The following is a 55,974-nucleotide window of genomic DNA, read 5'->3' on the forward strand; positions in this document are numbered from 1 at the left end:
GGCATCGGACCGGTCCAGGCGATGTCCTGCTGTGGCGGCGCCTGCCGCTGGGGTGTTTGCTGTGCGCCGATCCGGGAGGTCTTGCCGACGCCGACCGATGGAACGGGGGCGGCAGGCAGGTCGACGGAGCCCGTCTTCTCCTGCGTCGCGACGCCGGCCATCAGCTCTTCCGGGCCGGACGTCGAGGCGCAGCCCGCCAAGGCGAAGCAGGTGACGAGGAGTGCTGGCACAGCCGATAAACGCATTTGATAACCCGTACGCAAAACAACGAAGACGGCCGCCCCTTGCCGTCGAGAACCCCTGACAGGAATTGCTAACGGAAAATTACCAAAAAATGCTGAATCCAATCTTTACGCGCGGCGATGTTCTGAAATCAGACGCGCGGCGTGATCAACCGGGCTGGATTTCCCGCAACCGTGGCGCCCGCCGGCACGTCCCGCGTCACCACCGAGCCGGCGCCGACGATAGCCCCGTCGCCGATCGTGATGCCGCCGAGGATGATCGCGCCGCCGCCGATCCAGACGTCGGCGCCGATGTCGATCGGACGGGCAATCTCGTGGCCCTCGGCGCGCAGGGTGGGGTCGCGGTGGTGATCGGCGCAATAGATCTGCACGCCAGGTCCCAGCATCGAGCGGGCACCGATCCTGACCGGTGCGCTATCGAGGATCGTGCAGCCGGCATTCAGATAGACGCCTTGCCCAAGAAAGACGTTGAAGCCGTAGGCGCAGTGGAAGGGGGCTTCCAGAAAAGCGTCCGGGGCTGCGCCGAACAGCGCCCGCAGGGCAGGCGCCATCGCGCCGCGTTCAGTGGGCGGCATGGTGTTGTGCGCATGGACGGCAATACGCGCCTTGTTCCTCAACCCGTCGAGTTCCGGGTCCAAACAGCAATACCACTCGCCGGCCGCCATCTTTTCGCGCTCGCTCGCCATACCGTCTTCCCCGCTGGCTTCTCGTGCTTCACCGTTCCGCGCCGGCCTTGATCCGGGCCGTCTCACGCCGCGCGACGCTTTCCGCCGGCCACATCGCCTTGGAGCTGTAATAGTTCTCGAAGACATTGGCGCCTTCCGGCAGGCCCACCCAGGCGACTTTCGAGCGCGTGAAGATATGCACGTCCGGTGAGAATTCGCCACGCCTTTCGAGCGTCTGGACCCGGATGAACAGCATCCATTTGCGCCGGCCGTAATCGCTCCAGACCGCTGTCTGGCACTCTGGGCAGCGGTAGATATCGTGGGGCAGACCGCTATCGGTCTTCATGGCGATCGCGACCGGCTCCGTACTCGTCACCTCCACCCGATCGGCCTCGATCAGGGCATTGATCGCAAAGGCGCCGCCCGTCTGCTGCTGACAGTCGGTGCAATGGCAGCAATGGATGAACATCGGTCGCCCATACATGCGATAACGCACGTTGCCGCAGAAGCAGCCGCCCTTGAATATTTCGCTCATCTTCCGTCCGGGCTCCCTCAGATTACGCATGTCGAATATGAAATATTCCTCAACCCTCCCGCAATGCAAAATGAAGAAGACGAGACCGGCATGTTCTGCTTTAACTCCGGCAGCAACGACATGAGCAGGATCAACGCATGACGAAAGAACGGGTTGGTATCGTCGGCCTCGGCCGGATGGGCAGTGCCATGGCCGAGCGCCTTCAGAAGCAGGGCTTTTCGGTGACGGGCTGGACACGCAGCGGGCTTTCCGGAGAAAAGGCTTCGGCACTCGGGATTGCCGCCTCAGCTGGCCTGGCTTCGCTTTTCGACGCTTCGGATATCGTCATCCTTGCCCTGCTCGACGATGCCGCCGTGCATGCCGTGCTTGATGAACTCGCCGCCGCCGCGCCGGCCGGCAAGCTGGTCGTCGATACCAGCACCGTCAGCCCCGAGACGCTGCGCTCCCATCAAGATGCGATGGGCAAGGCGGGTGCGGCACTTCTCGACGCACCAATTTCCGGCGGGCCGGAAATGCTCCTGGCAGGCACGGCCGGTCTTTATATCGGAGGGGCGGAAAAGGACTTTCAGCGTTTCCTGCCGTTGGCCGAGATGCTTTCGAACCGTATCCATCACGTCGGCGGGTTGGGCGACGGGGCATCGGCAAAACTCGTCAACAACATGATGCTGATGGGGCTGTGGCAGATCATGAAGGAAGCCGTCGAGCTCGGCGGCAAGGCTGGGCTCGGGCGCGGCAAGATGATCGAGATCCTGTCCGGCAGTCCGGCTGCAAGCCCGGCCATGCGGTCGCGGCTTCCGGTCATCCTCGGCGAGACCGAGGCGGTCGGGTTTCCAGTCTCCGGCGTGCTCAAGGATATGGGCGTGGTTCTTGATCTTGCCCGCGGTCTTGGTGTCGCGACACCGGCCATCGAGGCGGCGCGCGCCAGTTTCGAGAATGCCGCGGCACTCGGATATGGCGACGCCGATCTCGCCACCGTGGTGCGGCTGGCACTCGAGCGAAAAGGCTGAGCCCGGGAGCGGCCCAGCCTTTCCTGAAGTTCAGAGCGTCCGGCCGAGGCGGGCGTCGACCGAGTGGCTATTGCCGCCGCGCAGAGCGAAGAACAGGAAGATCGCTGCCCAGAGGATAGACTTTTCGGCGCCGGCGAGACCCTGGTTCTGGGCGATGCCGTGGAAATAGACGGTGACCAGAAGCACGATCATCGCCGCGAAGGAGGCGGGCCGGGTGAAGAGGCCGATGGTGACGAGAATGCCGCCGAAGAATTCCGTGGCAGAGAGCAGCGGCGACCAGAAGACGCCCGGATAAAAACCGAGGCTTTCGACCATGCCGACCGCGCCGAACGGGTTGGTGATCTTGCCGAAACCGTGGGTGACCAGCAGCGCGCCGGCTGCGACGCGCAGGATCGTCTCGACGATCTCATGGCCGGAGGTATAGACAGGAGCGAGCGCCGGAATGATCAGCCGGGAGCGGGTGGTGGATTGAAGAGCCATGGGACCTCTTTCTTTGAAAACGACGCGACCGTCGTCGCAGGAGATCCAAATTGACGTTCGCGACCTTTCTGTCGAGATATGCGCGTTCAAAAACTTGACCGTTCCGGTTGACAATATCGTGAGACCGAATTGACTTGGGTAGAAGGCGAAACATCATGGAAAAACCGCGCATTACGATTCTCTACTGCACCCAGTGCAACTGGCTGCTGCGGGCCGGCTGGATGGCGCAGGAGCTTTTGCAGACCTTTGGCGATGCGCTCGGCGAGGTGGCGCTGATCCCTGGCACCGGCGGCAATTTCGAGATCCAGGTGAACGGGACGCTCATCTGGGAGCGCAAGCGCGACGGAGGCTTCCCTGGCCCCAAGGAGTTGAAGCAGCGGGTGCGCGACATGATCGACCCGGACCGCGACCTCGGCCACGTGGACCGCAAGGCGACCGAGGACGGCGGCAGCTGAGACCGCCCGTGACAGATCCGTGAAGGTTTTTTGGCGACGGGCGCGGAAACTTCAAAAAGCCAGTTGACAGGGGAAGGTCACACCCGTACATGGCTCTCCGTCGCCCAGATGGCGGAATTGGTAGACGCGCCAGCTTCAGGTGCTGGTACCCGAAAGGGTGTGGAGGTTCGAGTCCTCTTCTGGGCACCATTCCGATTTGATCCCTACCAAGATCAAATACTTAACGCCTTTCCAAACAATTGCGCATTGGCTGCCTTGTAACAAAGGCCTGCAACAATGCGCTTGAGGCTTGTTCGCCCGATGGTTACGAAAGGCTCATCGAATCCGCATTTCGTAAAGCGGATATCCGTCAGATATCCGAGACGTCCTCGTCGGCCGAAAGCTGGTCATTCCGCTGGGCGAGGAGGTTGTGGAATTCGCCGTTACCCAAAGCACCCAAAGCATTCGTTTCTCTCTGCGAACGTCTGACCCACCGTTGCGAAAGTGAGGTTGGCTGAGGCCATCCCGTATCTGGAGCAAGGCGCTCTTGTGGCAACGTCACCCTCAAAACCAGGTTAGATGCCCTGGCACAATTCCCACGGCACGCGCTCGATCCGAAATTACAGCGCCCGCTAGCCGAGCCGGAATAACATCCATCTGGAAACATTAACGATCTGTTAAAACGAAGCTTGAAGGAGGTATGAAACCGCGCAATAGTTGAAGCAGCTGTGGGGGCTGTCGCAATGCGTTTAGGTTATCGGGGTGCATGTATTTTTCTGCTACTGGGGATGCTTGGGCTTTGCGGCAGAGCGGAAGCTCGGCTTTCCTATACCTCGCAGCAGACCGACAAGGGGACCCAGTACCTCGTCGTGCGTGGAGCGTTCGAGTTCACGGATAACATTCAAGACTTCGTCAATGCCGTCCGGGCATCGGGTGCTACGGTTATCTTTTTCAATTCGACAGGCGGGAACGTAAAGAAAGCCATGGAGCTCGGTAGAGCAATCCGGCTGCTCAAGATGACCACCGTGCAGCTTCGCGGAGACGAGTGCGCCTCTGCTTGTTCTCTTGCATTTCTCGGCGGCATTGAACGTTATGCTCAGCCCGGTTCGATAGGCGTCCACAAGTCCTCCTTCGCGGATACCAGCGGCCTGACAGTCGAGGAAGCTGTCTCGACCGTGCAACAGCTTACCGCCGAGGTGATGACCTACATCATGGAGATGGGCGTTGACCCAGCGCTTTTAACGCTCGCGCTGCAATACGATAGCAATGACATTAGGTATCTATCGGGCAGTGAGATGCTCAAGCTTCGGGTGGCCATGAATTTCCCCACTGCCGAAACTGCCCAGCCGCAGCAAAGCCTAATGCCCTCACCGGCACCGTCGCCAACATTGCCGCCAGCACCTCAGGCCTATGCTCCTACGGGCAATCCTACCGTCACGAGCCTGACACAGCCCATGGAGGCACCGCCGGAACCGTCGCTACTTATCCCGCCCGCGCAGAGTGGTCGCGTGCAGCATCCGAAAGGATCGGTGACTCTCAAAGCCGGCCCGGCGGGGAGTTCGAAGACCATCACCCGGGTTGCGAATGGCGCTGCCGTCACAATCCTCGCAGACACCGAGAAGTGGTTTAAGGTATCAGTGGTCGGAAAGGTCGGCTATCTACACCACTCATGGGTCTGGGTCTCACAGTTCGAAGCCGCTCCGTTCGGCACCGCGTTCGTGCAGGTGAAGAGTTTTGACAACCTTTCGGAAACGAGGGACTACATCCGAAACTCTACGCTGCCTCTTTCCGCCTATCTCGCGACCAACGGATGGTTTGCCATAACGCTCGACCGCACGTTTACAGATGGCCAGTTCGCAGCCCGGCTGACGGATGACCTTAAGCAGAATAAGGCAGTTCCCGACGATTCCATGGCGACATACGGGAACGCTTTCGTTCGAAAGGTCTGTTGTTCGCGATAGTCTACGAACGTTTCTTACGCGGACTACCCGAGGACTAATGTTGTTGAAAACCTCTTACGCTGCGAAGGCTTTTGGCGGCACGGGACCTTTGCTGGAACTGAAGGGCTTGATGACTAGATACTGGTCCGGCTTACAATGTCGTGAGTAAGCCGGGAGCTGCTGCCATCCTTAGTGGAATCGGCGGTTCTCGATACATCAGCATCCATCGAGCGCCTTAATACGCGAGATGAGGGTCCTGTCGTATACGTGAATGGTTTGTACATCGGCGCGACCCCAGCAAGCCCGCCCAGTGCTCGTCATGTAATGGTAGCTTACTCTGACGACATTTTCCGACAACCTGTCGGTGGATCTAAGGGTCAGGCGCGTGGACATAGCGGAATAAAAGGTGTGAATGCTCGTTTCGTTGAAAGGACCTTGACCCCGCTTCTCCGGGATGACCAAAGCCGCAGCCGCTTCACCATCCGCGCTGGAAAGTGCGCTATAAAACCTCGTTACCGCCGACATCGGGTCATAAGGCTCGGTTGTCGCCGTCAAGGTGACGTTCGGCTGGGCTTGGCCCCGCATCAGTTCATATGAGATGCCAACTTTTTCCGCTTTCTCGGGTGTCAGCCAGTCTATCCCCTCAGGCGGAGCGGATGTTACGTAAATGATCGCCGATTCTGTCATTCCGATCTGACTAAGGTAAGCTCCGACAAGTGCATTGCCAACGCCACTCTCGGCTGCCTTACCTGCAACAACCCGATATGCTGCATGGAATCCAAGCCTGGAAGAGCTATCAATGAAACGAGGAGAGCCTGCGAGCCAAGTTAGAGCGCATGCGGATGCACAGAGCGTTTCCGGCGCAACAGCGGTGGCGAATCCTCTTAGGCGGATGGCACGGCCGATCTCCAGTCCTGCCAACACGGCGCCGCCTTGGCTGTCGAGGACGACGATCGCTTTCTCTGAGGCTGCGGCTACCTTTCGGAAGGTCAGGTCATCGCCTTCGGATAGGATACCTCGGATTGAAATCAGATCGGCGCCGTCCGGCCCCGGCGCTCGTTTGATCTCGGCGGATGACGCGAATGTTGAAATGGAAATTGTGAGTACGGCGGCGAGGAAGATGCGCATGAGAGTTCCTAGAGGCCTCAAGTCACGCATGGATATCAGTTCCTTCGACTTGCGCAAAGCAAGCTGGAGCGCTTCGCTGTAGCGTCTCTGCTCGTACAGCAATTGGCAAGACAAGTGATTTGCCTCAGCGATCTGTCGCGTCTGATTCAGGTCCACCATGATCCATTGGGTGGAGCTATGGCGTGCCGCGCTCGCATGACCACTACATCGCTGGGCGCGGCTGGGCGGCGCACCGCCGTCCCGGTCCGCTTTGCCACAATAAGGTCTTCTCTAACGGGCCACTCCATGCTTGAAGAAGATGGGCTGACGACCCTTCCCTGTGGATGCGAAATCCCGGGCATCGTGGCGAGCTCCAGGACCAAGCACCTGTCTCCTTACGTCTTGCGCTCCGGTGTAGAAGTTGGCCCAAAGTGCGTCCCTCCATTCCTGCGAGAGAATTGCACCATCAAAATCCGGGATCAAACATCTAGGCCCGCTCAACCTGCTTCTCGACCTGACCGGATTGATATGCCCGGTCCGCCGCCAGCAGTTTCTGCGAAGCTTCCGTTATGGCGGAGAGCACCTTGGCATCGGTGATATTCTTCAGAAACGGCAGCATCGGGCCGGTATCCGCAATGCCGGCTGTCGCGACCGCTTCATGCAGGACGCGGAGCGGCGATACGCCGTCGCGCAGGTCTTCCAGCCCCATGAAACAGGCCCGCAGCCGTTCCGCCTCGGCGACGTTGCCGGCCTTCAGTGCTTTCAGGATACCGGTGGACATGGCGGGTGCGACGCAGACGGAGCCGGACGTGAAGCCCTGCAGACCGAAATCCATCAGGTGGCTGATCGCCGGCCGCTCGCCGATGCCGGAGATGATGATCTTGCGATCGACCTTCTGGACGAGTTCGGAGAGGTAGGTATCTTCCTTCGGGTTCTGCCGGACGACTGCGTATTTGATCGTGCAGATCGCCCCATCCGCAACGACGGCCGCGAGATCGGCCGCCGAAATGTAGTCGAGCGATTTAACATAGGCGACGATCGGCCGCCCGTAGGCGTCGGCGATACGGCGAAGGCCGGTTGCGACGCCGGCCGAAGTCACCGGGAAATTCAGGGGCAGGACCATCGCTGTCGGCAGGTCGTGGTCCTTGAGAATTGCGATCTGGTCCAGCGACTTGCCGTAGTCCGGACCGACCGAAGGGATAAGCCAGGTGCCGGAGGGGGCGATCTCCTTCAGCATGTCGACCATCTCCGCGAATTCGCGGACGGAGATATTGTAGAGGTTGGCGTTGCCGCCATAAAGCGCTGTCGTCACGCCGCCTTGCGCCAGATGCGCCAGAATCTGGCGGTTGCCTTCGCGGTCGAGCGTGTAGTCGGCCTTGCGTGCCAGGGGCGGCACGGAGAGGACCGATTTCGCAAGCATTTCGGGTGTCACGGAAAAATTGGCCATGGCTTCAGGCTCCCGGTTCAGGGGTGAGTGGAAAAGCATTGAGGAACGGACTTGCCCAGCGTCCAGGCGCTGGGCGCTCGTTGGAATCAGGCCGAGTTCATGACCTCGACCGGGCGCATTTCCTGCTTGCCGTAAGCGCGGCTGGCGGAAAGAAGCCGTTGGGAATAGGGATGCTGGACATGGCCCGAGCGGATCTGCTCGATGCCGGTCTCCTCGACGATCTCGCCGCCGTTCATGATGGCGACGCGGCTGCAGAGATGCGCGATGACGGCCATGTCGTGGCTCACCAGCAGGTAGGTCAACCCGCGTTCCTTCTGCAGGTCGGCGAGTAGGTTGAGGATTTCCGCCTGCACGGAAACGTCGAGTGCCGATGTCGGCTCGTCGAGCAGCAGAACAGGTGGGTCGAGGATCAATGCGCGGGCGATCGCGACGCGCTGCCGCTGGCCGCCGGAAAGCTGATGCGGGAACCGATAACCGAGGCCGGGATCGAGACCGACTGCTTTCAGCACGTCGGAAACAGCGTTTTCCTTGATCGGCAGGTTCTGATTGCGCAGTGGTTCGATCAACTGCGAGCGAACTGTCTTGCGCGGATGCAGCGAGCCGTAGGGGTCCTGGAAGACCATCTGGACGTCGCGGAAGAAGGCTTTGCTCCGTTCCGGCTCCAGCGGCTTGCCATCCAGCGAAATCCGTCCGCCGTAATTGCGGTTGAGGCCGGAAATCGCCCGGAGCACGGTGGATTTGCCGCAGCCGGATTCGCCGACGAGGCCGAAGGATTTCCCGCGTTCGACGGTGAAGCTGATGCCCTTCACAACGAGCGGCGTGCGCGGGCCAAACCGGACGGTGAGGTTTTCGACGTCGATCATGACGGCACTCCGATCGTGGGTTGCGTCAGCCAGGACGGATCGCGCGTCAGCGTCGGCAGGCGTGCCGGCGGGTTTTCGATGGACGGCAGCGAGGCGAGCAGCCCTTGGGTATAGGGGTGCTGGGCATTGTCGAGTTCGGACGCCTTCAGCACTTCAACGACGCGTCCCGCATACATGATCAGCACCCGGTCGCAGAATTTACGGATCAGGTTCAAATCGTGGCTGATGAAGATCAGGCCGAGGTTGCGCCGGGCGATCAGTTCGTCGAGCAGCGCCAGAACATCGAGGCGCACGGTCACGTCGAGCGCCGACGTGGGTTCGTCGGCGATCAGCACTTCCGGCTCGGCGATCAGCATCATGGCGATCATGATGCGCTGGCCCATGCCGCCGGAGACTTCGTGCGGATAGAGCCGGAAGACGCGTTGGGGATCGCGGATCTTTACCGCTTCCAGCATTTCCAGCACCTTCTTCTCAGCGGCTTTCCTGCCGGCTTTCGGATAATGCAGCCGATAGGTCTCGGCGATCTGCTCACCGACGCGCATGACCGGGTTTAGCGAATATTTCGGGTCCTGGAGGATGAGGCCGATCTGCTTGCCGCGGATATCCATCATCTGCTTTTCACTGGCGGCGAGAAGATCGGTGCCTTTGAACGTCATCCGGTCGGCGGTGACGTTTGCGGTCGGCGGCAGGAGCCGCATGATGGCCCGGCCGACGGTCGATTTGCCGGAGCCGGACTCGCCGACGATGCCGAGCTTTTCGCGGCCGAGTTGGAAGCTCACGCCGCGCACGGCTTTCACGAAGCCGTGGGCAAAGGAGATTTCCATATTTCTGACATCGATGAGCGGTTCGGTCATTCGCCACCTCTGGGGTCGAGTACGTCGCGCAGGGCATCGCCGACGAGATTGAAGGCAAGGCTGACGACCGCGATTGCAATGCCGGGTGCGGCGATAACCCAGGGGCTGTCGAGCATGAACTCGCGGCCGGTGGCGGCCATCGCGCCCCATTCCGGCCATGGCGGCTGGGCGCCAAGGCCGAGGAAGCCGAGGCCGGCGGCGGTCAGGATGATGCCGGCCATGTTGAGCGTCACGCGGACGATGACGGAGGGAACGCACATCGGCAGGATATGGCGCGTGATCACGGCGGCCGAGGATGCGCCTTGCAGCCGCACCGCGGCGATATAGTCCATTTGCCTGAGGCTCAGCGTTTCGGCGCGGGCGAGGCGGGCGATCGGCGGCCAGGCAGTCAGCGAGATCGCGATGATCGCATTGGTGATGCCGGGACCGAGAGCTGCCGCAAAGCCGAGCGCCAATACGAGACCGGGGAAGGAGAGGAAGATATCCGTGATGCGCATCAGCACCTCATCGACAATGCCGCCGAAATAACCGGAGCAGGTGCCGATCAAGAGGCCGATCGGTGCGACGATGATCGTCACGAGGATGATGATGTCGAGCGTCGTGCGTGCGCCGTAAATGATGCGGGCGAAGACGTCGCGACCGAAATTGTCGGTTCCGAGAATGTGGTCCCAGGAGGGGGGCGACAGGCGGATCGCCATGTTCTGAGCGATCGGATCGTATTGCGTCAGAAGCGGTGCGCCGGCGGCGGTGAAGATCAGGATCAGGATAACCACCAGGCCGACGACGCCGAGCGGATGTTCCCGGAATTTCAGCCAGCCCTGGTAGAATTGCTGCAGAGACGCATGCAGCGTGCCCTTGGGTTCAGGGGCGAGAAGCCAGCCGCGAATGCCCCGAGGCGTGGGGCGAGATTGGGAAACGGGTATCGCCATATCTGTCACCGTGTTCTCGGGTCGAGGATGCGGTAGAGCACATCCGACGTGATGTTGATGATCAGGAAGACGATCCCGATGGTGAGAACCGCGCCCATGACGACATTCATGTCGTTCATCTGCAGGCCGCGGGTGAGATACTGGCCAAGCCCCGGCCAGGCGAAGACGGTCTCGATCAGCACCGCGCCCTCAAGCAGGCCGCCGAGCGTCAGCGCTATGATGGTCAGGAGCTGGACGCGGATGTTGCGGAAGGCATGGCGCCAGATCACCTGGCGGGAGGCCAGCCCCTTGGCGCGCGCCGTGATGATGTATTCCTGGCCGAGCTGCTCCAGCATGAAGCTGCGCGACATGCGGCTGATATAGGCGACGGAATAATAACCGAGGATCGAGCCGGGAAGGATGATGTGGCCGAGCGCATTCTGGAAGACGTCCCAATTGGCTTCCATGGCGGAGTCGAGCAGCAGGAAGCCGGTCACCGGCGTGACGATGCCTTCGTAATAGACATCGACGCGCCCCGATGCGCCGACCCATTGCAGCTTGGCATAGAAGATGAAGAGCGCCATCAAACCCATCCAGAAGGTCGGGATCGAATGGCCTGCAAGACCGACGATACGGGCGACATGGTCGATCGGCTTGCCGCGATGAACCGCAGCCGTGATGCCGAGTGGCACGCCAACGATAGTGCCGACGATCATCGCCACCAGGGTCAGTTCGATCGTCGCCGGAAAGATCGACAGCAGATCGGTGACGATGGGCTGGCCGGTGATCGCGGAGACGCCGAGATCGCCGGTCAGCACTCTTTTCACATAGCTCAGGAACTGGATGTAAACGGGCTGGTCGAGCCCGAGTTGCTTGAAAATCCGGTCGTAGACTTCCTTGCTGACCTCGGGTCCGGTGATCGCCAGAACCGGATCGGCCGGCAGCAGGCGTCCCATCGAGAAGGTCAGGAAGAGCAGCCCCAGCAGCGTCGTCACCACAGCGACGACGCGACCGATGAAGTGACGGACGGCAAGCTTGATGCCATCATCCGGCATGTCATCGACCGGGCCATTGGTGGCGGGACCAGTCGTGGTCGGTACGGGCGAGTTGTCTCGTGTCGTCATGTCCACGCTGGCCACGTCAATCCTACTCCTTGGTTTTCGTCACGTCGTGCCAACGGGTCGACCAGGTCGTATGTCCCTGATAACCCTTGACATTAGCGCGAATGACATAGGGGTCGGTGCGCTGGAAGAAGACGATCAGCGGCGGGTTCATGCCCTTGTAGATCGCATCGATCTTCTTGAATATTTCCGTGCGCTTGGTCGTATCGTGTTCCTTCATCGACTGATCGACAAGGGTGTTCAGCTCTGGAACCTGCATGGCGGTGCGCCACAGGTAATAGCTGCCGAGACGGGCCTCGTCGCGATTGTCCGGGTTGTAGGCATATTGGGTGGCGACCGCGAACGGATCGGGCAGGCGGGCACCGGAATTGCCGAGCAGGATTTCGTATTTGCGCTCGCGGAAGGCTGGTGTGTATTCGCCGGGCACGAGGTTAAGGTCGAAGCCGGCAGCACGGGCGCTTGCCTGCAGGGCTTCGGTGAACGGCAATGTTGCGGCACCCGACGGGTTCAGCACCTTCTTGAGGCCATTCGGATAACCGGCCTGCGCCAGCAAGGCCTTGGCCTTGGCCGGGTCGTAGTCGTAACGGGATGTATTGTCGGTCGGTGCGCCGATCATGCCCTTCGGCACGACGGACTGCCACGGGAAGCCGGTATAGCGCATGATATTGCCGGAGATCGCCTTCCAGTCGAAAGCATGCTGGAATGCTTCGCGGACCAGAGGCTTCTGCAGATCGGGGTCTTTCTGGTTCAGCGCGATATAATAGAAGCCGAGACCTGGAACATTGTCGATCACCATCTTCTTGTCGCTCGCCAGCGCATCCAAGTCGCCGCTTGCGAGATACTGGCCGACATCCACGTCGCCGGCCTGCAACTGAAGGCGCAGGTTGCCGGATTCGGGGATATGCCGGGTGATGACGCGGGCCATGGCCGGGACACCGCCCCAGTATTTCTTGTTGGCTTCGAAGACGGCGATGTCGTTCGGACGCCATTGCGAAAGCGTGAAAGGACCGCTGCCGGCCGAGTTGGCGGCAAGCCAGGCGGCGCCGAAATCGCCGTTCGCCTCATGCGACATGGCGGTCTTCTTGTCGACGATGCCAAGCGAGGAGCTGGCGAGCGAATAAAGCACGAGATCGGTGCTGACCTGGATCGGCAGCTCGATTTCCAGCGTCTGCGCATCCTTGGCGCGCACCAGCTTTTCGACATTGTCGGCCGTAAAGCCCCAGAGCGCGATATCGGTCGAGCCGACCTGACCACGCTTGATGACGCGCTGGATCGACCAGGCGGCATCTTCGGCGGTCACCGGATTGCCGCTCTGGAACGTGGCGTCGCTGCGCAGCGTGATGGTGATCAGCTTGCCGTCGGCCGAGGCGCTCCACTTGGTCGCGAGCATCGGCTGCAGCTTCTGCAGGTCGTTCTGCGGCAGCTGGACGAGGTTGTCGTAGATATTGGAAATCAGCTCCGAAACCGTGCGGGCATTGTTGTCTGCCGGGTCCAGAGTACGGATGCCGGTCAGGTTCGTGCCGATCACCAGCATGTTCGGCGGCGATGCGGCGAGCGCTGCGCCCTGCGGGACCGTCAGCGCTGCAGCGACCAGAAATGTCGCCGCCATAAGATGTTTCATCATGTTCAACCTCCCAATTGAAATCTTCGAGCTCTTCAGTTCGTTCTGCTTGTCGTGTTCAGCATCAGGAATTCGATCCGTCGCGGGTCCTCGCCTTTGTTCTGTTCGTAGAAATATTCGAGGATGTGCGGCAATGTTCCTCTGTCGGAAAAGGCATGAATGAGCGAGCCGACGCGCTGGCGTGCCGGGCTTGAAGAAATGTACTGTCGACCGATGCCTGAAGCGGGCAAAAACTCCCTGTTGCCGAAGCTTCGTGGCTTACGGCCCAGGGTGCGACAGAAATGACGTTGAAGTTTGGCTTTGCGACCTCAGCTGCGTTTCCCGCGCCAGCAATGATGGTCGATTCGCGCCGCGTGCTGCATCTGAATATCTCCTCCCTGAGACGCCGAATGCACTTCGACAATTTCGAATACGCTAACACGGTCACCTAAGTTGTCAACTCTCATTTCAAATTTTGTAAAAAAAGCCGCAAAAGAAGTAATTTTTGATGACATCTTTGAAATTGTGCCTATCGATGGATATGCAGGCTCGCGCCATGGTCGGTACTGTCATATCGCGCGCCGGGAGGGCCGCCGGGACGAGAGTTTTGGGAGCTAAGGGGAGATGTTGAATGGCGGAACTGCAATTGACGCCGCCGCGCAAGGAGAGGCTGGCGGACAAACTATACGGCCAGATCCTGGAGCAGATCCTGAACGGCGCCTTCAAGGAAGGCGATCGGCTGCCGGCGGAGAACGATATCTGCTCTGCTTTTTCCGTATCGCGCCCGGTGGTTCGCCAGGCCTTGATCCGGTTGCAGGCTGATGGCCTTGTCTATTCGCGGCGCGGTTCCGGCACATTCGTGCGCGCCGTGCCGCCCTCGGCCATTACCCGCTTCGTGCTGCCGTCCAATGTCGCGGGTTATCTGAAGTCCTTCGAGGTTCGTTTCGCGCTGGAGGCTGCGGCAGCGTCGCTGGCGGCGGAGCGCCGCTCCAGCCAGAACCTTCACAATCTCGACGAAGCCAACGAGCTGCTGCGCGAAAAAATCATGAACGGCCAGTCTCCCAGCGAGGCGGATTTCAATTTTCATCGCGAGGTCGCCGTCGCGAGCGGCAACGACCTGTTCGTATCGCTCTTCGAACACCTGCGCGGAGAGATTAGCGGCTCCATGGGCGTGGCGCTCAACCTGACGAAACTAGGCTCGGACGAGCGACGCATCGCCGTGCTGCGCGAGCACCAGCAGATCGTCGAAGCGATCCGGGCGAGAAACGGGGAGCACGCGGCGCTCTATATGCGCTACCATCTGGTGCGCGCCCGCGAACGGATTACCGACGCGCAACGCGATCCCTGACGAGGGCGATATGTTGCCACGACGGCGGCATTGTTGCGGTAGGACGGCGTTTACTTGGAGCAAACTCGTTGCCAGCCCCGATCCACACAAGACAAAGGCTGGCTTTGACGGTTAGGCCCCGCATCAATCAATGGCTGCTGCGAGGTTGGCGTCGGTCGTCGGTCTCCACCGGCTGCTTTCGAATTTTCCCGGCAAAAAACATCGACGCCAGTATCACCGCGGCACCGGCTATATAAGGCCCGCCCGCGGACAACTGATACAATGCGCCACTCGCCAGTGGCCCTAGAGTTCTTGCGATCGATTGCTGGGCCTGGTTGGCGCCTTGAACAACACCCTGCTGATCACCGGGTGCTGCGTTAGAAATCACAGCGCTCATCGACGGTTGGTAGAAACCATCGCCAAGAGTGAAGATCGCGATCGCGCCAAACAAAAGTCCGGACGACGTGATATCCACCGTCGCGGCTACCATCATCAGGCCAAGGGCATTGATCGCAAGGCCTGCTACCGCGGTTGAAAGTTCACCGAAGATGGCCTGCAATCTCGGTGCGAATACACCCTGGCTTATGATGTCGAGCACGCCGACCGTGCATAATAGAAAGCCAATCTCAAGAGGTTCGAACGATAGGATGTCTTTGGCGAACACGGCGATGTTCACCTGGAGCATGGTGCCGGCCAGATAGAACAGAAACGCGCTGGCGAACGCGATTTTGATCAATGGCAGCCTTAATGCGTAGACGAGAGGGCTAAGCGGGTTGAGCTGTTGCAGCGTCAGAGAACTTGAGCGGCAATGCCCGAAATTGCTTTCAGGCAGGGCGACAATTACCCAGATCAGATTGAGAATTGCGAGCCCCGCGGCGGCGAATGCCGGTGCAGACAGGGAAATCTCTCCGAGAAGCCCGCCCACCGCCGGGCCGATCAAGAAACCGAAACCGCCGGCGGCACCGAGAACTCCGAACGCCTTTCCGCGGCTGCCCGGCTCGGTCGTGTCAGCCACATAGGCATAAACTGCTCCCGTGTTGCCGGCAGTCAGCCCATCGATGGCGCGGCTGACAAGAAGCATCCAAAAAGATCCGGCCGTGCCGAAGAGGAAATAGCCGGTAGCCGAGCCGACGAGTGCCGCGATCAGAATTGGTTTGCGCCCCAGCCGGTCGCTTAGAGCCCCCAGCACAGGCGCGGCAACGAACTGACAGACCGCGTAGAGGGTCATGATCATGCTGACGGAGATAGCGAGCCGGTCGGGGGAAACGTATTGCGTCACCAGGAAGGGAGCGACGGGAGCGATGAGTGTAAAACCCGCAAAATTGAGAAAGACTGAGACAGCCAGGATAACTTTCGGTGACCGCCAGACCGGCAGCGTGAACGAACTGATTTTTTCCAACATTGAGCTCCTGAGCTACCGCCCGGAGCAGAATGTCGACAAGACAACCACACGGACGGATGGAGACGCGATCGCGTCTGTCCGTCGGGGTTTCTCATGCTGTAAGCAGCATGGAAGAGATCTTCCGCTATCTGGAAGTGCTTGGGCCTACCGAGACCAAGCGCGCCTTTTTCGACAAAGCTGATTTAGCCAAATCGTCCGTTCGGGTCAATCGGACAGATGTATGTCGGTTTTCTGGTGATTTCGCCGCTGGGCCTTCTTTTCTCTTATGTTCTCGACCCCTTCGATTCGCATCCCAGCGCTATCGAAAAAGCGCAGGTGAGGGCCGTCCCACGAAAAATGGACGGTATCGCCGGCGTCAACAGGAACCGGTGACCGGTGTTCTGCGATGATGGCCTGCCCTTCGTCCGTCTGGCAGTAAAGAAATTGGGTCCCGCCTAGATATTCCGAGAAATCCACCCTGGCCTGCAGCATCGCTTCGCCGGCGGTCGACACGAACAGATGTTCGGGGCGAATGCCCAGCGTGATCTTTTCGCCCGGCGACAATGCCTGTGCGTCCAGTGATACCGGAATCCGGCTGCCGCCGAGCAATACCGATCCATCTTCCGCCCATTTCGCTTCCAGAAAGTTCATGCGCGGCGAGCCGATGAACCCGGCAACGAAAATGTTGGCCGGTTTTTCGTAGACCTCACGCGGGCTGCCGGTCTGCTCTATCCGCCCGTCGCGAAGGACCACTATCATGTCGGCCAGCGTCATCGCTTCCGTCTGGTCGTGGGTGACGTAGATCATCGTATTGCGCAGTTCCCGGTGCAGCCTTGCGATCTCGATGCGCATCGACACCCGCAATTCAGCATCGAGATTGGACAACGGCTCGTCGAAGAGAAACACCTCGGGTTTGCGCACGATTGCGCGGCCGATCGCCACCCGCTGGCGTTGGCCGCCGGACAGCTGGCCGGGGCGGCGATCCAGCAGCGGATCGATTTTCAGGATCGCAGAGGCCGCCCTCACCCGCGCTTCGATTTCCGCCTCTGGCGTCCGCGCCATTTTCAGACCAAACGCCAGATTGTCGCGCACGCTCATATGCGGGTACAGCGCATAGGACTGGAACACCATGGCGATGCCGCGCTCGGACGGATCGAGATCGGTGACATCGCGCCCCTTGATCTCGATTTCGCCGTCAGTGACCTCCTCGAGCCCGGCAATCATCCGCAGCAGCGTCGATTTTCCGCAGCCGGACGGACCGACGAAGACGACAAAGGATCCTTCGGTGATCTGGAGGTTGATGCCATGAATGACCTCCAGGTTGCCGAAACTCTTGCGGATATCGGTAAGCACGACCCCGGTTCTGGCTATCTCATCACGCATCGTTGCGTTCGCCCGCTCTGACCCAGACCAGCATTTCACCTGGCGACCTGTTGTCCCAGAAAGGATAGGGTACGAACCGTACCATCGCTTCCTCCGTCTCAGGCGGCCGGGTGCGATAGAGCGCGCCACCCCAATCAGCCTTGTCGCGGCTTGCGGGAACATCGAGCGCCACGGCGCCGCCGAGATCTTTTAAGTCAGCCGTCGTTGCCTGCGAAACGCCGCTTGTCAGCCTGATGCCGTTCAAGCCGTCGCCATTGTCGGTCGCCTCGACGCAATAGACCATCGGCCCGCGCATCAGCGCCGTGCGGCCGGCATCGTGCCGCACCAGCGGATTGGCAAACAGCGCGCGCGGCGCCAAGGGAATATCGAGATCGATATGATCGCCGCTCGTCCAGTCCCGATCGATGCGGGCATAGCCGTCGATCGTGACCGAGGCAAGATCGATCGTTTCGCCATTGACCTTCAGCGTTACGCCATCCGCCCATTCGGGGATGCGCAGTGAGATCGCAAAGCGTGTCGTCCTGTCCGTCGTCACATCGAATCCGATCGCGCCGTCCCAGGGATAATGCGTCTTTTCGGCCAGCCGCACCTTGGCCCCACCGATATCGAACCGGGCCTGGCTTTCGCCGTAAAGATGGACGGCGATCTCGTCGTCTGACACAGCATACATATACGAGCCGATTGACGCGAGCAGACGGGCGATATTGGGTGGGCAGCAGGGGCAGGGATGCCAGATCCAGCGGTGATGCTTGCCGGCGCTTTCCAGAGGGTTTTCATAGAAGAAGGTTTTGCCGTCGAGCGACAGGCCGGACATGGCGCCATTGTAGAGCGCCTGTTCCATGATGTCGGCATAGCGCCGGTTCGGACCGCGCCCAAGCATGCGGCTCGCCCAGAAGACGAGACCGACTGAAGCGCAGGTTTCGGCATAGGCGCTTTCGTTCGGCAGGTCGTAATAGTCGGTGAACCCTTCATTGGAAACGGCAGGCCCGATGCCGCCGGTGAGATACATCTGCTTGGTGATCAGGTCGTCCCAAAGCGTATCGAGCGCCGCCGTCAGGCTGTCATCATTGTATTCGGTGGCGATATCGGCCATGCCGCAATAAAGATACATGGCGCGCACGGCATGACCGACGACCTTTGTCTGTTCGCGCACCGGCTGATGCGACTGGCTGTATTCATAGGTTTTCTGGATGAAATTGGCGGGATCGCGCCCGTCGCGGATCGCTTCCTCTGTGAAATAATGCGGTTCGGTGCCGCGCTCGTCGATGAAGAATTTGCAGAGGTGGAGATATTTCTTTTGTCCCGTCACACGCGCCAGCTTCACTAGTGCCAGCTCGATTTCCTCATGGCCGCAATAGCCGCGCAGTTGGCCCTCGCCACGGCCGAAAGTCTTGATCAGGTAATCGGCATAACGGCACATGATATCGAGAAGCTTGCGCTTGCCGGTTGCCTGAAAATAAGCGACCGCTCCTTCAATCAAATGGCCGGCGCAATAGAGTTCATGATGGTCGCGCAGGTTGGTCCATCGGCGATCCGGCTGGACGCGCTGGAACCAGGCGTTCAGGTAACCGTCCTTGTCTTGCATCTTCCCGTACATGTCGATGATCTCGTCGACACGGGCTTCGAGCTTCGGGTTCTTCCGCCGATAGAGCGAATAGGCCACCGTCTCGATCGACTTGCCGAGATCCGAGTCCCAGAACATCTGCGTGGTGCCGCCCCAGGGTTGGATCGGGATGACGATGCCGGGGCTCGGCTTGCTGGTGTCGATGGCATCGAGCATGCCAGCCTCGACGCAGCGGTCGAGCAGCATCTCGGCCGTGGTGTCGCAGATCGCTTCCTGGCGGTCGCCGAATAGGCCGTGGATATCGACGCTGGGTACGGGCAGCGGGCGGAACTGGCGGTCTCTTTTCATGGTGTTCATCGCTTCATCCGTTTCTTGGGATCATTTCACCGCACCGGCCATCAGCCCGCGCATGTAATAGCGTTGCAAAAGCAGGAAGACGATCAGGCAGGGGATCGTCATGACCGCGACGCCGGCCTGTACCGCTCCCCAGTTGACCGCGCCGAGACGGCCGGCGCGCACTGCCATCATCAGGACGGGCAGGGTGTATTTCTCGTTGCTGGCCAGGAGGATCAGGGCTGCGAGAAATTCGTTCCAGGCATTGAGGAAGGCGAAGATCGCCACCGTTGCGACGCCCGGCAGCACCAGTGGCAGCAGGACGCGCACCAGCAATCGCAGGTCCCGCGCGCCGTCAATGCGCGCTGCCTCCTCGATCTCCTTCGGCACGGCGTCGAAGGCATTTCGCATCATGAAGACCGAGAAGGGCAGTTGCAGCGTGACGTAGATAAGCGTCAGCCCGAACAGCGAGTTGTTCAGCCCGAGCTTTGCAAGAATGATGAACAGCGGGGTCAGGATCGATTGGAACGGGATCATCAGCGTGGCAATGATCAAAACGAACAGCACGTTCTTTAGCGGAAACCGGTAGCGGGAGAAGCCGTAACCAGCAAGCAGGCTGACCGCTACGGTCAGCACAACGGTTGCGAGCGACACCAGCAGCGAATTGATCGTGTGCTGCCAGATTCCGGCGCCGAAACCGTCCAGCGATCCATAGGCATCGAGGCTGAAACCATTGGTCGGCCATGGCGGCAGAGGCGGCAGGCGGGCTTCCGCGCCATGGCGAAACGAGGCCAGAAACGCAATGGCGAAGGGCGCCAAGAAGAACAGCGAAATGGCGATCCCGGTGGCATGATAGGCGCCGTTTGATCGGACGGCCTTGCGCGCACGGCGCTGCTTGGCGGGTGTCGTATTTACAGGTGTCACGGTTTTTCCTCCCGGACGCGAAGCAGCCAGAGTTGGATGATGCTGATGGCAACCAGAATGGCGAGAAGTGCTATCGACAAAGCTGCGCCATAGCCGAGATTGAAGGACACGAAGGATTGGTTGAAGATGTAGTAGACCACCGAGATCATCCGGTTCTGCGGCCCACCCGACGTCATGATGTAGAACTGGTCGAAGGCGAGGATCGAGCCGGTCACCGAGATGATCAGCGCCAGGGCGATGGTTTTGCGCATCAAGGGCAGCGTCAGGTGCCGGAAACGCTGCCAGCGGCTTGCGCCATCGATCCGGGCCGCCTCCGTCAGTTCGGCCGGAATGGCCTGAAGACCCGTGAGCAGAATGATCATCGTAAAGCCGGCGATCTTCCAGACGACCATGACGATAATAGTGAGGAAGGCGCTGTCGAAGGTGGCGAGCAGGTTCGGGCTCTTGTCCACCCATCCGAGTGCTTTCAGCGCCGGACCGATGAAGCCGCTGTCGACATTGGCAAGCCACACCCAGAGCAGCGAAGCCGTGGCAAGACCAACGACAACCGGCAGGAAGATGATGGTGCGGTAGGCGCTGACGAAGCGCCGCTGCTTCTCGACGAAGATCGCCAGCGGAAAGGCGACGGCGAAGATCGCGATGGTGACGATGACGGTATAGTAGGCGGTGAACTGCAGCGCAGACATGAAGCGGGCGTCTTGGAACATGCGGACGTAGTTCCTGAACCCGATCCAGCGCGTGCCACCCATCAGCGGCCAGTTGTGCAGGCTCATCCAGCCGGTGAAGATCACCGGGATGATGAAGAAGGCGATGACGAGCGCCATCGCCGGCGCGATGTAGACCAGCCCGCGCAAGCCGGTTCTGCGGGCGCGCCGGTGTCTGGGCAACAGGGTCTTTGAGCCGGAAACAGTCATCCAGGTGCTCCGCAGAGACGGTGGAAAGGTGACCGGAAGGTGGGTTTTCGCCTTCCGGTCGCAGCAGCCTTTGGGAGGTTACTGGCCGCTGTCGATGATCGACTGCATTTCGCTTTGCGCATTGGCAAAGGCGCCATCGACGTCATCACCGAAAATGGCGGCGTTGGTGAAGCTCGCCCAGGGGCCGTTCGCGCTGTTGATCAGGTCGTTGAATTGCAGCGTGTAAGGGGTCTTTGCGACCGCGATCGCGTCTATGCCAACCTGCAGGCGTGGATCGAGACCTTGCAGGACCTTTTCGGCAATATCGCCCCGTGTCGGCAGGCTTCCGTATTTGGCCATGATCTTCTGGCCGTCCTCGGAATAGATGTATTCGAGAAATTTCTTGACGGCGGCGATCTTCGGCGTCCCCTTGGTGACGACAAAATTGTCGCCGCCGGCAAAGGACGACGTACCGCCTGTCGCGCCGGGGATCAGCGTTACGCCGAAATTGATATCCGGATGCTCGGTCACCAGCGAGCCGATGGCAAAGGCACCAAGGCTCTGCTGGCCGATCTTGCCGTTGGTGAACGAGAGGAAGTTCACCCCATTGTCGCTGGCAGCGCCCGCCGGCACGAGATCCTTCTTGACCATGTTGCGGTAGATATTGATGGCCTGGCGCATTTGCGGCGTATCGAGGGTCGCCGCCTTGCCATCGGCCGACAGGATGTCGGCCCCCGAGCCCCAGACAAGCGGGGTGAAGGTGAAGATCATGCAGCCGCCGCAACCGCCGCCGGAAAAGTAGAAGCCATAGGTATCGTCACCCAAGGCGCGGATTTTTTCGGCATTGGCGGTGATTTCGTCCCAGCTTGCCGGCGCCTTTTCCGGGTTGAGACCGGCCTTCTTGTAGAGGTCCTTGTTCCAGGCGAAGACCGAGGTCTCGACCGACAATGGCAGCCCGTAGATGCGACCATGGTAGCTGCCGAGCTTGACATGGGACGGCGACAGCGAGTTGAAATAGGGCAGGGACTTCGCCCAGTCCGTCAGGTCTTCGAGCTGGCCTGCCGCCGCAAAGGCGGGATTGTAGATCAGGTCCATCGACAGCGCGTCAGGCGCCTGTCCGCCTGCAATCGCCGTCGCATATTTCTGTACCAGTTCGGAGAACGGCACCTCGGTCATCGCGACCTGGTTCTCGTGGCTGGAATTATAGGCTTCTACGGTCTTCTTGAAGGCATCGCCGACACCGGTGCGAACCCACATTTCGACCTTTTCGGCCGCCGATGCGCTGGCTACCAGGCACAGGGTTGCGACGCTGGTCGCAGCCAATAAACGCTTAATCATGATACTCCTCCCAATTTGACGCCATTCTCCCTGGCGCTTTGTTCATTCCCTTGGGGTTTCACCCCCGCACGATTGCCGGACGACCAGCCGGCATGGCAGTTTCCGCACGCCCGGCTCGACGGACCGTCCTTCGGCGAGCGCCAGGACGGTCAATCCCGCCTGCCGCCCCAGTTCCTTCAGTTCCATGTCCACCGTCGTCAGCGGTGGCCGGGTCTGGGCCGCGACAATCTCCCAATTGTCGAAGCCGATCACCGAAACATCTTCCGGCACCTTGATGCCGCGTTCGCGCAGGGCATCCACCGTGCCGCGGGCGATCTGGTCGTTGCCGCAGAACAAGGCATCCGGCTTGTCGCCGGCGCGCTCCCAGAGCAGGCCGACCGCCTCATGGCCCCAGCTTTCCGACCAGACGCCATAAAGAACCTGTTGGCATTCGCCCGCTGCGATGCTGTAGGCATCGGCGCGTTCGCGCACCGAGAAAAAGTCCTTCGGGCCGGTGACATGGACGATCCGGCGCCGCCCGATCGACTGCAGCCACCCGACTGCAAGGGTTGCGCCATGCGCATCGTCCGACCGGAAGATGACGCTGTTCGGCGTCCCTTCGGTGAAGGCATAGACGACCGGAACCGACAGGTTCGAGAGATCGACCGGCAAACTCCTGTCCATCCGCTTGCCGGTGGCGATGATGCCGTCCACCTGCTTGTCGAGCATTGCTTCGACATGGATCTGCCCAAGCGCCGGGTCGTCTTCGATGGCGCAGAGGAAAACCGAAACGCCGTGATCGACCAGTGCCTCCGATACGCCAGCCATTACCGGCAAGGTGAATCGGCCGTAGGTGTCGTTGGTGAGAAGCCCGATCGTGAAGCTGCGCTTGCTGAGCAGGCCGCGCGCAAGGGCGTTCGGACGAAAACCGATATCGGTGGCCACCCGTTTGACCCGTTCCCGTGTCTCGTCTCCCATGCGGCCGGTGTTGTTCAGAGCTTTCGACGCAGTCGAAATGCTGACGGCCGCCGCGGCTGCAACGTCATGAATCGTAATGCGTTTCTTATTCCTCCCCGTATCCAGCCTCTTGTCCTCCTGTTGTGGTGAGAAAACCTTTTACCAGGGAAATTGTCAAGTGAGAAAAGGTTTTCTCAATTCAATGGGCCGAGGTTTCAAGATTCCGCGAATCCCTCAGGCAAAAATGGAATTTTGCCTTCTCGCCCCACATAAATGGGCGAAAGCATGGAAAGGAGAGATCATCACAATGACTTCGGAAGACGTCGTCGCCGTACTCGACCCAGTCGACCGGACACTCGTGACCGAGGTGATAGCAACCGGGGCGACCCAGGCTGATCTGGCCATCGTCTTTGCGATCGATGACGTCGGCCAGACCTGCCGGCCGGGGCGGCGGATGGCAACGTTGGCCGAGCCGGTGCCGATGGAGGCGGTATGGATTACCTCCAGCACGTCTGTGGCCCACTCGTGGATCGCAAATTGGCCGAGCATAGCATGCCGCATCCAGCTAGCTCGGCACATGGGCGAAAAGAGCGGATGAAAACGTCAGGGGTGGGCTCGTAAAGACCCACCCCTTGGCAATCCTCGGCTCAGAAGAACCCAAGCTTGTTTGGGTTGTAGCTGACCAGCATGTTCTTGGTCTGCTGATAGTGGTCGAGCATCATCTTGTGCGTCTCGCGCCCAAAGCCCGACTGCTTGTATCCACCGAACGCGGCGTGGGCCGGGTAGGCGTGATAATTGTTGATCCAGACGCGGCCGGCCTGGATTGAGCGACCGAAGCGGTAGCAGCGGTTGGCGTCGCGGCTCCACACGCCGGCCCCAAGGCCGTATATGGTGTCATTAGCGATTTGCAGCGCCTCCGCCTCATTCTTGAACGTTGTGACAGAAACCACTGGACCGAAGATCTCTTCCTGGAAGACCCGCATCTTGTTGTGGCCCTTCAGGATCGTTGGTTGAACGTAAAAGCCGCTGGAAAGGTCCCCGTCAAGGCGCGCGGCATCCCCTCCGATCAGTACCTCTGCCCCTTCTTCCACGCCGATCGTCAGATAGGACAGGATCTTGTTCTGCTGTTCCTGGCTCGCCTGTGCTCCCACCATCGTCTGCATGTCGCGAGGGTCACCCTGTTTGATCGCGCGCACCCGCTCGATGCAGCGTGCGATGAACGCCTCGTAGATGTCCTCCTGGATAAGCGCACGACTGGGGCAAGTGCAGACCTCGCCCTGGTTGAAGGCAAATAGGACGAACCCTTCGACGGCCTTGTCAAGGAACGCGTCATCCTCTGCCATCACATCGGAGAAGAAGATGTTCGGGGACTTGCCGCCCAATTCCAGGGTTACCGGGATCAGGTTTTCGGTTGCCGCCTGCATGATGATGCGCCCGGTCTCGGTGGAGCCGGTGAAGGCGATCTTTGCAATGCGGGGGGATCTGGCCAGTGGGCCTCCCACCTCGGGTCCCATCCCGTTGACGATATTCAGGACGCCGTCCGGCAGGAGGTCGGCGATCAGTTCCATCAGCACCATGATGGCCGCTGGTGTCTGTTCGGCAGGCTTCAGTACAACGCAGTTGCCGGCGGCAAGTGCGGGGGCCAGCTTCCAGGCGGCCATCAGGATTGAAAAGTTCCACGGAATGATCTGTCCGACGACGCCAAGCGGCTCGTGATAGTGATAGGCGACCGTGTCGGCGTCGATTTCGGACATGGTGCCTTCCTGGGCACGCAACACAGAAGCGAAATAGCGGAAGTGGTCGACTGAAAGCGGGATGTCTGCCGCGGTGGTTTCGCGGAGCGGCTTGCCGTTGTCCCACGTCTCGGCCTGCGCCAGAAGCTGGAGATTGTCTTCCAACCGGTCGGCGATCTTCAAGAGAATGTTGGCGCGTTCGCTTGCTGAGGTCCGGCCCCAGGCCTCCTTGGCATCGTGGGCCGCATCCAGCGCCAGCTCAACGTCGGCCCCGTCCGATCGAGCAACTTCGCAGACCTTTGCGCCAGTGATCGGGGTGATGTTGTCGAAATATCGGCCGTGGACTGGGGGAACGAACTTGCCGCCGATGAAATTGTCATAGCGGTCCTTGAAGGGCGAGACATAGATGCTCGCCGGCTTGGTCATGATGTTCATGGAAATACTCCTCCGTGTGATCGGATCCTCCACCCGATCACATCTAGATGCGCCAGAAAGGTCGGCTGGTCAGCCTGGGGGAGAGGGTCAGGGGTCCAAAACGTCCCAAATCTGAGACAGGTGGGCGCGCTATTCGCCGATATGCAGCCGTCTCATGCGCCGGTAAAGGGTCGCGCGGCCGATCCCCAACCGCCGAGCGGCCTCCGACACGTTGCCCTCGGCACGAGCAAGGGCACGCATCACGGCGGCTCGTTCCGCGGCGTCGAACCCCAAACACTCGTCTCCCCCGCCGAAGAGGTCCGACGCAGGGCGGGGTTTAAGCAAACCCGTGGGCTCCAATCTGAATACCCGACGTGCGCCCCGTGTTGCCCCGACGACAAGGTCGTCGGCATCCACAGCCAAAAGCACCGACATCTCGCTGTCGTCCGTATGTGCCACCACGATGCGGGAATTTGGAAATGTAGCGCGGAAGTAATCGGCCTCGATGGACCGCGCGGTCTGCGCCACCATCGCCGAAATGAGCCGATTGAATCCTTCCGTCTGGTCGACCCGGGCAGAAGACACATCGAGCGCGGCGATGATGCCGCCATCGGCCCCGAAGACCGGAGCATCCATGCAACTCATCCCAGTGTTGCGGGCGAAGAAGTGTTCGTCGCGGTGGATAGTGACGCTTCTTTTCTCAGTCAGGCAGGTGCCTATTCCGTTGGTGCCTTCGCTGGCCTCGCTCCAGTCCGCGCCGGGCCACAGGCCCCATTCCTGGAAGACTGTCAGATCGGAATCCTTGCAGCGCTGATCCAGGATCACACCGTCGCAATCGGTCAGAAGAACACCGCACCCTGAGGCACCCACCAGGCCAAAGAGATGGTCAAGCCTTGCTGTTGCAACCCTCATGAAGCGATCCAGGCAAGCTCGTCGGTGGTCGAGTTCCGCCTCCTCGACCCGATCGTTCGGTCGGCGCGCCGCCGGATCCAGCCGGTGATGTTCCATTGATCGTCGCCAGGAAGCAGCAAGCGGACTCCGCGCCGCGTCCGATGCGGACGCGATAACCTTTGCAACCCTGTTCACGTGATCGGTTTCGCCGCGGATGATACGTCCTCCCTGGCGGTAAGCTTACCACCTCCTTGGGCTGCGGCAATATGAATCCCGCCGGCAGCCCTGTCTCAGGTTAAACGGGTAACCTGGCCTGGACGTCCCGGGCTAGAGAGCGCGCGTGTGCACTGCTGGGATGGCTGGTTAGGCGGCCAGGCGAAGGGCACTTTCCGCTTCCACGATGAATTCGGCCTGGCGGTCGAGCTGATTGAAAACAAGAGGGTCGACCTGAAGCCGCTGCTCACCGGAACCTATCCCCTCGAAGACGCCGGCATGGCATTCGAGGCGGCCTCTGCATGGTGGCAGGCGGTCAGCAATCCCGGGGCAGCCGTCCTTGCCGTCAGTCCGGGCTCCTGTTCCGCGCAGATCGAAGTGGCCTTCCAGCAGCGCGTCCGAAATCGGCATCCGCTCGGGGGATTGGCAGGGCTTGGAAGATCACCTTGCAGCACGATGCGCTTGCGATGACCACGAAGCCTTGGGTCCGGCGTCGGAACGGCCGACATCAGGGCCTGCGTATAGGGATGTGCCGGCGCGCTGAAGATCGATTGCTTCGGCCCGGTCTCGATGATCTTGCCGAGATACATGACCATCACACGGTCCGCGACGTGCCGCACGACGGCAAGGTCGTGCGCGACGAAAAGCATCGCCAGATTGCGCTCGCGCCTCAGCCTGGCGAGCAGATTGACGACCTGTGCCTGAACCGAGACGTCGAGGGCCGAGACCGGTTCGTCGCAGACGAGGAGCGTCGGGTTGAGTGTCAGGGCGCGCGCGATTCCAAGCCGCTGCCGCTGGCCGCCTGAAAATTCCGAAGGATAGCGGTCCGCATGTTCCGCACGCAGCCCCACGGATTCAAGCAGCTTGACCGTCTCCTCCCGCCAGCGGGCCTTTGGCATGGCGCCCGGATGCAACGCCCACGGTTCGGAGATCAGCCGGTCGACCCGCATGCGCGGATTAAGTGACTGGTATGGGTCCTGGAAGACGACCTGCATCTTGCGGCGCAATTTATGCAGCTCGCTTCCGCTCGCTTTGGTGATTTCCACGCCATCGAGAACGGCGCTGCCGCTGGTCGCCGGCCCGAGCTTCAGGAGCGTCCTGACCAGGGAAGTCTTGCCGCAACCGCTTTCGCCGACAAGGCCGAGCGTCTCTCCGCGGGCGATCTCGAAGCTGACGTCATCGACTGCGCGCACGGGCGTCGCGCCGCTGCCGAAGTGCCGGGAAAGGTTTTCGACTTTGAGGAGGGGCTGGTTCATGCTGTCAATACCGGGAAATGGCAGGCGGCCTGGCGGCCCGGCCCCATGGCTTCAAGGGGAGGGACGACCTCGGCGCAGAGCCCTTCGGCGCGCGGACAGCGCGTCCTGAACGCGCAGCCTGAAGGAAGGGCGACGGGATTGGGCGCCGAGCCGGGAATCGGCACCAGTTCGTCCTCATCGGTATCGATGCGCGGCTGCGAGGCGAGCAGGCCGACGCTATAGGGATGTCGCGCATCCTCGAAAAGTTCGAAGACATTTGCGGTCTCAACGATCCGGCCGGCATACATGACGGCCACGCGGTCCGCGAGTTCGGCCACCACACCCAGATCGTGGGTGATGAAGATCATTCCGGCATCGCTGCGTTTACGGATTGTGGCCAGAAGATCAACCACCTGCGCCTGGATCGTGACGTCGAGCGCCGTCGTTGGCTCGTCGGCGATGATGACATCCGGTTCGAGTGCTACGGCCATGGCGATCATGATGCGCTGGCGCATGCCACCGGAAAATTCGTGCGGATATTGGCGCGCCCGACGTTCAGGATCGGGAATGCCGATTGCCGTCAGGAGGTCGATCACGGCCTTCTCGACCCCGCCCTCGGGGTTGCGGCCGTGGATACGGTACATCTCCGCGATCTGCCAGCCGACGGGATAGACGGGATTGAGTGCCGCAAGCGCATCCTGAAAGATGAGGGCGATGCGGTTGCCGCACAGATCTCGCCGCTCGTTGCGCGAAAGCTTCAACAGTTCCGCCCCGTCGAAGCGGATCGACCCCCGGTCGATAGCGCCCGGAGGATTGGGAACGAGGTCCATGATGGCAGATGCGGTCACAGACTTGCCGGAGCCGCTTTCGCCAAGAAGGGCCAGGACTTCACCGCGTTCCAGCGAGAAGGAGACGCCATTGAGTGCGAATATGCGGCCGGACGCCGTATCAAAACTGACTTGCAGGTCCTCGACTTCGAGAAGGGCCATCAGCGCCTCCGGCTGACAAGGCGCCAGTGCTGCGACGGATCGTTGACGATCCGGAACCAGTTGGCGAGCAGGTTGAAGGACATGGTGGTGAGCATGACGGCGAGGCCGGGGAAAAAGCCGAGCCACCAGGCGGACGATAGATAGCCCTGGCCCTGGGCGACCATCAGACCCCAGCTCACCGAAGGCGGCTGGATGCCGAGGCCGAGATAGCTCAGGCCGGATTCGAACAACATGACCATGGCGAGATTGACCGAGGCGAGCGTCAGCATGGTGGGTGCGACGCTGGGGAGGATGTGGGTGCGCAGGATCCAGGTCGGTCCGCCACCGAAGACGCGCGCCGCATCGACGAAAAGTCGTTCGCGGACCTCCAGCGTTTCGGCTCTTGCGACGCGGATATAGGCCGGCATTCGAGTGACGGCGAGCACGATCACGAGGTTGCTGACGCTCGGACCGAACAGATAGAGGCTGAAGAGTGCCACCAGCAGGGTCGGGAAACCGAGGATGATATCGCAGATCCTCATGATGACGTTTCCGACGATGCCGCCGAAATAACCGGCGATCACGCCCAGCAGCGTGCCGCCGATCAGGCTTGTCAGCACGGTCACCACGGCAATGCCGATCGTCGTCGAAGCCGCCTGGATGAGTCGGACGAGGAGCGGCCGTCCGAGCGCGTCGGCACCCAGCCACAAGGTCCAGGACTGGCCGAAGTCGAACGGCGGCAGGTTGCGCGCCTTCAGTGAAATGCGGTTGTCGCCCAGGAGCGACAGGGAATCGGTGAGGATGGCGAGCACGACGATCAGTAGCCAGATCGCCGCGGCGACGGCCATCGGGTCACCCGCGAGCGCACGCAGGAGCCAGAGGATGCGGCGGCTACGGCGCTCGCGGGCCGGGAGGAATTCGGCAGACGTGTCTGTCATTCGACCCTCACGCGCGGGTCGATCGAGGCATAAAGCATGTCGACCAGGATATTGATGACGAAGATCACGACCGCGACGGCAAAGATCGATGCCTGGACGATTGCGAAGTCGCGTTTCAGGATGCCGTCGATCAGGAGTTTGCCGATGCCGGGAAACCCGAAGACCACCTCGACGACGCCGCCACCGCCGGCGAACTGGGCGGCAAGGTCGCCGGTCACCGTGACCGCGGGCAGGAGAGCATTGCGGAGCGCGTGCACGAAGGTGACCCGTCCGTCACGCGCGCCCTTGGCCCGCGCCGTCCGGACGAATGTCGCATTCAGCGCTTCAATCATCGAGCCGCGGACGATCTGCACCAGAGTTCCGAAAGGTCGGGCAAACAGGCAGGCGACGGGCAGCACCCAGTAAATCGGGCCGCCGAAGCCTGACGTCGGCAGAATGCGGAAGGTAACCGCAAAAAGAAGCACGCCCATCAGGCCGAGCCAGAAATCCGGCACGCTTGCGGCTGCCTGCGACAGGACATTGACGCCCCGGTCGATCCAGCCACCGGCATTCACGGCAGCAATGGATCCCATGACGATCGCGGCGGTGAAGGCCAGAGCCAAGGCGATGGCGCCAAGTGCCAGCGTGTTCGGCAGCGCCTCCAGCACCACGTCCATGGCCGGGCGATTGTGCCAGAGAGACATTCCGAAATCGAGGCTGAGAATATCCCAAGCCCAATCGAAGAACTGGGCCAGGAGCGAGCGATCGAGCCCAAGGCGGATGCGCATGGCTTCGCGCGCCGCATCCGAAGCGTCGACCGGCAGGTAGAGATTGACGGGATCGCCCGTCAACCGCACGAGGAAGAAGGCGGATGTCATCAGCGCCGCAAGCGCGAGCGCCGCGAAGGCCGCACGTTTCAGGAAATAGGTGAAGGACATCCGCTCTCCTCAAGCGACATACAAGCCGTCGGCCGGGCAGATCAACGGTAGCTGATCGACTTCAGCTTGATCTCGTTGCCGGCCTGCACATCAGGCGTATAGTTCACGTTCTTGGCGACACGGGCGATCGTGACCATGTGAAAGAGCGGGGCGATGTTGACCGTATCGACGGCGATGTACTTGAAGGCTTGCTGGAACAGCTTCTTGCGCTCGTCACCAGTCGCCTTCGAGGCATCGGCGATCAGCTTGTCGAGACCGGCGTCCGTGATGGTCGACTGGTTGCCATCCGTGGTAAAGCGGTTCGGCAGCGTGAACACGGCATCGCCCTCGGCATTGTCGATCTGCGTCTGCAGGATCGAGGGCGGGCGATCCTTGTTCCACGGCTTCAGCAGCCGCTTCAGCCACGGGCTTGTCTCGAGCATTTCAAGCCGAGCGTTGAAACCGGCATCCGCCAGCATGGCCTGAATGGCCTCCAGGCTTTCGGACGAGTTCGGATAGATGCCGATGCGGCCGTAGATGACGATCTCCTTGTCGACCGGCACGCCATCCGCCTTGGCGGCCGCAAGCAAGGACTTCGCCTTTTCCGGATCGTAGTGCCAAACGGGAATGTCAGGATTGAAGCCGAAGACCGACGGCGGCACGACCTGCATCGCCTTTTGAGCGTCCTTGTGGAAGATCGTTCCGATGAGGCCATCCCTATCGATCGCAAGGTTGAGTGCTTCGCGAACGCGCTTGTCGTTGAGGGGCGCAATCTGCGCATCGATCCTCAAGAGCGAGGTTTCGGCGTTTGGAAAGGCGTGATCCTGTCCGGTGGTGCCGTCCTGGGGTGCGATTTCATAGGCGATCTGCGCTTCGCCGGTGTTGACCATCGCCGCCCGCACCGCGGACTCGGAGCGCCAGATGATCGTCGCTTTGGGAATTGCCGGCTTGTCGCCCCAATAGCCTTCATAGGCCACGAGACCGACCGACTGGCCGGGCGTCCACGCGACCAGCTTGTAAGGTCCGGTTCCAGCTGGGTTGCGCGTCTTGGCGTCGCTCGGGGTTGCCGGCGAACCGATGTCCAGGGCGGACAGCTTGTTCGGGAGGATTGGCTCGACAATGTCCGTCTTTATGAGGATGGTCGTTGGGTTCACGGCTTCTGCATTGAGTTTGATGCCCTTTAGCGTGGCTTGTCCCACCTCGCAGGCGAGCGCCGGATCCTGGGCCCGCTTCAGAGCCGCGATAACCGCATTGGCATCGAAGGCCTTGCCGTCGTGGAAAGTCACGCCTTGGCGCAGCTTGAACTCCCAGGTCAGGCTATCGACCTGCCGCCAGCTGGTGGCGAGGCTCGGGACGACAGAACCATCCTTGGGGCTGAGATTGACGAGCGCTTCGGTGATGTTGTTGTGCAGAATGCGTGAATTGCCCGAGAGGTCCGTGTCGCAGGGGTCGAGCGATTTCGGCTCGTCCGTGACCACGACCGTCAGCTTGTCAGGGGCCGCGCGAGCGGGAATTGCGGCGCTTGCCGCCAGCGACATTGCAAGCCCCATGCTCAACGCATGGATAGCCGTGATCTTCTTCATAAGAGCCCTCCTCCAAATCCAATCGAACCGCATACGGCGCTTCGGTGATCTCTTCCTCAAAGTCATCCGGGTCCGCGGGGACAGCCGCGCTCAAATGGCTTTACTTCCTCCTGCAAGTGCGTAGTGTCAAATATGACACTTGCGACCCCAACATGCTCGTTCGATCTCAAGAAGTCAAGGCAAGCAATCCGCATATGGAATTTGAAGTTCATGATTGAACCAAAGAATGGGTCTCCGGTGGTGGAAAAGACGGCGCATCTACTGGAGGCGGTCGCCGATGCGAGGACCGGAATTTCGCTCGGCGCATTGGTCGATCAGCTCGGAGTGCCTCGTTCGACCGTGTACCGCATCCTCAATTCACTGACCGCACATGGGCTTGTGGCTCGGGTGAATGGCGGAGCTTCCTACGAGCTGGGGCCGAAATTCGTGCAACTCGCGCGGCGTATTTCGCCCGGCGCGGATAGGGTGACGCTGATCGAGGCGGCGAGGCCGATCCTGGCGGCCGCGGCCGACAGGATCTACGAATCCTTCAGGCTGGCGGCACCCGAAGGTAATGAAATGATGACGATATTTGCGGCTTCCAGCCCTGGCGACTACGCCCTGTTCATCAAGGTCGGCGGGCGTTCGCGCAAGCATGTCGGTGCGGCCGGCAAGCTTGCTCTGGCCTATTCCGACTACAACGAGATCGAGGTCTACTGCGCCGGCGGGCTGGAGGCCCGGACGCCGTATACGATCACCGATCCTGAGACGTTGAAGGAAGCGCTCGCTGAAATTCGCCGCAGCGGAAGTGCGGAAGACAATCAGGAATCCAATCTCGGTCTGCGAGCTTTCGCCGCTCCCATATTCGATTCTGCAAGTCGCCTGGTCGCCACCGTCAGCGTGCCGTTCATCGGCGAGGCGACGCCGGAGCGCGCTCGATCAATCAAGCGCGAAGTCCTTGACGCCGCTGCCATGGTGATGAAGGCTATCAACGGCATTCATCCAATGTCCAAATAAGAAACTATAAATTCTTTATTGAACTATCGTGTCGTTATGCTAGACCTCGCAGCCGGACAAACGGAGGTTATCATGACGGCTTTGGACCCATTGGTTTACGCAAAGCTTTTGCGGACAAATTCTGCGACCCTGAGTAGCTTGCTGCTGAAGCGTGGGCTCAGGAACACCGCGGTTCGCGGCGTGCGACCGCTGGCCGCCGCCGACAAGCCGATGATCGGCCCGGCCGTCACCGTTCGCTACATTCCCGCCCGGGAAGACATCGACGGCTCGACCTACAGTTCCGATCCGTCCAACCAGCAGCGCAAGGCGATCGACACGATGCCCGAGGGGCACGTCCTCGTGTTCGATTGCCGCTCGCTGGTGGAGATTGCCGGGATTGGCGCGATGCTGGCTCGGCGCCTTGTCTACCGCGGATGCGCTGGCCTTGTGCTGGATGGCGGCGTTCGCGACACGGCCGATATCGCCCAGCTTGGGCTCCCGACCTATTGCATGGGCCCGGCGGCGCCGGCCAATCTGGTTGCCCACCACGCCTCGGATATGAACCAGCCGATCGCCTGCGGCGGTGTTGCGGTTTATCCCGACGATATCATCTTCGGCGACAGCGAGGCTGTCATCGTCATCCCTCGGGAATATGTGAACGAGATCGCTGACGAAGCCGTTGCAATGGAGGAGCAGGAGGAGTTCCTGAAGCTGGAGATCGAGTCTGGCAAATCGACACTTGGCGTGTATCCGCCGAACAGGGAAACCCTCGACCGGTTCGAGGTTTGGCGTAGGGCTCGCGTTGACGCCGTTTGACGCCTACAGTTGCCAGTCCGGTTGGTCCAATCTGGTAGCTCGCTGAGCGGTGATGTCATCTCTGGATGGCGCCCGCTTGGCAATGTGATTTTGAATGACGTTTGAGCTTTGCGGGTCGGGTGTAGTCGTGTCTACGGAAGCATGCATCAGTTCAGCACTTAAGACCGGATCGATTCCCCTCAGCACCTCGTTACCCTCCCTTTGGATCAGGCCATTCCGGTGTTTGTGAGCTGGTACGCGACCTGAACTTGGCTCGCTTAAGAATGCTTAGAAAATCTAACGCATATTCCCAATCTTCTAAATTGAGCTAACCGCTTTTCACTCCTACTGTCTGGGTACAAGCCGTTTGTGGGAGGCGGCCGAGAGGGGCGCAGGCAGGTTGCCGCGTTCTCCGGGAGGAGACTTTATCATCGCTGGAACCGCATTCGCCGGAGGGGCAGCCATGCCCCGCAATCCGGGAGCGGTTGTTATCGATCGGTCTCCGGCCGGGCTCTATGTAAAAGATATTCCCCAGCCGAGGATGTTGAAATGAATCTGTATTCACTGCTTTCGCTTCGTGCCGCCGATGGACGTCCGGTCAGGGTCGGCCTGATCGGTGCCGGCAAGTTCGGGTCGATGGTGCTCGCCCAGGCCCAGCGCATTGCCGGCCTGCACATGGTTGCCGTGGCCGATCTCGATGTCGGAAAGGCGAAGGAATCCATGCAGCGGGTTGGCTGGGCCAAGGAGCGCTACAGCGCGACCAGCGCCGGGGATGCCGTCAAGAACGGCACGACCTTCATCACCGACGATGTCAAGGCGCTGTTCGAATGCGGCGAAATCGAATGCATCATCGAGGCGACAGGCCATCCGATCGCCGGCACCCGCCATGCGCTGGGCGCGATCGAGCACAACAAGCATGTGGTGATGGTCAATGTCGAAGCCGACGTCATGGTCGGCCCGATCCTGGCCGAGAAGGCTCGCGCCAAGGGGCTCATTTATTCCATGGCCTACGGCGATCAGCCGGCGCTGATCTGTGAACTGGTCGACTGGGCACGCGCCACCGGCTTCGAGATTACCGCCGCCGGCAAGGGCATGAATTTCGAGCCGCGCTATCGTTATTCCACACCGGATACGGTCTGGGGTCTGTTCGGCTGGACGGAGGAACAGGTCGCCGCGGACAACCTCAACCCGAAACTCTACAATTCCTTCACCGACGGCACCAAGGCCGCGATCGAAATGGCTGCGGTCGCCAATGGCACCGGCCTGGATTGCCCGGATGACGGCCTGGCGTTCCCGCCCGCTGGCCTCCACGACCTCGCTCGCGTTTTCCGCCCGGCATCCGACGGTGGCCGCATGGCGCGTTCGGGTCTCGTCGACATTGCCGCCAGCCAGGAACCGGATGGCCGCGAAGTGTTCAACAACATCCGCTACGGCGTGTTCGTCACCTTCAAGGCGCATAACGAATATGCCCGGTCCTGCTTCAAGCAATATGGCCTGCTGACCGATCCGTCGGGCTGGTATGCCTCGATGTGGCGTCCGTTCCACATCATCGGCCTGGAGACCTCGATCAGCGTCCTGTCCGCCGTGCTGCGCAACGAGCCGACCGGTTGCTCCAAGGAGTTCCGCGGCGATGCGGTCGCGACCGCCAAGAAGGACATGCAGCCCGGCGAAATGCTGGATGGCGAGGGCGGTTATGCCGTCTGGGCCAATGCCATTCCGGCAACCCGCAGCCTTGATCTCAAGGCCCTGCCGATCGGTCTTGCCCATAACGTCAAGCTCAAGCGGCCGATCAAGAAGGATCAGATCGTCTCGTTCGACGACGTCGAGATCGTCAATGACCTCGACGTGGTGAAGCTGCGCCAGGAAATGGTAGGTAGCTTCCGCCCGGCCAAGAGCGCGGCAGCGTGAGCACGGGTGACCAGATGAGCGCGCCAGCCTTTGTCGTGATCGCGGAATTCCAGGTGAAGCCCGGCAAGATGCGGGCTTTCCTGGAAGCTGCGCGGGATGACGCCCGGCACTCTACCGCAGATGAGCCTGGTTGCCGGCAGTTCGACGTGATCTGCCCTGAAGGATCGGAAGATACCGTGGTGTTCTACGAGGTCTATGATAGCAGGGCCGCCTTCGACGCCCATCTGGAAACGCCGCATCTCGAGCGTTTCCGGCAGGCTTTCCCGCCGCTGATCGTCGAGCAGCGGCCGGTCCGCTTTTCACGCCGGGACTATCCGTGATGGCGGGAGACGGACAAATGACCGAGAGCATAAGGCGCATTGCCGTCATCGGCACCGGCATCATGGGTGGTCCCATGGCCGGGCGTCTGGCCGAGGCAGGTTTTGCTGTTTCGGGCTGGAACCGGACGCCGGAAAAGGCGGCGGCATTGAGCGACCGCGGCGTGGTCACGGCATCTGATGCCGTCGCTGCCGCAGCGGACGCCGACGTTGTGATCTGCATGCTGAGTTCCGGCCCCGTCTGCGAGACGGTGCTGATGGGCGAACATGGCGTGATCTCCGCCATGCGGCCGGGAGCGATCCTGGCCGTCATGAGCTCCATTCCGGTGGAGACCGCCGTGGCGCTGGCCAAGGCGGCCGCCGATCACGGTGTGGCTTGTGTCGATGCGCCGGTTTCGGGTGGTGAGAAGGGTGCCAGGGAAGGAACGCTTGCGATCATGGCTGGCGGGGATGCCGCAGTCGTCGATCGGCTGCATCCGGTCTTCGCTCCTCTCGGGCGGGTGACGCATGTCGGCCCGGCGGGCAGCGGCGCGCTGACCAAGCTTGCCAATCAGTTGATCGTCGCCTCGACCATCTGCGCGGTGGCCGAAGCGCTGACGCTCGCCAAGCGTGGCGGCGCCGATCCGGCCAGGGTGCGCGAGGCTCTGCTCGGCGGGTTCGCCGACTCCACTGTGTTCCGCCAGCACGGCCTGCGCATGGTGGAAGGCAATTTCCAGCCCGGTGGGCCCGCGAAATATCAGGTGAAGGACACATCGACGGCGCTAGCCTTTGCGCGCAGCCTTGGATTGACGCTACCGGTCAGCGAGGAGGTTGATCGGCTTTTTCAAGCCATGGTGGATGATGGTGACGGCGATCTCGATCACAGCGGCGTCATTCTTCAATTGCAACGCATGAACCGGGGCGGAGGCTAGTCCGCCTGACATCCAGTTGAGACTATCAAAAGGGAGGAATGAAAATGAAACACTTCGCACTTCGCAGCCTGTTGGCCGCGGCTACCATGCTGACCGCCTCGATCGTCCAGGCAGCGACGCTGACCTTGTCTACGCCTGATCCAGACAATTCCGAAATCACCGTTGCCGCCAACAAATTCGCTGAACTCGTGGCCGCCAAGACCAACGGCCAACTGACCGTCAAGGTCTTCCCGAACGGCACGCTCTATGGCGGCGATCCCTCCGGTGCCGTAAAGCAGCTGGCCGGCGGTTCGCTCGATATGCTGCTGCTCGCGACATCGCTCTATGCCAACTTCAATCCGAAGTTCTCGGCGATCTCCATCCCCTACGTCTTCGACAACGAGGCGCAGCTGCGCAGCTACCTCTCGGGCGCGCCGGGCCAGGAGCTGATCACCGATCTCGAAAAGATCGGCATCAAGGGCATCAATCTCTGGCCGCGTCCGTTCCGCCAGATGACCAATTCCAAGCTTGCGATCACGAAGCCCCAGGATCTGTCGGGGCTGAAGTTCCGCGTGCCGAACAATCCGCTCTGGGTCGAATTCTTCAAGAAGATGGGTGCGGCGCCGACGCCCCTTGCTTTCGCGGAGGTTTACAACGCCCTGCAGCTGAAGGTCGTCGACGGCCAGGAAAACCCGATCAACGTACCGCTCAGCGCCAAGTTCTACGAGGTGCAGAAATATGCTTCGATCACCAACCACATGGGTGACGGCTGGGTGCTGGGCATCAATCCTGCGAAATTCGAAGGACTGAGCGACGCGCATAAGAAGGCGCTCGGGGAGGCGGGCAAGGAAGCCGAGGCCTGGAAGGTCGCAAACGACGCAGCGACGGCGGAGACCACCATCGCGGAGTTGCAGAAGCACGGTATGGAAATCAACCGCCTGACGCCCGAGCAGCAAAAGGCGTTCGTCGCGATCTCGAAGGGCCTTTACCCGATCTTTGCCGGACTGGTGAAAGACCAGGCCTTCTTCGACAAGACCATCGCCTTCGTCGGAAAGAACTGATCCTTCGTCCCAAGCCGGACCGGTCCTGCACCGGTCCGGACAGGAGAATAAGCCATGGTTAAAAACAGCTCTCTCTTAAACAAGATCATCAAGGGCATGACCGACGTCGTCGCCGGCATCGCCGTGTTCGGCGTGCTGATCGTCGTCCTTCTCCAGGTCGCAAGCCGTCTTCTCGGCGTTCCGGTCTCATGGACCGAGGAGGCTACGCGTTATCTTTTCGTGTGGATGATCTTCCTGGGACTGGCGGCGGGCTTTCGCACGGTGGAAACCGCGCGCGTGGTTGTCTTTCTGGCGATGCTGCCGCGCGCGATCCAGCGGCTCTCGGTGCCGATCTATGTGACGACGTCGGTCATCTTCTTCGTCCTGACCGGATGGACCGGTTATCATCTGGTCAAGCAGCAGTTCATGATGAACGAAACCACGGCCACGCTGATCGTGCCCATGTGGGTGATCGGCCTCATCATGCCTCTTAGCTCCGTCTTGGCGGTACTTGCCATCTTCGAATCCTTACGGACACGCCGCGACCTCATTGAAATTTCCGATCCCGCCCAGGGCATGCCGGAAATCACGCTCGCCGAAACTGTACTGCCCAAGCCGGAGAAGCAGCCATGAGCCTCCTTCTTCTTGTCCTTTTCCTGGTGATGAGTGCGTTTGGCGTTCCGCTTGCCGTTGCTCTAGGCCTCGCCAGCGTGCTGGCCATCGTGGTCTTTACCTCGACGCCGATCGATCTTCTGGCGCAGAGCATGTTCTCGGCGATGAATTCGTTCCTGCTGGTCGCGGTGCCGCTGTTCATTCTGGTCGGGGTGCTGATGGAGCGCGGCCACGTTGCCGAAAAGCTCTTCGACTTTGCTGAAGCCATCGTCGGCTGGCTGCCGGGCGGCCTCGGCCATGTGAACGTGGCATCGTCCGTCATTTTCGGCGGCGTGTCCGGGTCGTCTGTTGCCGATATTGCTTCCATCGGCGCAATCGAGATCAAGGCGATGGAGCGCCATGGATTTCCCAAGGGTTATGCCGTGGGGATGACGCTCTGTACCTCCACCCTTTCGTCGATCATTCCGCCGTCAATCCTGATTGTGATTGCGGGATCGATCGCCAATGCCTCCATCGGCACGCTGCTGGTCGCGGGCCTCATACCCGGCCTGTTTATCGCGCTGATGTTCATGGTGTTTAACCATTTTTACGCGGTAAGGTACGGCTACAACCCATCCAAGCCGTTCAACATGCGCCTGGTGGTGACAACGGGCATCGCGGCCATCCTGCCGATGCTGACGCCCGTCATTCTGCTGATCGGTATCGTCGATGGCTATTTCACGCCAACGGAAGCAGCCGGTATCGCCGTGCTCTATACCCTGTTTCTATCGGTCATCCTTTACCGCACAATTTCGCTACGGGAACTGCCCACGATCTTCATCGAAACGGCGCGGACCTCGGGCACGATCCTCTTCATTGCCGCCACCGCCAAGCTGGCCGCCTGGGTCTTCACTTTCGACGGTCTGCCGGCGCAGGTGGCGACGTTCCTCGCCGCGATCAGCACCGGTCCGACCATGGTTCTCGTCCTGATCTTCCTGTTCCTGATCGTCGTGGGCATGTTCATGGATGCCATCGCCGCCATGTTCATCCTGATCCCGGTGCTGATGCCGTCGGCCGTCTCCCTCGGGGTCGATCCGATTCACTTCCTGATCGTCATGGTCATCACCCTGACGCTTGGTCTGGTGACGCCGCCGGTCGGGGTTTGCCTGTTTGCCGTGGCGCAAGTGGCGAAAATGTCGATCGAGGATGTGATCAAGGGCTCGCTTGCACCAATGTCCATCCTGGTCGGGGCCATTCTCGCACTGGTGCTGTTCCCGCAGCTGACGCTGACGCCCATCCGGCTGCTGGGCCTCTACTGAAGCGGCAGCGAAATACGAGCGATCCCGTGGCGGCCCTCGGCCCTTACGGGATCTGCCGTCAGGAGACAGCGTCGCGCTGAGCAGCCTGCCAGACATCCCGCTCGGTACGCAGCCAATCGAGAAAGATCCGCACTTTCTTCTGACGCAGATGGTCCCGCGGGCAGACGATCCACTGTGTGACAATGCGGATTTCCGGTGGCGCTGCGACCGGGCAGACCAGCCGCCCGCTCTTCAATTCGTCGCCCATCATCAGCGTGCTCTCCAGGGCAATGCCCATGCCGCGTATCGCGGCGTCGATCGCCATATGGCTGCGGTCAAAGAGAATCCGTGACCAGCGCTCCTGCGGCGCAACCTCGGTCAGCTGAAACCAGGTCGTCCATTGCGCCTGTGACTTGACCGAATGGATCAGGCGGTGATCGAGCAGGTCCTGCGGCTGGAGGCTGCCTGCTGCGGCATAATCGGGCGAGCAGACCGGCATGAACTGTTCGTCGGCGATACCTTCCACGAACAGTCCCGGCCAGCGTCCATTGCCGTGGCGAAGCTCAATGTCCACCAGTTCCTGGTTGAAGTCGGTGGGCTCATTGGTGCCGTCAAGGCGAACTTCGAGATCGGGATGCTGGTCGAGCAGCTTGCCGAGGCGTGGCAGCAGCCACTTGTTGGACAGGGTGGGGGTAGCGCGAACGGTCAGCGTCGTAACTGAGCGAAATCCTTGGATCGTGCCGGTTGCTTCCTCGATGCGCTCGATCTGCTCGGCGATCATCGAGAAATAACGTTCGCCGGCCTCCGTCAGCACGACGCCTCGGCCGGCTTTAGCAAGCAGGGAGACGCCAAGTTGAACCTCCAGCAACTGGATCTGCTGGCTGACCGCCGATGGCGTCACGCTCAGCTCTGCGGCTGCACGGGAAATGCTGCCGGCACGAGCTGCGGCGTGAAAAACCAGGATGGCCTTGATCGGAAGCTGCATTTTCTACCTGCGCTGACGACGGCGCTGAGACGGTGTTCGTCGTTCAGAGAATGCTGTAATCACGAATGGCCTTAATTTCGTTGAGCAAATGGACAATAAGAAGAAGGCGACGTCAAGCCGGCTTTTCCTATCGTCATCGCATCGCGTCGGCCAAACGCGGGAGCCGAAGCACCAGGTCCGGGACATAGGTGATCAGGAACTAGCCACCAGCAGAGCCAGCGGGGAACGCTCAAGAATGCCGGATTGCTCGCCCCGGCTTATGAACTGGTCCACAATGTCCCGCCCGCTGTCGAAGCAGCGATCCGGATCGGCTTTCCGGTGATCGTCAAGCCGGTGGTCGGAAGTGGAAGCACCGGCGTGCGTCTTTGTCTGGACGGTCGAGATGTTGGAGAGCAGGTGGCCCATCTGCTGTCGAGCGGCGGCGAGGGAACGGCACGGGATGTTTTGATCGAGGAGTTCATCGTGGGATTGGAATATTCCGTCGAGACAGTTGGAGATGTCGTGCACGGCATCACCAAGAAGCCTGTCATCGCCCGGCGACCGCCTTGGCGTCGACGTGAAATGCGTCGCAGGAAGTCAAGAGACCCCGGGCGCCACAAAAGCCAACAGCGGTTCCAAATTGTAATTATCTGCCGCTTTCAGCGCCGCGATATAGGCGGCGCGTCTCTCGCTCATCTTTTGAAGATCGGAGCCCGATGTCCAGTTGATAGGTTCGGCTCCATATATCTTTTCAAGAACGACATCCGCCATGATGCGCGCATGCCGGCCATTACCGTTCGGAAACGGATGAATGAATACCAGCTTATGATGTAGCCGGACAGCCACCTCGATCGCAGAGTACGTGTTGTTATCAGCCCAATACCGGGCATCATCCATGAGCCCCCGCAGTTGGACTCCTATCTGCACGGGATCGATACCAATGTTTTTCCCCGTTTTGCGAAATGCGCCCGCCCAATCCCAAACATCGCCAAAAAGGCGCCGATGAAGCTCGATTGCAAAGTCATCGGTCAGAATATCTTTTCGGCGCATACGAGAAATCCAGCGCAGTCCAGAAGCGATGTTCGCCTGTTCGAGCTCGTCCAGCTCACTCTGCGTTTTAAGATGCTTAAATTTCAGCCCGCCGATTTCGTTTGGGTCGAGAGGGGTCGCACCATCGGGATATTCGAACTCAAAGGTCACTTATCCTCCCAGAAATCGGAGGGCATCTGGTACATCAGCTCATTCATCAGGCGCGCGACTTCCTGCTGGGTCAGGCTGTGCGAAACAGTTTGGTCTTCCAACGCCATATGCTTTGCGGCCCTACCGACGATCGCTTGTGCTTTTTTCCTGGCCTGGGCGATAATGACATTTTCGATCGCCTGAGGTGGGACAAAGGCGTAGACGAAGCGGCAACCCATCGCTTCTGCGATCGCCTCCATGGACTTCAAGGTCACACCGCCATCAAGCTCGGCTTTTTCGGCCTGCGCGATGCGCGAGCGCGTGACGCCCATTTTCTTGGCGAGTTGCGCGCCCGACATGCCCAAAGCTCTGCGCACGGTTCGGATCCAGCCTTCAGCGGGTCTCTCGATATCGTTTCCATGCGCCGTATCTACAATCGCCTGATACTGCCGACGTACGGTTTGCTTCACGCCCATTGGAGACTCGTATATTGACGGATTAAATCATTTCGTCAATAAAAAGCTATACAATCTGTGACAAAATGTCAATATATTTATTGACGCTGTTGGTGCGTCACTTATAATGGCCTTCACTGGAGACGACCAAGCTGTTCTTCCTCGTTGGCAATCGCCCCGTCTCGCTGCTGACCTGCGAGGCGATCGCTGAATTGAACGAGGCTTTTCCAAGCTGACGCGGATCGGAAAAGGAGATCCTGTTGGATCAATGGCTCGTGCTCTTGAGCGTCTCGCTTGCCACCGGTGCGCTCAACGGACTGGTCGGCACGGGTCGCCAGCCTTCTTCTCCTGCCGGTTTTGGTGCCCATGTTAGGCGCATTCGAAGCGATCGCGATCATGGCGGTGGCGGCTTCCCGGCGAATTTTTCGCGTGCTCCTGCGTGGTGGCGATCGAGCGCTTGGCGAGCCGTGCTTGCCTATCCGGACGCTGCGGAGATCCTGCGGCGTATGCTGCCCAGGCATGACTGCTTTAGCTCCCTCGCGACCGGCGTTGCCGCTATCTGATGAAGAGCAGAATGACATGGGGCGGGTTATCAGGCTGATCATCATATTGAAGAGACAATGACGGTAACGCCAGGCATTGGCAGAAAATGCAATCTTTTTGTCATTTCCGCCACAAGACTCGTTCGATATCTTGGCAATGGCTGCAATGCAGATCGGAGCGCCGGACGTTGGCGCGCTATCTTCTCATCATAGGTCGTGCGCGATTATGCACGCCTGGCCGGTTTTGCTCCGGACTATGGGAGATCGCCAAAGGTTGAGCGCCGCGAGCCTTGAGGGAAGCCGTCTTTTTCCTTCACCTTGGACGAGGACACGGAATGATCGACACTGAATATAGGGTTCGCCTTGCAGAGCCTCGGGAACTTGGCGCCACGGCCGCTCTCGTCACCGACGCTTTCGCGCAATATCGCGGAGTTTTGCCCGCCCACATCTTCGATCCCTATTTGAGAGACTCGCGCGACTTCACGAGCCGGTGGGGGCAGGCGGATATTGCGGTGCTCGAGACGCAAGGGCGGCTCGTTGGAACGGTCACCTATTACGCAGAGGCGTCGCGCGAGGGAATGGGGTGGCCTTCCGGTGTTGCGGGGCTTCGAACATTGGCCGTCGCGCCCTCCGCTCACGGACGTGGCTACGGTCGGGCACTTTGTTTGTGGTGCATAGGACGCGCCCAACAAGATGGAGCACGTGCTCTCACGCTGCACACCGCCGAGTTCATGATGGCGGCGTGCAAACTGTATGAGGGCCTTGGTTTTCGCAGATGCCCTTCGCACGACGTGACGGCGTCGAATGTTCTCGGGTTCAGTCCCGGTCTGACCGATCAGAAGATCATAGCGTACGCCCTGCCACTCAAGGACGCCGGATAGGCGCCTGGCTACTGACCGCCAGACGGTCTGCAGCCGCACCTGACGCCGTTGTGGCCGGCCCGCCGCATACCACTGAAAGGAAAGGAGACGAGACCATGCCGAAGTTTATCACAATCGGATATGGCGACCCGGCTGGCTACGATCGCACGCCCGGACCCGTCAAAGACGCCGCGCATGCCCAGGACGCAAAACTGCGGTCCGAGGGCGCCGTGATCGGGATCGCCGGCACACCGGTGCAGGTCCGCAATCCGGAGGCGCGCGGGTTGGAAACCCGCGATGGACCGTTCATGTCGTCAGCCCTGCCGATTGCGGGATTTGCCGTCATCGAGGCCACCGATCTGGCCGACGCCATAGAGAAGGTTTCCCACGTACCGTGCGCGATTGCACACGGCGTCGTTGAAGTTTGGCCCCTGAAAGAAGTACCCTGATCGGGGCCCATTATTCAAGATACAGGAGATTGGACATGTCGAACCTCGAACGGCAGATTTATGGGCTCAGCCAGCCTGGCGCGCCCGGTCATTTCTCTGCCGACGTCCACACGCGGATGAACGAGACACCGCGAAGTCCAGCGCTGCCGACCTGTTCCACGAAACTGTCGGTGACATAGACAGCCGAAGCCCGCATCGGCAGTTTGAAGAGCTGTGCGGCTCCAATTTTCTCCCTCCTGAAGATATGACGCTCGATATCGAGAATGTCTCCGTTGTCGAAATAGGCGATGCGTGACTGTTCATGATCGAGGGCGTCGAGGACCGTCGTGGTGTTGAAAAGCCAAACCTCTTCCCCCTTCATGGGCAGAAGCTGCCCATGCTCTGCGAGAACCGGCGCCAGTGCGTCGACTGCGGGTCTTTTCAGGATCGGCGCGTGCTCGCCTAGCCAGGGGAAATCGGAATAGGTCCGATCCGCCGTGTCCAGTTTCATGACAGGAGCGATCCAATCCTGAATGACGCGACCATCCATCACTGAGAAGGTCTCATAGTCGTCGTCATCGGCCGGGAATATCCACTCCTGACCTTCGATGACCTCGAACTTGTAGACTGTCAGCGGCATCGCGCGGTTCTCCTGGCGGTCAATGGTCAGAACTGGCCGGTCAGGCAGCGCGAAGACCGGCGGGACCAATGTCGAAGGTCGTGCACGGGCGTGCAGCGCGGCTTACGAGCTCGCAAACCGGGTTAGGGAAGTTTCGCCCACCCAATCCAGTTCTCGCGGCTCATAACGGACAGTGCGGATCGCAAAGGAAAGAGGGTTTAGTCCGTAGCACGTCGAGAAGGTCTCTCCCGGCGCGATGACTTCATCACTCGTATGGGACGCCCTGTAAACGATCGACTTGCGTTGCTTGGCAACTAGGCTGAATGAGACAGTCTGAAGGGCCGTGTCCGCATGATTGGTAATCCGGACCGAGATCGGCATATCCGGATTTGGACACAGCTGGGGATCGGGGTTCGCATTGATAGAGACGGATTGGTTCGAGGGCTCCTGCTCGCTTTTACGATCCGTGACGAGCCAAAGTCCGACCCAGGCAACGGCGAGCGAAGCAACCACAACAGCGCCAGCTCTGCGCGAAAACAAGAAAGTTATCAAAACTATCGCGCCGCCGATCAGCCAACCCATTATGGCCTCTGCACGTTGTGGCTGATGATTGTCTTCATTGCCCCTACGTAGGCTTGAAGCAGATGCAACGCAATGGAAGGAATTGACGCATTTGAGGAAGGCGGTCGCGAAAGCGTGTCCGGAGGGCGACGAGCACGCTTTCGCGGGGAAGGTCGGCAGGATGGAGAAGAACAGCGCGCCGATCGCCAGGGCTATAAACGCAGCGCCGTGCCACACTCATAAGCCAATCGCTTCGGCGTGAGCGCACAGAGGCTACACTTCGTAGGCCGGCTGGGCGAATGTGCTTGCGCGCGTCCATAGCCACGTCGAAAGACAAATCAACGCGGCTGCCAGGCCTGCCAGGCCGAGGTCAAGCGCTAGTTCCGGTACGAAAGCGCGAAGGGCAATCGGCATCGCACTTAGGAAATAGAGCGCAAGTGGAATCCGGGGTACGTCCTTTGCGATCACAAGCGAGATTACAAACGCGCACGTCCCGAAGAGAAACAGCAATGAACTCGCCACGAGGACTAGCCCGAGCGGTCCCGCCTGAAGCTCAACAATGGTTGCCATTGGAAGTTTGGAAAATACCAGATTGATGACGACTTCCACCCCTTCCAGGCTCGCAAGGGCCGCGAAATTGAGAACGAAGGCAATCAACCCAAACAGGCCGGTACGGCGGCCGACGGATAGAAACAAACCGACGATCAGTCCAAGCGCCAGAATTTCGGCAAGGGGTGCGAGAATTTGGGTGAGATTGGTGGTCGCGATCAATCCGCTACGCTTGGCCGCATTGATCAGCAGTATGATTGCACTTCCTACTCCACAGACAGCTGCGACACGGTAAAGGATACCGTCTGAAACGCCGGGCATCGCCGAAATTTGCCGGAACCTTGTGCTGGAGTTGGAGACCGTGAGGTTGCTAGATGGCGTAGGCGATAAAGCAGGGGCGTTTTTCGCGAGCATGATGTTTCCTCCATCTGGGAAAGTAGAGAGTTGCGAGGATCGCAAGGTGGTTCCAATTCCCGTCTGTAATCACTGCTTACATTCATTTGTGGGGAGTGTAAACAGCGATTACATTTCTCATGTCGTTGTGATACCGAATGCCATCCAACCGAACGGAAACACCTATGAGCGAAGACCAGGGCAAAGATCGCCCAAGCTATCATCACGGAAATCTCCGGCAGACGCTGATCGATGCGGCTGTTCAACTTGTCGAGGAGGACGGCCCCGCCAACGTGAGTGTTCGAGAAGTAGCAAAACGGGCTGGCGTTTCCCCAGGTGCCCCTTTCCGGCACTTCAGCAACAAGACCGCTTTGATGACAGCTGTTGCTGAGCAGGCGATGGCGCGTTTTAGGCTGGAGATCGTCAGCGCGGTGGATGCTGTTATCACTGACGATCCGGTTGATCGGTTTGCAGCGGTGGGAGTGGCCTATCTGCGATGGGCGATTCGAAACCCGACACACTTCCAGATCATCTCGACGCGGAGCCTGATTGATTGGGAAAATTCTGAATCTCTACGCCGGGACAACGACGCCGTGCGTCTGCTTGTCGAAGCAGCGATGCTGGAGGCCAGGCGGCGAAATTTGCTTCAGTCAAACGACATCATGGAAACACAAATTGCCGCAAGGGCGCTCGTGTACGGGCTTGCCCGTATGTACATCGATGGTCATTTCGCGCAGTGGGCGATACCCGGACAGACGGCAGAAGATACCGTTCAGACGGTCCTAAAGAACTATATTTCGTCAATCAGGAGAGCCCCGATCACACTGCCAGAGGAGACGATCTGATAGCCGACCGGCGATGGTGGTGGCCGTGGATGCGCAACCGCGAAGGAGCCATGGCGGTATCGCCACCTAACCGACAACGCAAGGCTCACGACGCGGCGGCGTAGCGGCTGCGGCCGGTCTTTTTTGCCTCATAAAGAGCAAGATCGGCTCGGCGCATCAAAGCGTCTGTCGACTTCGCGTCATGGGGGTATCTTGCCAGACCGATAGAAATCCCGACCTCCAGCATTTGGCCGTCGACGACAATCGGATTGACCATTGCCTTCAACAGGCTTTCAGCCGCGCTGGCGGGATCGCGTTGTCTTGATGAGTGCTTGAACAGAACGACAAACTCATCTCCACCGACACGCGCAAGCAAATGCCGCTCGTCCAGAACCGAGCGGAAGCGTTGCGCCACCGCGTGGAGAAGAGCATCTCCGATCGCATGCCCATGCGTGTCATTAATCTCCTTGAAACGATCGAGGTCGACCCACAGTAGCCCAAACTCCTGATTGGACAGCGCCTCTTTTCGCAGCTCGGCATTTAACAGCCTGCGATTCGGAAGTCCCGTCAACTCGTCATGGTTGGCGAGGTAGTCCAAGCGATCGCGAGCGCGTTTATGATCGCCAATATCGCGAACTTCGACGAGATGTCGCAACGTGTCTCCCGACAGGATCGGTGTTGTGTTGAGCGCAACATCCACCCGCACCCCATTTGCCGTCTTTAGTTGTCCTTCGGTCTCGTAAAGGCGAGGTGCGTGACGATCGGCGCCTGCCGGGAGTTCAAAAAAGTCGGCAACGGCACGACCTTCGATACTCGACCCTTCACAGCCCACGAGCCGCTCGAATGCCTTGTTTGCCGAGATGACCTCATCATCCTGACAAACAAGGATGCCGATCTGTGCGGCCTCAAGAATTGATCGCATCTGTTGGGCATCGACGGTCGCGTCGTGAGCACGTCGATCAAACATAACTGTCACCAGACTGAAGACCACGATCAATGTTGTGACCACGGCAACGGAGAGCCCGAGGAGAAATTCCGACAGGTTCCCATCCGCAACTCGAAGAGACGGGTCTGTCTTAAGAAGGGCGGCACTCATCGCGGTGAAATGCAGTGTGCAGATAGCTGCACCGAATAAGGTTCCCGCAGCAAGGCGAGACCCGACCGAGGCACGTCGACGTCCAGCGAATGTCGCAGCGATCACCAGTAAACTGCCCGCGCAGAGCGAAAGCGCAACGAGAGGCAAATGCCACTCGAGAGTGCCGGCAAATAGCAAAGCCCTCATGCCGATGAAGTGCATGGTGCCAATTGCGCCGCTGAGAAGAAGACCGCCCGCGAGAGCGTTGACAAGACCAGGCGACAGTAACAGGGGCGTTGCGGCTGCGGCAAAGGCAATTGCAAAAATAGCCGATATTGCTGTGAGACCGACATCGTAGCTCACAAACGCGGCAGGTTGAAAACCCAGCATGGCGATGAAGTGCGTCGACCAAATTCCGCCACCCGCCGCGAAGGCAGCCACAAATGCCCAAACAGTCTTCGTACGTCCATGTCGCGCTCTGGCATGGTCGAGGATGGTGAACAGTGCAAAGCCCGAAAAGAGCGCGACAACAATCGCCAGGACGACAAGCGTCGGGTTATGATCGGTGCTGATGCAATCGAGTACACGAATGAACATGTAAAACTCCGCTACTGGCTGAAATCGACTGCTGAGCGGGAGCCATGTCTCACTCGAGATAAAAGGCACTCACGATCGGGGATTATGGCTATGCCGCGGAAACACTGTCGACCCAACGATCGGCGCGGCCCTTAATATTGCTCTAAATTTATAGAAAAATTTTTATGCATCCGGACGCAAGAGGCTGAAAAAATGGAAATGCTTTTGCTCCAAACGGATCGGTATATTCTGTGGAAAAAGCCTGCCGCCTGCCGGTGTTGAGTTCCGATGTTGCGTGACTCCTTTTCCGTTTGTTCCGTTTGCAGCAATTCCTTTCCATCGGGCGTCTCCTGGCATCAGACGGGCACTGGAATTTTTTATCTTGCCTGGTGCGCATGTCAGGCAACAAGCACTCGAGTCGTTCGACTATGTCGCAATCTGCCGCTTTCCGACTGTGAACCTTATCTCCACGCAAGCCACATATAAGCGGCGGCGGTCCAGGAAAAGCCGAGGCCGCCGCAGCCTTCGCCCGTTACCGGGTCGAAATATTCGGCAAAACCTTCCGCCTCGATCGCCTCGACCGTCGATCTGCGCAGCTCTTCCGCCGCTTCCGGATGACCGTTGCGCTTGAAGCCGTCGATCAGCAGCCAGTTGATGATCGCCCAGGCCGGGCCGCGCCAGTAGCGTTTCGGTTCCCAGCCTGCGATACCCGGCTTGGTGGTCGGAAAGGCGACCTTGAGGCCCTTCGACCAGGCTTTCATCTCGTTGACCAGCGCGTCGGCGATATTCTTCTCCAGGTCGAGCGACAGGAGGGGGATGAAGCCCGCCTGTGTCGCGGCTTCGACATCCTCGCCGGAGATCAGGTCGCGGGACACGAAGCGTGACAGGGCCGGGCGCCACTGCGCGAGTATTGCCTTGCGGGTGAGCTCGTTGAACGCGGCGATCTCGGCGGCGTCCTCCGTCCGACCGAATTCGCGAGCGAGATGTTCGAGGTCCTCGCCGGCCTTCAGCAGGATAGCGGTGGTCTGGATCTCGGCGACCTTGAACGGTGCCTTTTCCCATTGCCTTGCGGGATCCCAGCCGCAGGCGGCATAGGTGTCGACCAGGTGTATGAAGCGGTTATAGTCCTCGTCGCGCGGGCGCATCAAGGCGTTCACATGGCCGGTGTCCTTGCGCACGACCGGCGTGTCGGTGGTGGTCGGCACGCGGGCGAGCGCGATGTCCCAGGCCGGCGAGTTGTCGCTGCCGCTTTCCCAGGGGTGCAGCAAAGCGACCAGGCCGGTGCCTTCCGGATCGCGGGCGGAATACCACCAGCGATGCCATTTCAGCGCGGCCTCGTAGAGCGGCAGGGTACGCGCCTCCGCGCCGCTGCCGGCCGCCTCGAAGACCTTGCGCAGCGCGATCGCAAAGACCGGCGGCTGGGTGATGCCGGAGGTCGGGATCGTGTGACGGGTGCGCCAGACGTTCGGACCCGGGAAATAGGTATCGCTCGGCTGATGGAAGACGATATGCGGCACCATGCCGTTCGCCCACTGGCCCTCGATCAGCCGCTCCAGTTCGCGATAGGCACGGTCGGTATCGTAAAGCGCGAAACCCATGGCGACGAAGGCGGAGTCCCAGTTCCACTGGAACGGGTAGAGCCGGTCGGTCGGCACCGTATAGCCGCCGCGGTCGTTGGCGACGAGGATGCGCTTCGCCTCGGTGATATGCACGTTCATGTCGGGTACTCCGGTATGCTCAGGCCGAAACGGCTGGAAGGGACTTGCCGCTTTCGGGCGAAAGCCAGGTAATGCGCTTGCGGTCGAGCTTCAGGCCGATCGTGTCGCCGCTCTTGACGGTTTCGGACGCCGGCAGGATAACCCGCACCGGCTGGTCGTGGATCGAGCCGGTCAGGAGCAGATGCGACCCCATCGGCTCGGCGACGCGTACTTTCATCTCGATCCCCTGCGGCAGCGGCGCCAGTTCGACCGCTTCGCCACGCAGGCCAAGCACGATTTCATTGCCGACATCTTCCGGCACCGCGAGCTGTTCAGCACCCGCTGCCACCCGGCCGTTCGAGACCGGCACCTTGATGAAGTTCATCGGAGGATTGCCGATGAAACCGCCGACGAACCGTGTGGCCGGATGATTGTAGATCTCGACTGGATGACCGACCTGCTCGACGACGCCGTTGTGCATGACCGCGATACGATCCGACAGGCCCATCGCCTCGGTCTGGTCGTGGGTGACATAGATGGTCGTCGTACCCGCCGATTGCAGCACGGTTTTCAGTTCGGTGCGCATTTCGAGCCGCAGCAATGCGTCGAGATTGGAGAGTGGCTCGTCCATCAGCAGCACCTTCGGCTCGACGGCCAACGCGCGGGCGACCGCCACGCGCTGGCGCTGGCCGCCCGAAAGCTTGTTCGGATAACGGTCGAGATACGGCTCGATATGCAGCAGGCCGGCCGCCTTCTCCACCTGCGCCTTCACCCGCGCATCGTCCGCCTTCTGCATGCGCAGGCCGAAGGCGACGTTTTCGTAGACCGTCATATGCGGGAAGACCGCATAGTTCTGGAAGACCATAGCCAGCCCGCGATCCTTGGGCGCCAGCCCGATGATCGACCTGTCGCCGATGCGGACATCGCCCGAGGTCGAGGTTTCAAGACCGGCAATGATGCGCAGGAGCGTGGTCTTGCCGCAGCCCGATGGCCCGAGCAGCGAGACGAACTCGCCATCGTTGATCGTCAGCGAGACCTCCTTCAGCGCCTGAAAAGCGCCGAAACTCTTGCGGATGCGGTCAATGACAATATTGGCCATGTCGATGGTCCCGTTATTTGGAGGAAATGCCCCAGATCGCGAAGAGGTAACGCCTGACCGCGAAGATGAAGACAACGGAAGGGAGAATGAGCATAAGCCCGCCGGCAAAGCGGTAATGCATCGGGCTTTCCGACAGCACCGTCAGCAGATAGGCCGTGAGCGTGCGGTTGCGCACCGTCAGTACCGAGGCGGCGAACACCTCGTTCCAGGAGATGACGAAGGCGAACACGGCCGTGGCGACGATGCCGGGCAAAGCCAGCGGCGCGACCACCTTGAAAAAGGCCTGGACGCGGGTGCAGCCAAACACCCAGGCGGCCTCTTCGAGTTCTTTCGGAACGCCGAGGAATATGCCCTGGGTCACGAGCGCTGCAAAGGGCAGCGCCAGCACCGTGTGGATCAGACCGACGCCGATGATCGTGTCATAGAGCCCGAGCCGGATGAAGGAGACGGTGAGCGGCAGCGCCAGGATCGCCAAGGGGAAGGCGCGGGTCAGCAGCACCAGGAGCCGGTAGCTGTCCTTGCCCCTGAAATCGTAGCGGGCCAGTGCATAGCCGGCCGGCGCACCCAGCAGGATGGAAAGCGCCACCGTGATGCCGGCTGCCCCCAGCGAGTTGAGAAAAGACTGGACGACGCCTTCGGTCTTCAGGAACAGAATGAAGGGTTCGAGCGAAATCCCGGTCGGCAAGCCCGTCTTCGGCCAGATATAGACACCCTGGCGACCGCCGAGCGCCCCCAGCGCCACCAGATAGATCGGCACCAGAACCCAGGCGCAGAGCACCGCGATGCCGCTCCAGAGGAGCCAGCGGCGGGAGGAGGCGAAGCTTGCGGGACGGGAAGCCGTTTCCGTCCCGCTCATGGTTTCCGTACTCATGGCAGGCGCTCCGGATCGACTTTCAGGGCCTTCAGATAGATCAGCGTCGCGGCAAGCGAGATGATCATGATCAGCACCGCGTAGACCGCCGCGACGCTGTAATTCTGGTTCTGGTTCTGCCAGTTATAGGCCTCGCCGACGAGGACCGGGAAATTGCGCCCGCCGAGCGCGTAGACAACCGCGAACACCTCGAAGGCGAGCACGGTACGCAGGATCAGCGCCGATTGCAGGGCGGGCCGGATCAACGGCAGGGTGATGCGCCAGAAACGCGTCCATGGGCCAGCGCCGAAGATCTCGGCAGCTTCCTTGAATTCCTTCGGCACCTGGTTGAGACCGGCGACGATGATGACCATGACAATAGCGGTACCGCGCCAGATTTCGGCAACCGCGATGGCGATGAAAAGCGCGACTGGCGTCTGGTAGGACAGCCAGCTTGCCTGCCGGCCGATGACGCCGAGGCTGAAGAGGAGCGAGTTGAAATAGCCGGTATTCTGCAGGATCGACAGCCAGACAAGGCCGGCAGCGAGATCGGAAATGCCAAGCGGGATGGTCCAGATCCAGAGAATGGTCTCGCGGCCGCGGCCGACCTTGGCGACCATGGTGCCCATGGCGAGCGCGATGGCGATCTGCACCGGCACGACGACGATCGTCAGAAGAAAGGTGTTCCTGACCGAGCGGGTGAAATTGATGTCGGTCACCATGCGCTCGGCATTCGCCAGCGACGGTGCGCCATTGTCCGAGAGAGCCAGCCAGATCGTCTGCACCAGGGGCACGACAAAGAGCAGCGCCAGAAAGGCGACTGACGGCAGGATCAGCAGATAGGGAATCCAGGGTCGGTTTTGGGTCATCGACGGCCCTCGCAAGGGGGCTTTGAGAATTGATCATACATCGGCTTGTTCCTCTCTCCGCCACCCGTATCGCGACGGAATGCAGGCACCGTGCGGTCCGCTGCTCCCGCTCCTTTGGATTTGGCATCCGGGCATTCGCGCCCGGATGCCATCAGCCTTGGGAGGCTTGTCGGATGGTGCCTTATTGAACCGGGCAGGCGCCGTCGCTCTTGGCGTCCGGGGCCCAGCAAGGCGCCTTGGCGTCGGTCATCAGTTTGGCCATGGTGGCACCCTGCTTGGCGAGCACGTCGGCGACGGGCTCGTTCTGCAGCACGATGCGCTGGAAGGCGTCCATGTAGACCTTGTTGAATTCGCCGCCCTTGTCGCCGAGACCGACCGGGAGAAGCGAGATCACGGCATCCTTGGAGCCCTGCGTCTTGGTGACCGCACCGGCGAGAAGCGCCACGCCCTTGTCGAGGTCTGGCGGCAGTTGGACGTTGAGGGTCGGGAAGAAGCCGACCTTCGAAGCCGTCAGCAGCTGGGTCTTCTCTGTCGTCAGCGTTTCGATGACCTTCGTGGCCCCTGCCGTGTCGGGTGCGCCCTTCGGGATCGCAAGCCCGGCCAGAACCGGCATGTAGCCACGCCCCTTCGGGCCGGCCGGTGCCGGGAAGACGACATAGTCGTCCGGCGCCGCCGAGATGGCGTTCTTCAGGCGGGCGACATGGTCCCAGGCGACCATGACTTCGCCCGAGGCCAGCGGCTCCTGCATGAAGTCGTAATTGGTGGAGTTCGGTGTGACATAGGCCCAGAGTGCCTTCAGCTTCTCCCAGCCGGCTGCGGCATCCGCATTCTTGAAGGTGCGCACCACGCCGCCGGTGAAGGACGGATAGAAATAGCCCTGGAAATAACGCGCCATCAGGCCCTTCGGACCAGCCGGGAAACCGATCTGCGGCTGGCCGGTGGCAGCTTGCATGTTCTTGCCCCACTCGATCAGCTGGTCGTAGGTCAGCGCGTTGATATCCGCGCCCTTTGGCAGGTATTGCAGGGCTTCTTTCTTGGCGGCCATCACATAGGTCGCCTGCATCCACGGAATATACTGCTGCGTGGGCTTGCCGAGCTTGCCGAGATCAAGGACCGATTGCGGCATGCCGCCGGCGGCAAGCTTCTTGGCAAGCTCGTCGAGCGGTTCGAGCTGGCCCTTGTCGGCGAGAGGCGAAAGCTCGCCATGCAGCGCGCCGACAAGGCTGACGGTGTGCTTGCCGGCCTGCGCTTCGGCCTGCATGCGCACCGCAAACTGCGGCGGCTCCTCGACCACGTAGTCGACCTTGCCGGCATCCTTCAAAAGGTCCTGCCGGACCACGGTCGCCTCCTCGATCGGGCGAAGCTGGGTGGATACGAAAACCGTCTGGGCAAGCACCGGCGAGGCAAACGCCAGCACCGTCGAGGCCAGAATTGTAAGTGACACGATATGTTTCATCTTCTCCTCCTTCATTGTTCTTTGTCGTGAATGCACTGCTGTCTATGCGGCCACGGGCGGGCGGCGGTGGCTGTCGCGGTCGACGAATTCGATCGCGTGAAGCTCCTGAAGGTCTTCGGCGGGCTCTCCGGCGATGGCGCGCAGGAGCAACGAGGCGAAGGTCGCGCCGAGGTTCTCGCCGGTCATGCGCATGGTCGAGAGCGGCGGGCTGGTGAAGGCGCCCATCGACAGGTCGTCATGACCGACGATGCTGATCTGGTTGCCGCCGTCGACCTCGCGCAGTGCCCGCAACGCGCCGATCGCCATTTCGTCGGTGGCGCAGACAAGGGCCGTCGGACGCGACGGCTGGCGCAGAAGTTCCAGCGCTGCGAGATAACCGCCCTGTTCGAGCGGCGCTCCTTCGGCGCAGAGATCGGTCGCAAGCCCACATTCCTCCATCGCGGCCTGCCAGCCGCGGCGACGGACATGCGCGAAGTAATATTCCTGCGGCCCAGCGATATGGCCGATGCGCCGATGCCCGGCTGCATGGAAGCGCAGCGTTGCGGCGCGGAACCCGGCAAAACCATCGCCGTCGATGAACGGATGAGGGATCGAGCTTTCGGTGCGGCCGTTGGTGACGAAGGGAATGCCCCGCGACTGGAGGTATTCGACGCGCTCGTCCTTGCGTTTGGTGCGGACCAGCAACATGGCGTCGACGCGGCGCCCATCGACGAAGCGCTGGCATATTTCAAGTTCGCTGACACCCCGTGGCACAGGCGCGATGACGAGATTGAGACCGGCCGCGGCAAGATGCTCGGCGCAGCCTGACAACATGTCGAGGAAATGAGGGGGGCCGACGTGGCCAGGGTCACTCGGCAGCGTCACGGCGACCAGCTCAGCGCGCTGCTTGCGCAACCGACGAGCGGAGGCATTCGGCCGATAACCTGCGGCCTCTGCCGCCTCGCGAACCCGCTCGCGGGTGGCCGCGGACACGTCGGAATAGCCATCAAGTGCTCGGGACACAGTGGTAAT

53 protein-coding genes, 1 tRNA gene and 4 pseudogenes (1 of these 58 only partly in view) are annotated in these 55,974 nt (G+C 60.5%); 19 read left to right on the forward strand and 39 right to left on the reverse strand.

The annotated features are described in order from the left end of the window. The 3 genes and pseudogenes from MOV61_RS04440 to MOV61_RS04450 form a co-directional block, all read right to left on the reverse strand. Window positions 1-245 (reverse strand): annotated as a pseudogene (locus MOV61_RS04440) (glycosyl hydrolase); the annotation flags it as partial. Between the two features lie 128 nt (window positions 246-373). After that, on the reverse strand, window positions 374-928 hold the full coding sequence (locus MOV61_RS04445) for a sugar O-acetyltransferase (RefSeq protein ID WP_247135707.1): 555 nt from the start codon (window positions 926-928) through the stop codon (window positions 374-376). 28 nt (window positions 929-956) lie between these two features. Beyond that, the gene (locus MOV61_RS04450) at window positions 957-1,442 is read right to left on the reverse strand and encodes a GFA family protein (RefSeq protein ID WP_247135708.1); all 486 of its coding nucleotides are present in this window, start codon (window positions 1,440-1,442) and stop codon (window positions 957-959) included. A gap of 137 nt (window positions 1,443-1,579) precedes the next feature. Here MOV61_RS04450 and MOV61_RS04455 point away from each other — a divergent pair, with 137 nt between their 5' ends. Further along, the gene (locus MOV61_RS04455) at window positions 1,580-2,449 is read left to right on the forward strand and encodes an NAD(P)-dependent oxidoreductase (protein ID WP_247135709.1); all 870 of its coding nucleotides are present in this window, start codon (window positions 1,580-1,582) and stop codon (window positions 2,447-2,449) included. Between the two features lie 30 nt (window positions 2,450-2,479). Here MOV61_RS04455 and MOV61_RS04460 read toward each other — a convergent pair whose 3' ends face one another. After that, window positions 2,480-2,929, reverse strand: coding sequence for a DoxX family protein (locus tag MOV61_RS04460; protein WP_247033827.1), 450 nt, complete (start codon window positions 2,927-2,929; stop codon window positions 2,480-2,482). 152 nt (window positions 2,930-3,081) lie between these two features. On the opposite strand from MOV61_RS04460, the gene MOV61_RS04465 reads away from it, so the two are divergent. The 3 genes from MOV61_RS04465 (at window position 3,082) to MOV61_RS04475 (ending at window position 5,324) form a co-directional block, all read left to right on the forward strand. Continuing rightward, window positions 3,082-3,384: a SelT/SelW/SelH family protein gene (locus tag MOV61_RS04465; protein ID WP_041364050.1), complete on the forward strand. Its 303-nt coding sequence runs from the start codon at window positions 3,082-3,084 to the stop codon at window positions 3,382-3,384. A gap of 102 nt (window positions 3,385-3,486) precedes the next feature. Continuing rightward, window positions 3,487-3,573, forward strand: a tRNA-Leu gene (locus tag MOV61_RS04470). Window positions 3,574-4,106: 533 nt separating this feature from the next. Beyond that, the gene (locus tag MOV61_RS04475; protein ID WP_247135710.1) at window positions 4,107-5,324 is read left to right on the forward strand and encodes an SH3 domain-containing protein; all 1,218 of its coding nucleotides are present in this window, start codon (window positions 4,107-4,109) and stop codon (window positions 5,322-5,324) included. Between the two features lie 195 nt (window positions 5,325-5,519). On the opposite strand, the gene MOV61_RS04480 is transcribed toward MOV61_RS04475, so the two are convergent. The 7 genes from MOV61_RS04480 to MOV61_RS04510 all read right to left on the reverse strand — a co-directional run bounded on the left by MOV61_RS04480 (window position 5,520) and on the right by MOV61_RS04510 (window position 13,212). Next, entirely contained in the window at window positions 5,520-6,431 is a 912-nt protein-coding gene (locus MOV61_RS04480; protein WP_247135711.1) for a hypothetical protein, read from the reverse strand. 466 nt (window positions 6,432-6,897) lie between these two features. Further along, window positions 6,898-7,857: a dihydrodipicolinate synthase family protein gene (locus MOV61_RS04485; protein WP_247135712.1), complete on the reverse strand. Its 960-nt coding sequence runs from the start codon at window positions 7,855-7,857 to the stop codon at window positions 6,898-6,900. Window positions 7,858-7,943: 86 nt separating this feature from the next. Beyond that, entirely contained in the window at window positions 7,944-8,720 is a 777-nt protein-coding gene (locus tag MOV61_RS04490) for an ABC transporter ATP-binding protein (protein WP_247135713.1), read from the reverse strand. Next, window positions 8,717-9,574, reverse strand: a complete 858-nt coding sequence (locus MOV61_RS04495; RefSeq protein ID WP_247135714.1) for an ABC transporter ATP-binding protein — start codon at window positions 9,572-9,574, stop codon at window positions 8,717-8,719. The genes MOV61_RS04490 and MOV61_RS04495 overlap by 4 nt, the downstream gene beginning before the upstream one ends. Continuing rightward, window positions 9,571-10,503 (reverse strand): ABC transporter permease, encoded by a 933-nt coding sequence (locus tag MOV61_RS04500; protein WP_247135715.1) that lies wholly within the window; start codon window positions 10,501-10,503, stop codon window positions 9,571-9,573. Before MOV61_RS04500 ends, MOV61_RS04495 begins: the two co-directional genes overlap by 4 nt. Window positions 10,504-10,508: 5 nt before the next feature. Further along, entirely contained in the window at window positions 10,509-11,621 is a 1,113-nt protein-coding gene (locus MOV61_RS04505; protein ID WP_247135716.1) for an ABC transporter permease, read from the reverse strand. Window positions 11,622-11,628: 7 nt separating this feature from the next. Continuing rightward, window positions 11,629-13,212 carry an ABC transporter substrate-binding protein gene (locus MOV61_RS04510; protein WP_247135776.1) on the reverse strand — a complete coding sequence of 528 codons (1,584 nt, stop codon included), beginning with the start codon at window positions 13,210-13,212 and terminating at the stop codon, window positions 11,629-11,631. A gap of 622 nt (window positions 13,213-13,834) precedes the next feature. Here MOV61_RS04510 and MOV61_RS04515 point away from each other — a divergent pair. After that, the gene (locus tag MOV61_RS04515) at window positions 13,835-14,551 is read left to right on the forward strand and encodes a FadR/GntR family transcriptional regulator (protein WP_040124163.1); all 717 of its coding nucleotides are present in this window, start codon (window positions 13,835-13,837) and stop codon (window positions 14,549-14,551) included. A gap of 127 nt (window positions 14,552-14,678) precedes the next feature. Here MOV61_RS04515 and MOV61_RS04520 read toward each other — a convergent pair whose 3' ends face one another. The 7 genes and pseudogenes from MOV61_RS04520 to MOV61_RS04550 form a co-directional block, all read right to left on the reverse strand. Then, the gene (locus MOV61_RS04520; RefSeq protein ID WP_247135717.1) at window positions 14,679-15,932 is read right to left on the reverse strand and encodes an MFS transporter; all 1,254 of its coding nucleotides are present in this window, start codon (window positions 15,930-15,932) and stop codon (window positions 14,679-14,681) included. Window positions 15,933-16,214: 282 nt separating this feature from the next. Next, a pseudogene (locus MOV61_RS04525) lies at window positions 16,215-17,294 on the reverse strand (ABC transporter ATP-binding protein); the annotation flags it as partial. Then, entirely contained in the window at window positions 17,287-19,215 is a 1,929-nt protein-coding gene (locus MOV61_RS04530; RefSeq protein WP_247135718.1) for a glycoside hydrolase family 127 protein, read from the reverse strand. The pseudogene MOV61_RS04525 and the gene MOV61_RS04530, both read right to left, overlap by 8 nt. A 21-nt stretch (window positions 19,216-19,236) precedes the next feature. After that, window positions 19,237-20,115, reverse strand: a complete 879-nt coding sequence (locus tag MOV61_RS04535) for a carbohydrate ABC transporter permease (protein WP_040124165.1) — start codon at window positions 20,113-20,115, stop codon at window positions 19,237-19,239. After that, window positions 20,112-21,029 (reverse strand): carbohydrate ABC transporter permease, encoded by a 918-nt coding sequence (locus MOV61_RS04540; RefSeq protein ID WP_247135719.1) that lies wholly within the window; start codon window positions 21,027-21,029, stop codon window positions 20,112-20,114. The genes MOV61_RS04535 and MOV61_RS04540 overlap by 4 nt, the downstream gene beginning before the upstream one ends. Window positions 21,030-21,107: 78 nt before the next feature. Beyond that, the gene (locus MOV61_RS04545; protein WP_247135720.1) at window positions 21,108-22,346 is read right to left on the reverse strand and encodes a sugar ABC transporter substrate-binding protein; all 1,239 of its coding nucleotides are present in this window, start codon (window positions 22,344-22,346) and stop codon (window positions 21,108-21,110) included. 42 nt (window positions 22,347-22,388) lie between these two features. Next, window positions 22,389-23,408: a LacI family DNA-binding transcriptional regulator gene (locus MOV61_RS04550; protein WP_247135778.1), complete on the reverse strand. Its 1,020-nt coding sequence runs from the start codon at window positions 23,406-23,408 to the stop codon at window positions 22,389-22,391. A gap of 181 nt (window positions 23,409-23,589) precedes the next feature. Here MOV61_RS04550 and MOV61_RS04555 point away from each other — a divergent pair, with 181 nt between their 5' ends. After that, window positions 23,590-23,880 (forward strand): hypothetical protein, encoded by a 291-nt coding sequence (locus MOV61_RS04555; RefSeq protein ID WP_247135781.1) that lies wholly within the window; start codon window positions 23,590-23,592, stop codon window positions 23,878-23,880. 49 nt (window positions 23,881-23,929) lie between these two features. Here the strand turns inward: MOV61_RS04555 and adh are convergent, their stop codons facing one another. Then, entirely contained in the window at window positions 23,930-25,441 is a 1,512-nt protein-coding gene (gene adh, locus MOV61_RS04560) for an aldehyde dehydrogenase (protein WP_408962351.1), read from the reverse strand. Window positions 25,442-25,579: 138 nt separating this feature from the next. Further along, entirely contained in the window at window positions 25,580-26,437 is an 858-nt protein-coding gene (locus MOV61_RS04565) for a helix-turn-helix domain-containing protein (RefSeq protein WP_247135722.1), read from the reverse strand. Window positions 26,438-26,692: 255 nt separating this feature from the next. On the opposite strand from MOV61_RS04565, the pseudogene MOV61_RS04570 reads away from it, so the two are divergent. Then, window positions 26,693-26,833 (forward strand): annotated as a pseudogene (locus MOV61_RS04570) (L-idonate 5-dehydrogenase); the annotation flags it as partial. Here MOV61_RS04570 and MOV61_RS04575 read toward each other — a convergent pair. The 5 genes from MOV61_RS04575 to MOV61_RS04595 are packed head-to-tail and all read right to left on the reverse strand — an operon-like array spanning window position 26,791 to window position 32,153. After that, window positions 26,791-27,789, reverse strand: coding sequence for an ABC transporter ATP-binding protein (locus MOV61_RS04575; RefSeq protein WP_247135723.1), 999 nt, complete (start codon window positions 27,787-27,789; stop codon window positions 26,791-26,793). The pseudogene MOV61_RS04570 and the gene MOV61_RS04575 sit on opposite strands and share 43 nt — an antisense overlap. Further along, on the reverse strand, window positions 27,786-28,757 hold the full coding sequence (locus MOV61_RS04580) for an ABC transporter ATP-binding protein (protein ID WP_247135724.1): 972 nt from the start codon (window positions 28,755-28,757) through the stop codon (window positions 27,786-27,788). Before MOV61_RS04580 ends, MOV61_RS04575 begins: the two co-directional genes overlap by 4 nt. Beyond that, window positions 28,757-29,674, reverse strand: a complete 918-nt coding sequence (locus tag MOV61_RS04585; RefSeq protein WP_247135725.1) for an ABC transporter permease — start codon at window positions 29,672-29,674, stop codon at window positions 28,757-28,759. The genes MOV61_RS04580 and MOV61_RS04585 overlap by 1 nt, the downstream gene beginning before the upstream one ends. Beyond that, window positions 29,671-30,591 carry an ABC transporter permease gene (locus MOV61_RS04590; protein ID WP_041364102.1) on the reverse strand — a complete coding sequence of 307 codons (921 nt, stop codon included), beginning with the start codon at window positions 30,589-30,591 and terminating at the stop codon, window positions 29,671-29,673. Before MOV61_RS04590 ends, MOV61_RS04585 begins: the two co-directional genes overlap by 4 nt. 41 nt (window positions 30,592-30,632) lie before the next feature. Further along, window positions 30,633-32,153 (reverse strand): ABC transporter substrate-binding protein, encoded by a 1,521-nt coding sequence (locus tag MOV61_RS04595; protein ID WP_247135726.1) that lies wholly within the window; start codon window positions 32,151-32,153, stop codon window positions 30,633-30,635. Window positions 32,154-32,363: 210 nt separating this feature from the next. On the opposite strand from MOV61_RS04595, the gene MOV61_RS04600 reads away from it, so the two are divergent. The 8 genes from MOV61_RS04600 (at window position 32,364) to MOV61_RS04635 (ending at window position 39,988) form a co-directional block, all read left to right on the forward strand. Further along, window positions 32,364-33,149, forward strand: a complete 786-nt coding sequence (locus tag MOV61_RS04600) for an IclR family transcriptional regulator (protein ID WP_247135727.1) — start codon at window positions 32,364-32,366, stop codon at window positions 33,147-33,149. A 72-nt stretch (window positions 33,150-33,221) separates the two neighbouring features. Continuing rightward, on the forward strand, window positions 33,222-33,944 hold the full coding sequence (locus MOV61_RS04605; protein ID WP_247135728.1) for a ribonuclease activity regulator RraA: 723 nt from the start codon (window positions 33,222-33,224) through the stop codon (window positions 33,942-33,944). 528 nt (window positions 33,945-34,472) lie between these two features. Next, window positions 34,473-35,831: an NAD(P)H-dependent oxidoreductase gene (locus tag MOV61_RS04610; protein ID WP_247135729.1), complete on the forward strand. Its 1,359-nt coding sequence runs from the start codon at window positions 34,473-34,475 to the stop codon at window positions 35,829-35,831. A 14-nt stretch (window positions 35,832-35,845) separates the two neighbouring features. Beyond that, window positions 35,846-36,151: a putative quinol monooxygenase gene (locus tag MOV61_RS04615; protein ID WP_247135730.1), complete on the forward strand. Its 306-nt coding sequence runs from the start codon at window positions 35,846-35,848 to the stop codon at window positions 36,149-36,151. Between the two features lie 17 nt (window positions 36,152-36,168). Next, entirely contained in the window at window positions 36,169-37,059 is an 891-nt protein-coding gene (locus MOV61_RS04620) for an NAD(P)-dependent oxidoreductase (RefSeq protein WP_247135731.1), read from the forward strand. 44 nt (window positions 37,060-37,103) lie between these two features. Then, window positions 37,104-38,099, forward strand: coding sequence for a DctP family TRAP transporter solute-binding subunit (locus MOV61_RS04625; protein ID WP_247135732.1), 996 nt, complete (start codon window positions 37,104-37,106; stop codon window positions 38,097-38,099). A gap of 54 nt (window positions 38,100-38,153) precedes the next feature. Next, window positions 38,154-38,711, forward strand: a complete 558-nt coding sequence (locus MOV61_RS04630) for a TRAP transporter small permease (RefSeq protein ID WP_247135733.1) — start codon at window positions 38,154-38,156, stop codon at window positions 38,709-38,711. Continuing rightward, window positions 38,708-39,988, forward strand: a complete 1,281-nt coding sequence (locus tag MOV61_RS04635) for a TRAP transporter large permease (RefSeq protein WP_247135734.1) — start codon at window positions 38,708-38,710, stop codon at window positions 39,986-39,988. The genes MOV61_RS04630 and MOV61_RS04635 overlap by 4 nt, the downstream gene beginning before the upstream one ends. Before the next feature lie 58 nt (window positions 39,989-40,046). Here the strand turns inward: MOV61_RS04635 and MOV61_RS04640 are convergent, their stop codons facing one another. Beyond that, window positions 40,047-40,952, reverse strand: a complete 906-nt coding sequence (locus MOV61_RS04640; RefSeq protein ID WP_247135735.1) for a LysR substrate-binding domain-containing protein — start codon at window positions 40,950-40,952, stop codon at window positions 40,047-40,049. A 243-nt stretch (window positions 40,953-41,195) separates the two neighbouring features. On the opposite strand from MOV61_RS04640, the pseudogene MOV61_RS30555 reads away from it, so the two are divergent. Further along, window positions 41,196-41,390, forward strand: a pseudogene (locus tag MOV61_RS30555) (hypothetical protein); the annotation flags it as partial. A 138-nt stretch (window positions 41,391-41,528) separates the two neighbouring features. Here the strand turns inward: MOV61_RS30555 and MOV61_RS04650 are convergent. The 3 genes from MOV61_RS04650 to MOV61_RS04660 all read right to left on the reverse strand — a co-directional run bounded on the left by MOV61_RS04650 (window position 41,529) and on the right by MOV61_RS04660 (window position 42,963). Then, entirely contained in the window at window positions 41,529-42,131 is a 603-nt protein-coding gene (locus MOV61_RS04650) for a mobile mystery protein B (protein ID WP_247135737.1), read from the reverse strand. Next, window positions 42,128-42,586, reverse strand: coding sequence for a mobile mystery protein A (locus tag MOV61_RS04655; RefSeq protein ID WP_247135738.1), 459 nt, complete (start codon window positions 42,584-42,586; stop codon window positions 42,128-42,130). Before MOV61_RS04655 ends, MOV61_RS04650 begins: the two co-directional genes overlap by 4 nt. A 113-nt stretch (window positions 42,587-42,699) precedes the next feature. After that, a complete protein-coding gene (locus MOV61_RS04660; protein ID WP_247033905.1) occupies window positions 42,700-42,963 on the reverse strand; it encodes a hypothetical protein in 264 nt (87 codons plus the stop codon). Window positions 42,964-43,442: 479 nt separating this feature from the next. Here MOV61_RS04660 and MOV61_RS04665 point away from each other — a divergent pair, with 479 nt between their 5' ends. Further along, window positions 43,443-43,988 (forward strand): GNAT family N-acetyltransferase, encoded by a 546-nt coding sequence (locus MOV61_RS04665; protein ID WP_247033906.1) that lies wholly within the window; start codon window positions 43,443-43,445, stop codon window positions 43,986-43,988. 95 nt (window positions 43,989-44,083) lie between these two features. After that, entirely contained in the window at window positions 44,084-44,416 is a 333-nt protein-coding gene (locus tag MOV61_RS04670) for a YciI family protein (protein WP_247135739.1), read from the forward strand. An 88-nt stretch (window positions 44,417-44,504) separates the two neighbouring features. Here MOV61_RS04670 and MOV61_RS04675 read toward each other — a convergent pair whose 3' ends face one another. The 3 genes from MOV61_RS04675 to MOV61_RS04685 form a co-directional block, all read right to left on the reverse strand. Further along, entirely contained in the window at window positions 44,505-45,035 is a 531-nt protein-coding gene (locus tag MOV61_RS04675; protein ID WP_247135740.1) for an imm11 family protein, read from the reverse strand. A 102-nt stretch (window positions 45,036-45,137) separates the two neighbouring features. Continuing rightward, window positions 45,138-45,596, reverse strand: coding sequence for a hypothetical protein (locus MOV61_RS04680; RefSeq protein ID WP_040124223.1), 459 nt, complete (start codon window positions 45,594-45,596; stop codon window positions 45,138-45,140). Window positions 45,597-45,848: 252 nt separating this feature from the next. Continuing rightward, a complete protein-coding gene (locus MOV61_RS04685) occupies window positions 45,849-46,538 on the reverse strand; it encodes a hypothetical protein (protein WP_247135741.1) in 690 nt (229 codons plus the stop codon). A 164-nt stretch (window positions 46,539-46,702) separates the two neighbouring features. Between MOV61_RS04685 and MOV61_RS04690 the strand changes: the two genes are divergently transcribed. Continuing rightward, complete coding sequence (locus MOV61_RS04690; RefSeq protein ID WP_247135742.1) at window positions 46,703-47,362, forward strand: TetR/AcrR family transcriptional regulator; 660 nt, start codon at window positions 46,703-46,705, stop codon at window positions 47,360-47,362. 85 nt (window positions 47,363-47,447) lie between these two features. Here MOV61_RS04690 and MOV61_RS04695 read toward each other — a convergent pair whose 3' ends face one another. From MOV61_RS04695 to MOV61_RS04725, 7 genes are all read right to left on the reverse strand, one after another. Then, window positions 47,448-49,013 (reverse strand): diguanylate cyclase domain-containing protein, encoded by a 1,566-nt coding sequence (locus MOV61_RS04695; protein WP_247135743.1) that lies wholly within the window; start codon window positions 49,011-49,013, stop codon window positions 47,448-47,450. Window positions 49,014-49,453: 440 nt separating this feature from the next. Continuing rightward, entirely contained in the window at window positions 49,454-50,710 is a 1,257-nt protein-coding gene (locus tag MOV61_RS04700) for an MGH1-like glycoside hydrolase domain-containing protein (protein WP_247135744.1), read from the reverse strand. 19 nt (window positions 50,711-50,729) lie between these two features. After that, window positions 50,730-51,788, reverse strand: a complete 1,059-nt coding sequence (locus tag MOV61_RS04705) for an ABC transporter ATP-binding protein (RefSeq protein WP_247135745.1) — start codon at window positions 51,786-51,788, stop codon at window positions 50,730-50,732. A 13-nt stretch (window positions 51,789-51,801) separates the two neighbouring features. Then, window positions 51,802-52,659 carry a carbohydrate ABC transporter permease gene (locus tag MOV61_RS04710; RefSeq protein WP_247135746.1) on the reverse strand — a complete coding sequence of 286 codons (858 nt, stop codon included), beginning with the start codon at window positions 52,657-52,659 and terminating at the stop codon, window positions 51,802-51,804. After that, window positions 52,656-53,507 (reverse strand): carbohydrate ABC transporter permease, encoded by an 852-nt coding sequence (locus MOV61_RS04715; RefSeq protein WP_040124232.1) that lies wholly within the window; start codon window positions 53,505-53,507, stop codon window positions 52,656-52,658. Before MOV61_RS04715 ends, MOV61_RS04710 begins: the two co-directional genes overlap by 4 nt. A 181-nt stretch (window positions 53,508-53,688) precedes the next feature. Next, window positions 53,689-54,963 carry an ABC transporter substrate-binding protein gene (locus MOV61_RS04720; protein ID WP_247135747.1) on the reverse strand — a complete coding sequence of 425 codons (1,275 nt, stop codon included), beginning with the start codon at window positions 54,961-54,963 and terminating at the stop codon, window positions 53,689-53,691. A 42-nt stretch (window positions 54,964-55,005) separates the two neighbouring features. Next, on the reverse strand, window positions 55,006-55,974 hold the 3' portion of the coding sequence (locus tag MOV61_RS04725) for a LacI family DNA-binding transcriptional regulator (protein WP_247135748.1). It continues 42 nt past the right edge of the window; 969 of the gene's 1,011 nt are visible here — the last part of the coding sequence; its start codon lies beyond the right edge, outside the window; it ends in the stop codon at window positions 55,006-55,008.

Source organism: Neorhizobium sp. BETTINA12A (assembly GCF_023006485.1).
In the GTDB taxonomy this organism is placed as follows: Bacteria; Pseudomonadota; Alphaproteobacteria; order Rhizobiales; family Rhizobiaceae; genus Neorhizobium.

What these genes read in the sequence shown, in the direction of transcription:
- MOV61_RS04680 (WP_040124223.1), bottom strand. Translation starts at nt 45,596, where the DNA reads ATGGGTTGGCTGATCGGCGGCGCGATAGTTTTGATAACTTTCTTGTTT.
- adh (WP_408962351.1), bottom strand. Translation starts at nt 25,441, where the DNA reads ATGACCAAGCCGGCGAGCATCTATGTCTCGCCCTTCAAGGACCGCTAT.
- MOV61_RS04670 (WP_247135739.1), top strand. Translation starts at nt 44,084, where the DNA reads ATGCCGAAGTTTATCACAATCGGATATGGCGACCCGGCTGGCTACGAT.
- MOV61_RS04685 (WP_247135741.1), bottom strand. Translation starts at nt 46,538, where the DNA reads ATGCTCGCGAAAAACGCCCCTGCTTTATCGCCTACGCCATCTAGCAAC.
- MOV61_RS04675 (WP_247135740.1), bottom strand. Translation starts at nt 45,035, where the DNA reads ATGCCGCTGACAGTCTACAAGTTCGAGGTCATCGAAGGTCAGGAGTGG.
- MOV61_RS04625 (WP_247135732.1), top strand. Translation starts at nt 37,104, where the DNA reads ATGAAACACTTCGCACTTCGCAGCCTGTTGGCCGCGGCTACCATGCTG.
- MOV61_RS04690 (WP_247135742.1), top strand. Translation starts at nt 46,703, where the DNA reads ATGAGCGAAGACCAGGGCAAAGATCGCCCAAGCTATCATCACGGAAAT.
- MOV61_RS04575 (WP_247135723.1), bottom strand. Translation starts at nt 27,789, where the DNA reads ATGAACCAGCCCCTCCTCAAAGTCGAAAACCTTTCCCGGCACTTCGGC.
- MOV61_RS04445 (WP_247135707.1), bottom strand. Translation starts at nt 928, where the DNA reads ATGGCGAGCGAGCGCGAAAAGATGGCGGCCGGCGAGTGGTATTGCTGT.
- MOV61_RS04475 (WP_247135710.1), top strand. Translation starts at nt 4,107, where the DNA reads ATGCGTTTAGGTTATCGGGGTGCATGTATTTTTCTGCTACTGGGGATG.
- MOV61_RS04715 (WP_040124232.1), bottom strand. Translation starts at nt 53,507, where the DNA reads ATGACCCAAAACCGACCCTGGATTCCCTATCTGCTGATCCTGCCGTCA.
- MOV61_RS04545 (WP_247135720.1), bottom strand. Translation starts at nt 22,346, where the DNA reads ATGATTAAGCGTTTATTGGCTGCGACCAGCGTCGCAACCCTGTGCCTG.
- MOV61_RS04600 (WP_247135727.1), top strand. Translation starts at nt 32,364, where the DNA reads ATGATTGAACCAAAGAATGGGTCTCCGGTGGTGGAAAAGACGGCGCAT.
- MOV61_RS04485 (WP_247135712.1), bottom strand. Translation starts at nt 7,857, where the DNA reads ATGGCCAATTTTTCCGTGACACCCGAAATGCTTGCGAAATCGGTCCTC.
- MOV61_RS04705 (WP_247135745.1), bottom strand. Translation starts at nt 51,788, where the DNA reads ATGGCCAATATTGTCATTGACCGCATCCGCAAGAGTTTCGGCGCTTTT.
- MOV61_RS04530 (WP_247135718.1), bottom strand. Translation starts at nt 19,215, where the DNA reads ATGAACACCATGAAAAGAGACCGCCAGTTCCGCCCGCTGCCCGTACCC.
- MOV61_RS04500 (WP_247135715.1), bottom strand. Translation starts at nt 10,503, where the DNA reads ATGGCGATACCCGTTTCCCAATCTCGCCCCACGCCTCGGGGCATTCGC.
- MOV61_RS04460 (WP_247033827.1), bottom strand. Translation starts at nt 2,929, where the DNA reads ATGGCTCTTCAATCCACCACCCGCTCCCGGCTGATCATTCCGGCGCTC.
- MOV61_RS04620 (WP_247135731.1), top strand. Translation starts at nt 36,169, where the DNA reads ATGACCGAGAGCATAAGGCGCATTGCCGTCATCGGCACCGGCATCATG.
- MOV61_RS04590 (WP_041364102.1), bottom strand. Translation starts at nt 30,591, where the DNA reads ATGTCCTTCACCTATTTCCTGAAACGTGCGGCCTTCGCGGCGCTCGCG.
- MOV61_RS04450 (WP_247135708.1), bottom strand. Translation starts at nt 1,442, where the DNA reads ATGAGCGAAATATTCAAGGGCGGCTGCTTCTGCGGCAACGTGCGTTAT.
- MOV61_RS04515 (WP_040124163.1), top strand. Translation starts at nt 13,835, where the DNA reads ATGGCGGAACTGCAATTGACGCCGCCGCGCAAGGAGAGGCTGGCGGAC.
- MOV61_RS04635 (WP_247135734.1), top strand. Translation starts at nt 38,708, where the DNA reads ATGAGCCTCCTTCTTCTTGTCCTTTTCCTGGTGATGAGTGCGTTTGGC.
- MOV61_RS04510 (WP_247135776.1), bottom strand. Translation starts at nt 13,212, where the DNA reads ATGGCGGCGACATTTCTGGTCGCTGCAGCGCTGACGGTCCCGCAGGGC.
- MOV61_RS04700 (WP_247135744.1), bottom strand. Translation starts at nt 50,710, where the DNA reads ATGAACGTGCATATCACCGAGGCGAAGCGCATCCTCGTCGCCAACGAC.
- MOV61_RS04665 (WP_247033906.1), top strand. Translation starts at nt 43,443, where the DNA reads ATGATCGACACTGAATATAGGGTTCGCCTTGCAGAGCCTCGGGAACTT.
- MOV61_RS04495 (WP_247135714.1), bottom strand. Translation starts at nt 9,574, where the DNA reads ATGACCGAACCGCTCATCGATGTCAGAAATATGGAAATCTCCTTTGCC.
- MOV61_RS04555 (WP_247135781.1), top strand. Translation starts at nt 23,590, where the DNA reads ATGACTTCGGAAGACGTCGTCGCCGTACTCGACCCAGTCGACCGGACA.
- MOV61_RS04660 (WP_247033905.1), bottom strand. Translation starts at nt 42,963, where the DNA reads ATGATCGCGATCGCTTCGAATGCGCCTAACATGGGCACCAAAACCGGC.
- MOV61_RS04630 (WP_247135733.1), top strand. Translation starts at nt 38,154, where the DNA reads ATGGTTAAAAACAGCTCTCTCTTAAACAAGATCATCAAGGGCATGACC.
- MOV61_RS04540 (WP_247135719.1), bottom strand. Translation starts at nt 21,029, where the DNA reads ATGACTGTTTCCGGCTCAAAGACCCTGTTGCCCAGACACCGGCGCGCC.
- MOV61_RS04490 (WP_247135713.1), bottom strand. Translation starts at nt 8,720, where the DNA reads ATGATCGACGTCGAAAACCTCACCGTCCGGTTTGGCCCGCGCACGCCG.
- MOV61_RS04615 (WP_247135730.1), top strand. Translation starts at nt 35,846, where the DNA reads ATGAGCGCGCCAGCCTTTGTCGTGATCGCGGAATTCCAGGTGAAGCCC.
- MOV61_RS04720 (WP_247135747.1), bottom strand. Translation starts at nt 54,963, where the DNA reads ATGAAACATATCGTGTCACTTACAATTCTGGCCTCGACGGTGCTGGCG.
- MOV61_RS04585 (WP_247135725.1), bottom strand. Translation starts at nt 29,674, where the DNA reads ATGACAGACACGTCTGCCGAATTCCTCCCGGCCCGCGAGCGCCGTAGC.
- MOV61_RS04640 (WP_247135735.1), bottom strand. Translation starts at nt 40,952, where the DNA reads ATGCAGCTTCCGATCAAGGCCATCCTGGTTTTTCACGCCGCAGCTCGT.
- MOV61_RS04605 (WP_247135728.1), top strand. Translation starts at nt 33,222, where the DNA reads ATGACGGCTTTGGACCCATTGGTTTACGCAAAGCTTTTGCGGACAAAT.
- MOV61_RS04710 (WP_247135746.1), bottom strand. Translation starts at nt 52,659, where the DNA reads ATGAGTACGGAAACCATGAGCGGGACGGAAACGGCTTCCCGTCCCGCA.
- MOV61_RS04595 (WP_247135726.1), bottom strand. Translation starts at nt 32,153, where the DNA reads ATGAAGAAGATCACGGCTATCCATGCGTTGAGCATGGGGCTTGCAATG.
- MOV61_RS04520 (WP_247135717.1), bottom strand. Translation starts at nt 15,932, where the DNA reads ATGTTGGAAAAAATCAGTTCGTTCACGCTGCCGGTCTGGCGGTCACCG.
- MOV61_RS04455 (WP_247135709.1), top strand. Translation starts at nt 1,580, where the DNA reads ATGACGAAAGAACGGGTTGGTATCGTCGGCCTCGGCCGGATGGGCAGT.
- MOV61_RS04580 (WP_247135724.1), bottom strand. Translation starts at nt 28,757, where the DNA reads ATGGCCCTTCTCGAAGTCGAGGACCTGCAAGTCAGTTTTGATACGGCG.
- MOV61_RS04695 (WP_247135743.1), bottom strand. Translation starts at nt 49,013, where the DNA reads ATGTTCATTCGTGTACTCGATTGCATCAGCACCGATCATAACCCGACG.
- MOV61_RS04480 (WP_247135711.1), bottom strand. Translation starts at nt 6,431, where the DNA reads ATGCGCATCTTCCTCGCCGCCGTACTCACAATTTCCATTTCAACATTC.
- MOV61_RS04655 (WP_247135738.1), bottom strand. Translation starts at nt 42,586, where the DNA reads ATGGGCGTGAAGCAAACCGTACGTCGGCAGTATCAGGCGATTGTAGAT.
- MOV61_RS04610 (WP_247135729.1), top strand. Translation starts at nt 34,473, where the DNA reads ATGAATCTGTATTCACTGCTTTCGCTTCGTGCCGCCGATGGACGTCCG.
- MOV61_RS04565 (WP_247135722.1), bottom strand. Translation starts at nt 26,437, where the DNA reads ATGGAACATCACCGGCTGGATCCGGCGGCGCGCCGACCGAACGATCGG.